The organism is Hymenobacter sp. NBH84, from assembly GCF_014217645.1.
Classification (GTDB): Bacteria; Bacteroidota; Bacteroidia; order Cytophagales; family Hymenobacteraceae; genus Hymenobacter; species Hymenobacter profundi.
Genome location: NZ_CP043644.1, coordinates 4,130,172 through 4,187,842, shown reverse-complemented (window position 1 = coordinate 4,187,842; position 57,671 = coordinate 4,130,172). Strand labels below are relative to the sequence as shown.

At 54.1% G+C, this 57,671-nt stretch carries 52 protein-coding genes and 1 tRNA gene (2 of these 53 cut by a window edge); 20 read left to right on the top strand and 33 right to left on the bottom strand.

Features of this window, described 5'->3' with window-relative positions; all coding sequences use genetic code 11:
* The 4 genes from F1C16_RS17570 to F1C16_RS17555 all read right to left on the bottom strand — a co-directional run.
* A protein-coding gene (locus F1C16_RS17570) for an OmpA family protein (protein ID WP_185281896.1) crosses the window boundary here: on the bottom strand, positions 1–1,518 show its 5' portion. Its footprint begins 420 nt before the window's first position; 1,518 of the gene's 1,938 nt are visible here — the first part of the coding sequence; the start codon lies at positions 1,516–1,518; its stop codon lies off the left edge, out of view.
* A gap of 128 nt (positions 1,519–1,646) precedes the next feature.
* A complete protein-coding gene (locus tag F1C16_RS17565) occupies positions 1,647–2,138 on the bottom strand; it encodes a hypothetical protein (RefSeq protein ID WP_185281895.1) in 492 nt (163 codons plus the stop codon).
* Between the two features lie 143 nt (positions 2,139–2,281).
* Positions 2,282–3,142 (bottom strand): (Fe-S)-binding protein, encoded by an 861-nt coding sequence (locus tag F1C16_RS17560; RefSeq protein ID WP_185281894.1) that lies wholly within the window; start codon positions 3,140–3,142, stop codon positions 2,282–2,284.
* Between the two features lie 156 nt (positions 3,143–3,298).
* Positions 3,299–4,675 carry a (Fe-S)-binding protein gene (locus F1C16_RS17555; RefSeq protein WP_185281893.1) on the bottom strand — a complete coding sequence of 459 codons (1,377 nt, stop codon included), beginning with the start codon at positions 4,673–4,675 and terminating at the stop codon, positions 3,299–3,301.
* A 221-nt stretch (positions 4,676–4,896) separates the two neighbouring features.
* Here F1C16_RS17555 and F1C16_RS17550 point away from each other — a divergent pair.
* A tRNA-Phe gene (locus F1C16_RS17550) sits at positions 4,897–4,969 on the top strand.
* Positions 4,970–5,023: 54 nt separating this feature from the next.
* On the opposite strand, the gene F1C16_RS17545 is transcribed toward F1C16_RS17550, so the two are convergent.
* On the bottom strand, positions 5,024–6,160 hold the full coding sequence (locus F1C16_RS17545) for a DnaJ domain-containing protein (protein WP_185281892.1): 1,137 nt from the start codon (positions 6,158–6,160) through the stop codon (positions 5,024–5,026).
* Between the two features lie 151 nt (positions 6,161–6,311).
* Between F1C16_RS17545 and F1C16_RS17540 the strand changes: the two genes are divergently transcribed.
* Genes F1C16_RS17540 through F1C16_RS17530 form a run of 3 tightly spaced genes read left to right on the top strand, consistent with a single transcriptional unit; the run spans position 6,312 to position 8,145 of the window.
* On the top strand, positions 6,312–6,686 hold the full coding sequence (locus F1C16_RS17540) for a phage holin family protein (protein WP_185281891.1): 375 nt from the start codon (positions 6,312–6,314) through the stop codon (positions 6,684–6,686).
* A gap of 5 nt (positions 6,687–6,691) precedes the next feature.
* A complete protein-coding gene (locus F1C16_RS17535) occupies positions 6,692–7,354 on the top strand; it encodes a hypothetical protein (protein WP_185281890.1) in 663 nt (220 codons plus the stop codon).
* A gap of 26 nt (positions 7,355–7,380) precedes the next feature.
* Positions 7,381–8,145, top strand: coding sequence for a geranylgeranylglyceryl/heptaprenylglyceryl phosphate synthase (locus F1C16_RS17530; protein WP_185284387.1), 765 nt, complete (start codon positions 7,381–7,383; stop codon positions 8,143–8,145).
* Between the two features lie 90 nt (positions 8,146–8,235).
* Here the strand turns inward: F1C16_RS17530 and F1C16_RS17525 are convergent, their stop codons facing one another.
* The 7 genes from F1C16_RS17525 to panC form a co-directional block, all read right to left on the bottom strand.
* Positions 8,236–9,159 (bottom strand): AraC family transcriptional regulator, encoded by a 924-nt coding sequence (locus F1C16_RS17525; protein WP_185281889.1) that lies wholly within the window; start codon positions 9,157–9,159, stop codon positions 8,236–8,238.
* A gap of 158 nt (positions 9,160–9,317) precedes the next feature.
* Positions 9,318–10,457, bottom strand: a complete 1,140-nt coding sequence (locus tag F1C16_RS17520) for an acyl-CoA dehydrogenase (RefSeq protein WP_185281888.1) — start codon at positions 10,455–10,457, stop codon at positions 9,318–9,320.
* Positions 10,458–10,646: 189 nt separating this feature from the next.
* Positions 10,647–11,324, bottom strand: coding sequence for a zinc metallopeptidase (locus F1C16_RS17515; RefSeq protein ID WP_185281887.1), 678 nt, complete (start codon positions 11,322–11,324; stop codon positions 10,647–10,649).
* Between the two features lie 33 nt (positions 11,325–11,357).
* A complete protein-coding gene (gene rfaE2 / locus F1C16_RS17510) occupies positions 11,358–11,846 on the bottom strand; it encodes a D-glycero-beta-D-manno-heptose 1-phosphate adenylyltransferase (protein WP_185281886.1) in 489 nt (162 codons plus the stop codon).
* Positions 11,833–12,885: a lysylphosphatidylglycerol synthase transmembrane domain-containing protein gene (locus tag F1C16_RS17505; protein WP_185281885.1), complete on the bottom strand. Its 1,053-nt coding sequence runs from the start codon at positions 12,883–12,885 to the stop codon at positions 11,833–11,835. The genes rfaE2 and F1C16_RS17505 overlap by 14 nt, the downstream gene beginning before the upstream one ends.
* Before the next feature lie 222 nt (positions 12,886–13,107).
* Positions 13,108–13,455: an aspartate 1-decarboxylase gene (gene panD / locus F1C16_RS17500; RefSeq protein ID WP_185281884.1), complete on the bottom strand. Its 348-nt coding sequence runs from the start codon at positions 13,453–13,455 to the stop codon at positions 13,108–13,110.
* A 238-nt stretch (positions 13,456–13,693) separates the two neighbouring features.
* A complete protein-coding gene (panC, locus tag F1C16_RS17495; protein WP_185281883.1) occupies positions 13,694–14,545 on the bottom strand; it encodes a pantoate--beta-alanine ligase in 852 nt (283 codons plus the stop codon).
* A gap of 118 nt (positions 14,546–14,663) precedes the next feature.
* Here panC and F1C16_RS17490 point away from each other — a divergent pair, with 118 nt between their 5' ends.
* From F1C16_RS17490 to F1C16_RS17450, 9 genes are all read left to right on the top strand, one after another.
* Positions 14,664–15,476, top strand: coding sequence for a glycogen/starch synthase (locus F1C16_RS17490; protein ID WP_185281882.1), 813 nt, complete (start codon positions 14,664–14,666; stop codon positions 15,474–15,476).
* Positions 15,460–16,983, top strand: coding sequence for a DUF4270 family protein (locus tag F1C16_RS17485; protein WP_185281881.1), 1,524 nt, complete (start codon positions 15,460–15,462; stop codon positions 16,981–16,983). The genes F1C16_RS17490 and F1C16_RS17485 overlap by 17 nt, the downstream gene beginning before the upstream one ends.
* A gap of 84 nt (positions 16,984–17,067) precedes the next feature.
* The gene (glmS, locus tag F1C16_RS17480; protein ID WP_185281880.1) at positions 17,068–18,903 is read left to right on the top strand and encodes a glutamine--fructose-6-phosphate transaminase (isomerizing); all 1,836 of its coding nucleotides are present in this window, start codon (positions 17,068–17,070) and stop codon (positions 18,901–18,903) included.
* A 101-nt stretch (positions 18,904–19,004) separates the two neighbouring features.
* Positions 19,005–19,388, top strand: coding sequence for a RidA family protein (locus F1C16_RS17475; RefSeq protein WP_185281879.1), 384 nt, complete (start codon positions 19,005–19,007; stop codon positions 19,386–19,388).
* A 476-nt stretch (positions 19,389–19,864) separates the two neighbouring features.
* Positions 19,865–21,427 (top strand): hypothetical protein, encoded by a 1,563-nt coding sequence (locus F1C16_RS17470; protein ID WP_185281878.1) that lies wholly within the window; start codon positions 19,865–19,867, stop codon positions 21,425–21,427.
* A gap of 101 nt (positions 21,428–21,528) precedes the next feature.
* Positions 21,529–21,714, top strand: coding sequence for a hypothetical protein (locus F1C16_RS17465; protein WP_185281877.1), 186 nt, complete (start codon positions 21,529–21,531; stop codon positions 21,712–21,714).
* A gap of 160 nt (positions 21,715–21,874) precedes the next feature.
* Positions 21,875–23,428: a glutamate--tRNA ligase gene (gltX, locus tag F1C16_RS17460; RefSeq protein ID WP_185281876.1), complete on the top strand. Its 1,554-nt coding sequence runs from the start codon at positions 21,875–21,877 to the stop codon at positions 23,426–23,428.
* A gap of 106 nt (positions 23,429–23,534) precedes the next feature.
* Complete coding sequence (locus tag F1C16_RS17455) at positions 23,535–23,912, top strand: hypothetical protein (RefSeq protein WP_185281875.1); 378 nt, start codon at positions 23,535–23,537, stop codon at positions 23,910–23,912.
* 68 nt (positions 23,913–23,980) lie between these two features.
* Entirely contained in the window at positions 23,981–24,751 is a 771-nt protein-coding gene (locus F1C16_RS17450; protein WP_185281874.1) for a TIGR00266 family protein, read from the top strand.
* A gap of 375 nt (positions 24,752–25,126) precedes the next feature.
* Here the strand turns inward: F1C16_RS17450 and F1C16_RS17445 are convergent, their stop codons facing one another.
* The 4 genes from F1C16_RS17445 to F1C16_RS17430 all read right to left on the bottom strand — a co-directional run bounded on the left by F1C16_RS17445 (position 25,127) and on the right by F1C16_RS17430 (position 29,852).
* Positions 25,127–25,600 carry a hypothetical protein gene (locus F1C16_RS17445; RefSeq protein ID WP_185281873.1) on the bottom strand — a complete coding sequence of 158 codons (474 nt, stop codon included), beginning with the start codon at positions 25,598–25,600 and terminating at the stop codon, positions 25,127–25,129.
* A gap of 59 nt (positions 25,601–25,659) precedes the next feature.
* Positions 25,660–27,192, bottom strand: coding sequence for a GH3 auxin-responsive promoter family protein (locus tag F1C16_RS17440; protein ID WP_185281872.1), 1,533 nt, complete (start codon positions 27,190–27,192; stop codon positions 25,660–25,662).
* A gap of 63 nt (positions 27,193–27,255) precedes the next feature.
* Positions 27,256–27,987, bottom strand: coding sequence for an LPS export ABC transporter ATP-binding protein (lptB, locus tag F1C16_RS17435; protein WP_185281871.1), 732 nt, complete (start codon positions 27,985–27,987; stop codon positions 27,256–27,258).
* A gap of 17 nt (positions 27,988–28,004) precedes the next feature.
* Entirely contained in the window at positions 28,005–29,852 is a 1,848-nt protein-coding gene (locus F1C16_RS17430) for a peptidase M61 (protein WP_185281870.1), read from the bottom strand.
* A 38-nt stretch (positions 29,853–29,890) separates the two neighbouring features.
* Here F1C16_RS17430 and F1C16_RS17425 point away from each other — a divergent pair, with 38 nt between their 5' ends.
* The 3 genes from F1C16_RS17425 to F1C16_RS17415 all read left to right on the top strand — a co-directional run bounded on the left by F1C16_RS17425 (position 29,891) and on the right by F1C16_RS17415 (position 31,404).
* Positions 29,891–30,370, top strand: a complete 480-nt coding sequence (locus F1C16_RS17425; RefSeq protein ID WP_308461638.1) for a DoxX family protein — start codon at positions 29,891–29,893, stop codon at positions 30,368–30,370.
* A gap of 33 nt (positions 30,371–30,403) precedes the next feature.
* On the top strand, positions 30,404–30,814 hold the full coding sequence (locus F1C16_RS17420; protein WP_185281869.1) for a DoxX family protein: 411 nt from the start codon (positions 30,404–30,406) through the stop codon (positions 30,812–30,814).
* Positions 30,815–30,891: 77 nt separating this feature from the next.
* A complete protein-coding gene (locus F1C16_RS17415) occupies positions 30,892–31,404 on the top strand; it encodes a hypothetical protein (RefSeq protein WP_185281868.1) in 513 nt (170 codons plus the stop codon).
* A 6-nt stretch (positions 31,405–31,410) separates the two neighbouring features.
* Here F1C16_RS17415 and recJ read toward each other — a convergent pair whose 3' ends face one another.
* From recJ to pdhA, 12 genes are all read right to left on the bottom strand, one after another.
* Positions 31,411–33,129: a single-stranded-DNA-specific exonuclease RecJ gene (gene recJ, locus F1C16_RS17410; RefSeq protein ID WP_185281867.1), complete on the bottom strand. Its 1,719-nt coding sequence runs from the start codon at positions 33,127–33,129 to the stop codon at positions 31,411–31,413.
* 264 nt (positions 33,130–33,393) lie between these two features.
* Entirely contained in the window at positions 33,394–35,211 is a 1,818-nt protein-coding gene (locus F1C16_RS17405; protein ID WP_258048952.1) for a tetratricopeptide repeat protein, read from the bottom strand.
* A 215-nt stretch (positions 35,212–35,426) separates the two neighbouring features.
* Entirely contained in the window at positions 35,427–37,556 is a 2,130-nt protein-coding gene (locus F1C16_RS17400) for a peptidylprolyl isomerase (RefSeq protein WP_185281866.1), read from the bottom strand.
* A gap of 161 nt (positions 37,557–37,717) precedes the next feature.
* The gene (locus F1C16_RS17395; protein ID WP_185281865.1) at positions 37,718–37,996 is read right to left on the bottom strand and encodes a hypothetical protein; all 279 of its coding nucleotides are present in this window, start codon (positions 37,994–37,996) and stop codon (positions 37,718–37,720) included.
* 3 nt (positions 37,997–37,999) lie between these two features.
* Positions 38,000–38,551, bottom strand: a complete 552-nt coding sequence (lptC, locus tag F1C16_RS17390; protein ID WP_185281864.1) for an LPS export ABC transporter periplasmic protein LptC — start codon at positions 38,549–38,551, stop codon at positions 38,000–38,002.
* Positions 38,552–38,571: 20 nt separating this feature from the next.
* Complete coding sequence (locus F1C16_RS17385) at positions 38,572–39,915, bottom strand: OmpP1/FadL family transporter (RefSeq protein WP_185281863.1); 1,344 nt, start codon at positions 39,913–39,915, stop codon at positions 38,572–38,574.
* Entirely contained in the window at positions 39,902–40,645 is a 744-nt protein-coding gene (locus tag F1C16_RS17380) for a type III pantothenate kinase (RefSeq protein WP_185281862.1), read from the bottom strand. The genes F1C16_RS17385 and F1C16_RS17380 overlap by 14 nt, the downstream gene beginning before the upstream one ends.
* 165 nt (positions 40,646–40,810) lie before the next feature.
* On the bottom strand, positions 40,811–42,610 hold the full coding sequence (locus F1C16_RS17375) for a pseudouridine synthase (RefSeq protein WP_185281861.1): 1,800 nt from the start codon (positions 42,608–42,610) through the stop codon (positions 40,811–40,813).
* A 169-nt stretch (positions 42,611–42,779) separates the two neighbouring features.
* A complete protein-coding gene (locus F1C16_RS17370; protein ID WP_185281860.1) occupies positions 42,780–43,163 on the bottom strand; it encodes a TraR/DksA C4-type zinc finger protein in 384 nt (127 codons plus the stop codon).
* A gap of 241 nt (positions 43,164–43,404) precedes the next feature.
* Complete coding sequence (gene ribH, locus F1C16_RS17365; RefSeq protein ID WP_185281859.1) at positions 43,405–43,881, bottom strand: 6,7-dimethyl-8-ribityllumazine synthase; 477 nt, start codon at positions 43,879–43,881, stop codon at positions 43,405–43,407.
* Positions 43,882–44,026: 145 nt separating this feature from the next.
* Positions 44,027–44,806 carry a tol-pal system YbgF family protein gene (locus F1C16_RS17360; RefSeq protein ID WP_246601785.1) on the bottom strand — a complete coding sequence of 260 codons (780 nt, stop codon included), beginning with the start codon at positions 44,804–44,806 and terminating at the stop codon, positions 44,027–44,029.
* 51 nt (positions 44,807–44,857) lie between these two features.
* On the bottom strand, positions 44,858–46,063 hold the full coding sequence (pdhA, locus tag F1C16_RS17355) for a pyruvate dehydrogenase (acetyl-transferring) E1 component subunit alpha (protein ID WP_258048951.1): 1,206 nt from the start codon (positions 46,061–46,063) through the stop codon (positions 44,858–44,860).
* Between the two features lie 65 nt (positions 46,064–46,128).
* On the opposite strand from pdhA, the gene recF reads away from it, so the two are divergent.
* Both recF and F1C16_RS17345 read left to right on the top strand, forming a co-directional pair.
* Positions 46,129–47,238, top strand: coding sequence for a DNA replication/repair protein RecF (gene recF / locus F1C16_RS17350; protein ID WP_185281858.1), 1,110 nt, complete (start codon positions 46,129–46,131; stop codon positions 47,236–47,238).
* 69 nt (positions 47,239–47,307) lie between these two features.
* Positions 47,308–47,625, top strand: coding sequence for a DUF721 domain-containing protein (locus tag F1C16_RS17345; protein WP_258048950.1), 318 nt, complete (start codon positions 47,308–47,310; stop codon positions 47,623–47,625).
* An 811-nt stretch (positions 47,626–48,436) separates the two neighbouring features.
* Here the strand turns inward: F1C16_RS17345 and F1C16_RS17340 are convergent.
* Positions 48,437–48,880 carry a helix-turn-helix domain-containing protein gene (locus F1C16_RS17340; protein WP_185281857.1) on the bottom strand — a complete coding sequence of 148 codons (444 nt, stop codon included), beginning with the start codon at positions 48,878–48,880 and terminating at the stop codon, positions 48,437–48,439.
* 1,002 nt (positions 48,881–49,882) lie between these two features.
* On the opposite strand from F1C16_RS17340, the gene F1C16_RS17335 reads away from it, so the two are divergent.
* Positions 49,883–50,506 (top strand): hypothetical protein, encoded by a 624-nt coding sequence (locus F1C16_RS17335; RefSeq protein ID WP_185281856.1) that lies wholly within the window; start codon positions 49,883–49,885, stop codon positions 50,504–50,506.
* A gap of 142 nt (positions 50,507–50,648) precedes the next feature.
* Here the strand turns inward: F1C16_RS17335 and F1C16_RS17330 are convergent, their stop codons facing one another.
* From F1C16_RS17330 to F1C16_RS17315, 4 genes are all read right to left on the bottom strand, one after another.
* Positions 50,649–51,272 (bottom strand): rhomboid family intramembrane serine protease, encoded by a 624-nt coding sequence (locus F1C16_RS17330; protein WP_185281855.1) that lies wholly within the window; start codon positions 51,270–51,272, stop codon positions 50,649–50,651.
* Positions 51,273–51,304: 32 nt separating this feature from the next.
* Positions 51,305–52,276: a polyprenyl synthetase family protein gene (locus F1C16_RS17325; RefSeq protein WP_258048949.1), complete on the bottom strand. Its 972-nt coding sequence runs from the start codon at positions 52,274–52,276 to the stop codon at positions 51,305–51,307.
* 186 nt (positions 52,277–52,462) lie between these two features.
* Positions 52,463–55,084, bottom strand: a complete 2,622-nt coding sequence (gene rnr, locus F1C16_RS17320; protein ID WP_185281853.1) for a ribonuclease R — start codon at positions 55,082–55,084, stop codon at positions 52,463–52,465.
* Positions 55,085–55,432: 348 nt separating this feature from the next.
* Positions 55,433–57,415: an ABC transporter ATP-binding protein gene (locus tag F1C16_RS17315; RefSeq protein WP_185281852.1), complete on the bottom strand. Its 1,983-nt coding sequence runs from the start codon at positions 57,413–57,415 to the stop codon at positions 55,433–55,435.
* Positions 57,416–57,663: 248 nt separating this feature from the next.
* Here F1C16_RS17315 and F1C16_RS17310 point away from each other — a divergent pair, with 248 nt between their 5' ends.
* On the top strand, positions 57,664–57,671 hold the 5' portion of the coding sequence (locus F1C16_RS17310; protein ID WP_185281851.1) for an aldo/keto reductase. 979 nt of this gene lie beyond the right edge of the window; the window shows 8 of its 987 coding nt (coding positions 1–8); the start codon lies at positions 57,664–57,666; the stop codon falls past the right edge of the window.

Sequence of the window (57,671 nt, the reverse complement as noted above, 5' to 3'; positions counted from 1 at the left end):
GTCTTGCGGGGGGCGCTTGCCTACCGTCGTCACACCTTGGCGGGCCGTGAAGTAGCCCGTGCGCTCGGCCACCAGCGAGTAGGCCGTAGCCGAATCCAGCTTCAGGCTGAATTTACCGTTGGCGTCGGCCGTCACGTCCTGCAACTTTTGCCCCTTTGCATATACTGCTACCGGTTCACCACCAAGGGGTTGCACGGCACCACCCTTGGCCGGACGCGCCTGCACAGTACCATCTACGAAGAAGACCACGTCCTTAAACATATTGCGCTTGAAGGAGTAGAGGTCGTCGGCGCCCTGCCCGCCGCTGCGGTCCGATGCAAACAGGCCTGTGCTATTGGTGAGTAGGTAGGGCGCGAAGTCGTCGCTGGGGCTATTGATGGGCGCGCCCAGGTTCTTCACTTTGCCTTTCTCTACCACAAAAATATCGAGCTTACCCAAGCCGGCATGCCCGTCAGAGGAGAAGTAGAGCGAGCCATCGGGTGCCACGGACGGGAAGCTTTCGTTGCCGGGCGTGTTGATTTGCTCACCCAAGTTTTCGGGTGGTGAGAAACGGCCATTTTCGCTTAGCTCCGCCTTATACAGATCGGTACCGCCCTGGCCGCCACTACGGCTGGAGGCGAAATAGAGCGTTTTGCCATCGGGCGAGAACATGGGCGAAAAGTCGTCGGCCGAGCGACTGTTGAGACCCCGCGCCAGTTCCGGCTCCGTCCAGGCTCCGTTCTGGTAGGCCGACATATACAAGTCAACGCTTTGCAAACCGAGTTTCGCCTGCTTCTTGGTACCGTTGTTGGAGCGCGCAAACACCATAAAGCGCCCGTCGGGCGTGTAGGTGGCGCTGGCCTCGTGCATGTCGGCAGTGTTGATAGGGGCGGCCAACTTGCGCACAGTGCCGCCACTCATTGCATTCTCGTCGTCGAACTTGATGGCATACAGATCGTTAAACCCTAAGCCATTGCCCAAATACGTTTTCCCTTCCCTACCCGACGCAAATATCAGTTCCTTGGTTTGGGGCATGAAAGCAGCGCCAAACTCAGAAGACGGCGAATTCAGTTGGGCCACGGGCTGCACCTCGTCGCGGGTTCGGGTAGCGGCTAGCTCTTGGCTCAGCTTGCTGTTTTTGGCTTCCAACTCGGCGCGGGCTACCAGCGTGCGGTTGCTGCCATTTTCGGCGTAGGTTGTGAAGCGCTGCGCGGCTTCGTCGTAGTTGCCGTTGGTTTTCAGGGCTGATGCGTAATAAAACGGTGCATCGGCACTACGCACTTTAGCATCGAGGGCAGCTTTGTAGTACGGTTCCGCTTCCCCTATGCGGTTCGAGAGGCGATACGATTCGGCAATACGCAAATTGGCGTAACCCGCATTACGGCCTTTCGCCAAGTCCTTCTTATACAACTCAATAGCTGGCTCATATTCGCCGCGCGTGAAACGCTTATCGGCCTTACTTCCACCGCCCGCCGTAGCGCAGCCACCCAATAATCCCGCCGAACCGGCTACAGCACACAAGTAAATAAGTTTTCGCATGGATAGATTGCCGGTAGGCAAGAAATAAGGGAGGAAAGCCGGCCGGTTAGCGCGGCTTAGACAAGTATACTAGGTTTTGGGGTAAATAGCGCGGATGCAGCCCAACGCCTCACAGCTTTACTTTCGCATTATTTCCCCGCAAAATACCGCGCCAGCCACGTTTCGGCAGCCGGTGCGGGCCACGCCTGTGCCAGTTGCGCGTGCCGGGCAATGGTATTGTCGAAGTAGGGCGTATCGGGGCGGAGCTGGCCTTCGGCTACGGCCGTGCGCAACTCACGCCGATCAAGCAAGCGCACCTCGCCATCGACCAGAAACGCCAGCCGTGATTTTTCTAGTAGCTCCACACCCAAAGCGGCTTCCAGGTCGCGCACAAACCGCACGGAGGCATCAATGGAGCAACCGCTGGCATCAGCTACGGCCTCATCCAAGCCAATAACCAAAAACTGGTGATGCAGAATAGCAGCCGAGGCGTGCAAGGTGCGGCCGTGACTGGTCCAGGCGGTAGCAAACTGCGCCAGAGCGGGCTGCACACGCGCTAGCTCGGTATCGGTCAGAGGCCGGTTGGCCTGGTATATCCAGATGCGCGCCTCGGGCGGTAGTTGGTCGAAAGAAACGTACATAAGCGAAGTAGCAAAAACGGTATTTCTATAACGTATACCGCTTGTTTTTATTGACAAAGTAACAGCCCCGGCGGGAAGTTCCGTCGGGGCTGTGAAAGAGGGGTGTCATTCTGATCATTCTGCTTGCTGCGCAGAACGACAATCTACGCGTTTAGGCCTTCGGCTGAAGCTACTAGCTCAGCCAGATCGAACACCTGCACGTTATTTTCGCGCTCTTTGTTTTTCACGCCATCGGCCATCATGGTCATGCAAAATGGGCAGCCCACAGCAATGATGCTACCCTGGTCGTTTTGCTTGGGAGTAGGGGTAGCGCCTTCGTTGCCGCTTTCCTTGCCCTGGATGCGGGCCAGCGCTTCGGCGTTGCCGTCGAGGGTAGCCAGAGCCTCTTCGGTGCGCTCAATGTTGACGTCTTTCTTACCGGGCTCAGGTTCTTTCCACATCTGGGCACCGCCGGCACCACAGCATAGCCCGTTGGCTTTGCTGCGCTTCATCTCTACCAAGTCGACATCTAGGGCTTCGAGCACGGCGCGCGGCGCTTCGTAGATGTTATTGGCGCGGCCCAGGTAGCAGGAATCGTGGAAGGTGATACGCCGACCTTTGTACGCCTCGCCACCTTCCAGTTTCACCCTACCCTCATCAATGAGCTGTTGTAAGAAGGTGCTGTGGTGAATCACTTCGTAGTTGCCGCCCAGCGCCGGGTACTCGTTTTTGATGGTGTTGAAGCAGTGCGGGCAGGCCGTCACAATCTTCTTCACGTTGTAGCCCTCGAACGTGGTGATATTCTGCATGGCCTGCATTTGAAACAGGAACTCGTTGCCGGCTCGCTTGGCGGGGTCGCCGGTGCAGGTTTCTTCCATGCCCAGCACGGCGTATTTCACGCCCACGTGCTCCAAAATGCGCACAAAGGCCCGGGTTACGCGCTTGTACCGGTCGTCGAAAGCACCGGCGCAGCCTACCCAGAACAGCACTTCGGGTTCCTCGCCACGGGCGGCGAAGTCAGACATTAACGGTACGTTTATCTGGCGTTTGGCAGTTTGTTCAGCCATATGGTTGGGAAGCTGTTAGCTAAGGGCTGTCAGCTATTCTTTTTTTTTAGAGAAAGATTGATTTCGTCCGTTGTTAGCTACTGGCGCTAACAGTTGGTAGACAATAGCAAGCGGCTATTTTTCTGCCACGTACAACTCATCGGCCCAGTTAAAACGGTCGGAGGGCGAGAAGGCCCAAGGCGCACCATTATTTTCAATATTCGAGAACATCACGTTCAACGAGTTGGGCGCCGCCGACTCTTCCAGTACCAGGAAACGGCGCATCTCAATGATGCTTTCTAGCGGATTAATGTTAACTGGGCAAGCCTCCACGCAGGCATTGCAGGTAGTGCAGGCCCACAGCTCCTCGGGCGTCACGTAGCCGCGCAACAGCGTGTGGTTTTCCTTATCGAGCTGTTCCTGCGGCTCATGCTTGGCAGCGGGGCCGTAGAGCGCCGGATCGAAAATGAGGGGCGAGTTGTACTTCTCCTCCATCCGGTCGCGCGTGTCCATGATGATTTTACGCGGCGAAAGCAGCTTGCCCGTCAGGTTAGCCGGACACACCGAGGTGCAGCGGCCGCACTCTGTGCAGGAATAGGCGTGCAACAGGTTGGTCCAAGCCAGGTCGTTTACATCCTTTGCCCCGAAGGTAGTAGGGGCTGCTTCGGCACCTTCCGAGGCCGGGGGGGTAGGTACTTGGTAGGTGGGGTCCATCATGGCCTTCACCTCATGCGTGATGCTGTCCACGTTCGAGAACTGCCCCTGCGGCATCAGCCGCGAGAAGTATACGTTCGGGAAAGCCATGATAATGTGGAAATGCTTACTACTTGGTAAGTAGTTTAGAAACAACAAGATGCCTACAATGTGCACCCACCAGCCTATGCGCTCCAGCACGAGTAGTGTAGCAGTGTTATCCGGTAGCAGACCCGTTAGAAAGCCGCTGATAGGGTAGACGCCCGGCAGATAGGCATTCTCTACCTGATGCAGCTTCAGGTCAGCGGTGTTCATTAGGAACAAGGCCAGCATCAGCGCTGCCTCGATGTAGAGAATAAGATTGGCATCGAGTTTAGGCCAGGCGCGCATCTCGGTACCGCGGAAGCGCCGTACGGGCTCGCTCCGATTGCGCCGCCACCAGAACGCGGCTACAGCAACTATAACCAGGGCACTCAGCACCTCGTTGGTAGCAACCAGCGCGTTGTAGAACCCACCCGTAAAACCTAGAATCCGGTGTGTGTTGAATAAACCATCAATAACAATCTCAATGACTTCGATATTGATGACCAGAAAACCAACATACACGATGAGGTGTAGCAGCGCCGGCGTGATGCGCTTAAACATCTTCTGTTGCCCGAAGGCCACAAGCAATGTTTTCTTAAGCCGCTCGCCTACGTCGCCGGACATATCCCGGTCGCGGCCGTGAGAGATGTTGGCGCGAATCTTTCGCACCTGCCACGCAAACAGCCCAAAGCCGGCGAGGACAACGAGAAGAAAAATAATGTTCTGGATGGTCACGGGATAGAGTGGAATTGGTGGGACCGAAAAATACTCGTTATGCCTAACAAATTTACCCTTTTCGCTGGAAAGATTTTTCGGCCGCACGATGTTAGTGGTTCTAGAGTACGCAAACTCGCCCACGAAAACCACTCAAGCATATTTTTTTTATCAGCGCTTGTATTCCTCAATCTCTTTACTACTTTTGTGCCTCCCAAGGCGCTCAGCGCTACCGGGAAGCTGGTAACATAGCTCAGTTGGTAGAGCACAGCACTGAAAATGCTGGTGTCGTTGGTTCGATTCCAACTGTTACCACAACGAAAAGGCCTTTCTGCTGAGCAGAAAGGCCTTTTCGTTAATATGGGTTTGTTACTGACACTCCTGCACTGCCTCCGAAGCATAGAGATATCCCAACCGCACGGCGCGACGAAAAAATTCACACGCGGCCCCGGTATTGCCTTCCTGTTGTGCCAACCGCCCCAATAGGAAATGCACCTGCCCATTCTGCGGAGTGATAAGCAGCACCTGCCGGTAGTCAGTACGGGCGGCGGCGTAGTTGCCTTGCTTGTAGTAAGCTAGCCCGCGATAGGTTAGGGGCTTCACATCTACCGACCAGCCCGCGGCGGTTCGTTGTCGCAAGCCGGTAGAGAAATCCTGGATGGCACCTGCAAACTGCCGTTGCTCAAATAGCCGGATTTCACCCCGTAGCAGGTAGGCATCGCTCAGCAAAGAGTCTTGTTGCAGCGCGCGGGTAAGGCTAATAGCAGCGGCTTGCGAAAGCCCTAATTGCACCTCACACTGCCCCAGCCGCGCCCACAAAGCAGCTGCGCCTTTCCCTGTTGGCTCTTCCGCCAGCGCTACCTGGTAGTCGGCCCGGGCAGCGGCGTAATTGTGGTTGATGTAGTGCTCAATCTCGCCCCGGCGCCGGTGTGCCGCGGCGTAGGTAGGACGAAAAGCAATAGCACTCGTGAAATAGCTGCGCGCAATTTTCCATTGCCGGTTGGTATAGGCACGCAGACCATAGCGGTAGTTGCGGGTAGCCGACACATAATCCAGCGTCACTTTCACTGATACGCAAAACAGCACCAGCCCCACAATAAAACCTGTCAGGAGCCACCAGTCGCGGCGGGTGAAACGGCGGCGCTTGGGAATGGGACGGTAGTACCGCTCAGCGGAGCCGGCGGGTGGGCGGGTACGCAGGGGGGCGGGCGGCGGCATGGGCACGCCGTACACGTGCTGGCTGTGCGCCCGGTAGTGCTGGGCACGCCGCTGCTCCTCGGCCCGGCGTACGGCCATGCGCAGTTGATGGTCGTAGGTAGCACGACGGCCGGGGTCCGATAACACTTGGTAGGCGGCCGCCACGGCTTTAAATTCCTCCTCGAACTGTGCACTCCCGCCGTGCATATCCGGATGATATCGCACTGCCAAGCGTTTGTATGCCGTTTTTATTTCCTGGGGCGTAGCAGTGGTCGCTACGCCCAGTACGTGATAGTGATTCTGACTCAAAGTGCGGGAGTTATCAGTAAAAATAACGCAAAACTCAGACGTGATAGTTGCTTTTGCGTATGACAAACCATTTGGCTGATCCGCTTTCCTAACGGCTAAATCAGCGTTTTGCTACTAGCTTTACCCATCTGCCATCTTTTCTTTCCGCCGTATGGCCTTCAACAACGACGCTAAAACACCCCACAACGATAGCCTTTTCGGCAATCTGAAAGGCTACCTCGATACGCGTATCGATATTCTTCGGCTAGAAGCCCAGGAGAAAGCAAAAACAGCCTTTGTGGGCGCGGCTCATGGCATTACGCTGGCCGTAATTGGCCTGTTTTTTCTCATTTTCGTGAGTGTTTTTGCCGGCCTGGCGCTCAACTCGGCGCTCGATAGTCCGTTCTGGGGCTTCGGCATTGTGGCAGGTTTCTACCTATTGTTGCTCATCATCTTCTTGGTCGGCGTCGATAAAAAAGTGTTTCAAGGAGTGGCCGACAAGCTGCTGGATAACACGATCTACAAATCTGATAAGCGTCAAGCATAATCCGCATGGCTGAGCTACATAATCCGTTATTCGAAAACGAAAAAGAGTTTCTGGAGCGGCAGAAACTGGAATACGAGCGTGCCCTGATGGGCGACGTCGAGGAAATCAAAGCTAAAACCCAGAAAGTAGGCAAAATTGCGCTTATTGGGGCAGGGGTAGCCAGTGGCGTATGGCTGCTGAGCAAGGTATTTGGTAGCAGCAAGTCATCGGCCAAAAAGCTGGGCACAGGTTCCAAAAACCGAAAGAAAAAGAAGCGTCTAAAGTCTGGCGCTCCGCTGGGGGTAGGCGCTGTAAGCGACGATCTGGGCTTTGGCAGCGCACCGCTTACGGCCTCGCATAGCCACGGTCGTCCGGCCCAACTGGCTCCCGACGTATACCACACCGACGCGCCCGAAGCCGATCCATTTCCCCCGCTTCCACCACGGCCCACCCAATTCGCCGCGCCCAACTACCACGCCCCAGAACCTGAAGAGGAAGATTCAGGCTTCACGTCCATCGTTGCCGATGGCGTGCAAGCCTTTCTGAAATCAGATACCGGCAAGATGCTGATGGCACAAGCCACGGCTGTGGTAATGGCCTACGCTGCGAAAAAAGGTAGGAGAATACTTGCCTATGGTCAAAAATCCCGACCTTGCCACTTCTTCCGAGCCAGAAGTTCGGGATATTGACTTTACCTTTCACGACGACGACGCGCATGCGCCTCGACCCGCTATATGATACGTTTGTAACCCGTCGCTTGCGCGGCCAGAAGGCGCTGGCCGTACTTCTCGATCCTGACCAGCTAGACCAAGCAGGTTGCGAGCGGTTGCTAACGCTAAGTGAACAACATCCAATAGATTACTTTTTTGTGGGCGGTAGCTTGGTGACGACAACGCACCAGGCTACCCTCATTCGTTTTATAAAGCACCGTAGCCCGGTGCCTGTGGTGCTGTTTCCAAGCCATAGCCTGCACCTAGACGCGCAAGCCGATGGAATTTTGCTGTTGTCGCTGATTTCGGGCCGCAATCCGGAGTTTCTTATCGGGCAGCACATTATTGCCGCGCCTGCGCTTCGGCAGAGTGGGCTGCAAATCCTGCCTACTGGCTATATGCTGGTAGATACTGGCCGGCAGACCACCGCTAGCTACATGAGTGGTACCACTCCCCTACCCTACGACAAGCCTGCCATTGCGGCCTGCACCGCTATGGCAGGCGAACAATTAGGTCTTCGGCTGATCTTTCTGGATGGGGGCAGCGGCGCGCTCCACCCCATCACACCAGCCATGATTAGCGCCGTGCGAACAGCCGTAGATGTTCCGCTTATTGTAGGCGGAGGCATCAATACCACCGAGAAAGCACACGCCGCTTTCACTGCTGGCGCCGATGTGTTGGTGGTAGGCAATCAGATTGAAAAAGACCCAGGGTTCTTAGTTGAAATGGCTCAACTCGTGCACAGTTTCAACGCGGCACTAGCAGAGTGATTCCTTAAATCCTTACCCCTATAACGCAACAGTGCCCGGTCTAAGACCGGGCACTGTTGTTTGTATGATAATCTTCGATAAAATCTGTAATTAGATGTTCATAGCCGACTCGCGGCGGCGCATCTTACCAGCGGGAATACCAAACATCATCTTAAAACGACGGCAGAAATACGCGGTATCCTTGTAGCCTACCTCTTTGCCGATGTCGCGGATGCTCTTCTTCGTGGTACGCAGCAGGAACACGGCGCGCTCCATGCGCTGGTATTCGATGTAGTCCTGCGGATTGATACCGGTCAGCATTTTGAAGTACTGGCCCACGTAATCTTCGCTCACGTTTGCCACGCCCGAAAGTACCTTGTTGGACAAGTCGCCGCCGATGTTCTCCTTGATATAGTTGAACAGGTCAATGAGGCGCGGATCCTTGAAGTAGGTACTGTTAGTAGCGAGCTGCTCCACGAACATCTTGTTTTTCAGGATGTAACGCACGATTTCCACTACGATATTCTCGGTGTAAATCGTAATCAGTCGCTCACGGCCGGGAAGGTCCTGTAGGCTTTCCTCTACTACCTTGATGACCAAATTGGCCAACTTGGAGTTGTTGGAAATAACGAAAGCCGGTACATCCAGCGAGGAGAAGAAGTTAACCGAGTCAAACACCTTGGCTTCAAAGCTCACAAAGCTGTGGCTTTCCTCAGCGTCACCAATCAGGTCGAGGTCAGAGTTGGAATGAAAGAACTTGTCTTTGTTGGTAATCAGGTCGTCGTTGCTAATGAGCTTACCGCCGCTCTGGCCATAACTTACCCGTGTAGCCCGACCACCTGGAATAAACAACATTTCGCCTTCTTCTATCACTTGTTCCTCATCACCAAAAGCGATGCGGCCCTTATGTAATAGAATAAGGTTGTTCCCCATATCATAGGAATTACGAACAGTGAAGGGCTGCTGCAATACCAGATTTTTCGCTTTGATGTAACGAACTCCCAGTGATTCAATCACTTTATTGTAATCTTCCATTTCTTAGGGGGAGGTGCTATATTGTGTTAATACCAGACGTAAGTAGGTCTTTTTCTAGACAATGCAAATAAACATATAAAAATTCACAAAAACGAAAACAAAAACTTAACATCACTAAGTTTTGTACAATAAATCTCAAAATTAGACAACATATATAGTTATTTTAATAGTTCGCGTGAGATTACAATTTTCTGAATCTCGGAAGTTCCCTCGTAAATCTGCGTGATTTTCGCGTCGCGCATCAAGCGTTCTACGTGATATTCCTTCACAAAGCCATATCCTCCATGGATTTGTACTGCTTCCACAGCCGTATCCATAGCAGTTTTGGATGCGAATAACTTGGCCATAGCCCCTGATTTGGCGTAGTCTTGTCCGTTATCCTTGTCGTTGGCTGCTTGTAGGCAGAGCAGGCGGGCCGCGTCGATATTGGTAGCCATATCGGCTAGCTTGAACTGTATGGCTTGGTGCTTGGAGATTTCAACGCCGAAAGCCTTTCGCTCCTGCGCGTATTTCAGCGACAACTCTAGCGCACCGGATGCAATACCCAGTGCTTGTGCGGCAATACCAATGCGGCCGCCCGCCAACACCTGCATGGCAAACTTAAATCCGAAGCCATCTTCACCAATCCGGTTCTCCTTGGGTACGCGCACGTCAGTAAACATCAAGGAGTGCGTATCGGAGCCACGGATGCCAAGCTTATTTTCCTTCAGGCCAATTACAAAGCCGGGTGTGTCTTTCTCTACAATGAAGGCGTTGATACCACGGTGCTTCAGTTCAGGATTGGTTTGGGCGATAACCAAATACACAGAAGCTGACGAGCCGTTGGTAATCCAGTTTTTGGTGCCGTTTAGTAGGTAGTAATCGCCTTTGTCTTCGGCCGTGGTGCGCTGCATGGTCGCATCGGAACCTGCTTCGGGCTCAGAAAGGCAAAAGGCGCCAATTTGCTCGCCGGACGCTAGCTTGGTGAGGTATTTCTGCTTCTGCTCCTCGGTGCCATACTTCTCCAAGCCCCAGCACACCAGCGAGTTGTTCACTGACATAATGACGGAACAGGAGGCATCTACTTTCGATATTTCTTCCATAGCCAGCACATAAGACACGGTATCGAGGCCGCTGCCGCCGTACTCGGGGCTGACCATCATGCCCATAAAGCCTAACTCGCCCATCTTGCGAACCTGCTCTGTAGGAAACTTCTGGTGTTCGTCGCGCTCAATCACGCCCGACCATAATTCGCTTTGAGCAAAATCGCGGGCAGCAGCTTGTACGGCTAATTGTTCTTCGGTCAGTTGAAAATTCATACTCTGGTAATGTGGGTGGGGTGGAATTCAGACATCAAATTTACTCCGCAAACGTTAGCGACATGGCGAATGGCCTAATTTTTCTCCTATTTATGCTTCTTTAGAGAAAATAGACGGGCACTAAAAAACCCTCCGCCATAGGCAGAGGGTTCCTTTAAACAATAGTATAATGCGAGGTTACGTGCTACCTTAACGCCGGTCACGACCGCCCATGGCAATACTTACATAATAGAGCAGCGTAGCCAACGAGGCCAGTGCAGCCACTACATACGTCATAGCTGCCCACCACAGGGCGTCTTTTGCCATCGCGTGTTCCTGCTGCGTTACAATGCCCCGGCGGTCAATCCAGGCCAAAGCCCGACGCGAGGCGTCGAACTCTACGGGTAGGGTCACGAAACTAAACAGGGTAGTAAGTGAAAACAGCGCAATACCAATCCAGAGCGGTATGGCCGTGGTTTGGAGCATAAAAATACCTGCTAGCAGAATCCAGGTCATGTACTTGGAAACGGAGCTGAGCATCGGCACCATAGCCGACCGGAACTGCAACGCGGCATAGGCCGTGGCGTGCTGCACGGCGTGGCCGCACTCGTGGGCCGCTACGGCCGCCGCGGCGGCACTACGCTCCTCGTACACGGCTTCGCTCAGGTTCACCGTTTTGTCGGTGGGGTTATAGTGGTCGGAGAGCTTGCCGGGGGTAGAGATGACGCGGACGTCGGTGATGCCATGGTCTTGCAGCATCAACTCGGCAATTTGCCGGCCCGACAAGTTAGATTGCAGGCCTACTTGGGCATACTTAGCAAATTTGCTGCGCAAGCGCCACTGAATCAGGCCACTCACAACCATGGCCAGAATAATCAGGAAATACATTGGCGTTATGTGGAACATCGTACAGGAGAGTCATTAGGGTTGAAACTGTTGGCGGATACGTTCGACGATACGGGTAGTGCTGTACCCGTCTACCAACGGTACGGTACGTACCTCGCCACCGTTTTGTAACACCGTTTCGTGGCCCACAATTCCACTGATTGTATAGTCGTCGCCTTTCACCAAAATATCGGGTTGAAGCTGCTCAATCAGGGTCAGGGGGGTAGGCTCATCGAAGAGTACTACGGCATCCACAAACAAAAGCGACGCCAAGATGCGGGCACGTGCCATTTCGTCTTGTAGCGGCCGGCCGGGCTTCAAATTCCCTACCGAGCGGTCGGTGTTGAGGCCCACTACCAGCGCATCGCCCAAATGCCTAGCCTTTTCCAGGTAATCGACATGGCCCAGGTGCAGCAGGTCGAAGCAACCGTTGGTGAATACCACCCGGCGGTTCTCAGCGTGCCACGCGGCGCGCTGGGCTATAGCTGCCTCCAGGCTCAGAATTTTGTCTTTACTCCACAACATGCGCGGGGGATCTTGCGACCAGCGGTTTCGCAGATACCTGGCGGCCCGCCCGGCCCGATTGTACCATACTCAGGGCGAAGCTGATGCCGCCCATCAACACCACCAGAAGCGTTTGCGAGCCGTGCACCACCAAGGCGTACACGATACCATCTTCTTTTGAAATACCATAAACCAGCAACGTACTTTGTACTAGCACATGGTATACGCCGAAGCCGCCCTGCACCGGGGCGGCCATTCCAAACGTGCCGAATGTGAGCACCGCCAACGCTGCTACCAGCCCCAAGTGCTGAGTGGCCGGAAAGGCAAAAAATGCCAGGTAGCCCATCAGGAAGTACACTACCCACGTGAAGACGGTGTGTAGCAGAAAGATGCCCTTGTGTGGCATCCGGCGAATGCTGAAAACACCTGCTAACATTCCTTTCACAAAGCTGAGTACTTTGCCAAATACCCGATGCTGCCGCAGCCGTTCCAAATTACGCCACAACAAATAGACTGAGACAAGGCCCAGCCCTAAGCCAATAACAGCCAACGCAATAAGCGTCTGCTTGCTTTGCCCCAGCGTGTCGTATTTGTCGGTTACAAGCCCTGTAGCAAAGCTCCAAAATTTGTTGAACGCCAAGAGCAGCGTGGCGCCCAGAATCAGCCCTAGTACTACCACATCAATGATGCGCTCCGTAATCATGGTGCCTACCCCTACCTGCACCGGCACCCCGCTGGTACGGCGCAGCACCGAGCAGCGCAGCACTTCGCCCAGGCGGGGCAGCACCAGATTGGCCAAGTAGCCTACCATCATGGCGTGGTACACCTCCCAGTAAGATGGGTGGTAGCCGGTGGCATCAATCTGCATTTTCCAGCGGTAGGCTCGACTGAAATAGCCCAGCGCCGACAACACCAGCGTTAGGCCCAGCCACCAATAGTTGGCTTGTAGAATGGATTCGCCTACCCTACTCAAGTTCAACCCACGCACTGCATACCACATCATGGCCGCCGAAAAGGCCAGCAGCAGCGCGTATTTCAGAACATTGAGTAGTTTCTTCATCAAGTCGGGTCTGTTTAGAAGTTGCGAGTTACTAATTATCAGAAAAAGAATGTCATCCTGAGCATGTGGCGCATCAAACTCGTGTCGAAGGACCTTGCTAGACCAGAACGATTGCTATAGTATAGTAATGACTCGTTTTCAAGTGGAAAGGCCCTTCGAAACTGGCTTGATGTACCACATACAAGCGTATAGCATCGACACGGCGGCCCGGTTAGCAACCACTCAGCTTAACCGGTTGTGCTGGTCGGGGAAAACGAGGGTAGGCTTGTGAGCGCGTGCCTCTGCAAAATCGATGAGAGCGTAAGAGAAGATAATCACGATGTCGCCCACGGCTACGCGGCGGGCGGCCGGACCATTCAGGCAGATCATACCTGAGCCCCGCTCTCCACGAATTGTATAGGTTTCAAACCGCTCCCCGTTGTTCACGTTCACGATAGTCACCTTCTCGTTTTCTACCATATTAGCCGCGTCCAGCAGGTCCTCGTCAATAGTGATGCTACCTACATAATGTAGCTCCGCCTGCGTGACTTTGGCGCGGTGAATTTTCGACTTTAGAACCTCGATATGCATGGGTGAAAAAGCGGGTGGAATATATCTTGCAAAGATACAGAAGGGAAAAATGGTAGGTAGCGGTGAGAGGTTGTGAGATAGGGAATATCAATCGTCTGTCATCCTGAGTGCAGCGAAGGATCTTCTCACGTGTGAGCAAGTCGTTGTTACGTCAATCGTTCAACTGGTATAAGGTCATTCGCAAGCGGACGTCAGATAAAGGATGACAGGCGCTTTCTACCCATCATCACATCAACAATCAGCTCATCACCATTACATTATCAATCAGGCGCACGCTACCGAGGTGCGCTGCTAGGCACAGAGCCACGGCGGCCTGTTGTTGCCAGGGCCCTGGTAAGGGTTGCAGGGTTTGCGCGTCTGCTACCTCTATATACTCTAAGGTAATAGCAGGGGTAGCCGCCAGATACTCAGCTACCGCGGTTTGCACGGCAGTAGGTTCGGCACCGGCCTGCACCAGATCGGCAGCTTGGCGCAACGCTTCGTACAAGCGCGGCGCTACGGCCCGCTCGTCCGGCGTGAGCCGCCGGTTGCGCGATGACATCGCCAGCCCATCCGCTTCTCGCACGGTAGGGAATACCACCAATTCCAACGCAAACGACAAGTCGGCCACCAGCTGCTGGATGATGGCTACCTGCTGCAAGTCCTTCTGCCCGAAGTAGGCGCGATGCGGCTGGCACAAGTGAAACAGCTTGCTTACCACCGTGGCTACCCCATTAAAGTGGCCTGGCCGGTGGGCACCTTCCATCACCCGCTCCAGAGCACCAAAATCAAACCGCAATACGGCCGGCGTTGGGTACATCTCCTCCACGGAGGGTAAGAACAACGCCGTGCAGCCCGCTGGGCTCAATAGCGCAGCGTCGGCCTCGGGCAGGCGGGGGTAGAGCCGGAAGTCGTCGGGGTTGTTGAACTGGGTGGGGTTGACGAAGATGCTAACCACTATTACATCGTTGGCCGCCGCCGCGGCGCGCACCAGTTGCAGGTGGCCTTCGTGCAGGGCGCCCATGGTAGGCACCAGCCCAATGCGCTTGCCCGCCTGCCGCCACTGCTCCACTTGGGTGAGTAGGGAGGCAACCGTGTAAAGTATGTTCATGAAACAAAAAGCCCGCTATTTACGATGCCCAGGCCGGATTAGTTGAAATTTTGCTTAAAATTGTTTAATTTTGTGCATCCCAAAGTGTTGCCCTTTCCCAATCACCAACATAACCACTATGTCTAAGTTGAGAATACTCTATGCTGCCACGGAAATCAACCCGTTTCTGCAAACGACCAAGGTAGCGGAGTTTCTGCGCATGTTGCCGCAGGGAATGCAAGAGATGGGGATGGAAATCCGCATTTTCGTACCCCGATTTGGTATTATTAACGAGCGTAAAAACCGTTTGCATGAGGTGGTTCGGTTGTCCGGCATCAACATCGCCGTGGGAGAAGAGGAAAAGCCGCTGGTAATTAAGGTAGCGTCGATTCCGAACGCGAAGTTGCAGGTATATTTCATCGATAACGAGGATTATTTTCACCGCAAATCGGTACTGGTCGATAAGAACGATAAGTTTCACGCCGACAATGACGAGCGGGCTATCTTCTTCTGCAAAGGCGTGCTGGAAACGGTAAAAAAATTAGGCTGGGCACCAGACATCGTGCACTGCAACGACTGGATGACGGGCCTGATTCCGATGTACTTGAAAACTACTTACAAGAAGGACCCGATTTTCAAGGATGCCAAATCGGTGTTCACCATCTACAACAATGAGTTCAAGCACAAGTTCGGGCAGGACATCATTGAGAAAGCTAAGATGCTGGACATTGATGACGAAATGCTGGCTGCGCTGAAGTCGGCTGACTTTGGCGGCTTTATCAAGGTAGGCATGGAGTACGCCGATTCAGTAGTGAAGTCGGACGAGGATTTCAGCGACAATCTAAACGCGCTGTTCACCGAGTACTCGCAGAAATGCCGTATTGGCCAAATGGGTGCCGATCAGGATTTGCTGACTTCTTACTACGATTTATATAATGAACTGGCCAACTAAGGCCCTGCGCCGCTGGTCGGCGTGCCTACTTTCCGCACCGGCTCTGTTGATGGCAACTGGCTGCGAAGATCCCAATAACATCAGCGTGGAGCTGCCCGGCAGCGCTAGCACTACGACCGAGTACCGCGACCTGCCCGTGATGGCGTACACCGTACGCCGGGACTCCCTGCCTACCCTCAATGCAAGCCAAATGCTATTGGGCAGGGTGCGCGACAACAATACCGGCATTGTGACAGCGGCGCGGGTGTATACCAACCTGCAAGTCACTACCGATCCGCTGCCTGCTACGTTTGCGGGGGCACAGCTCGACTCGGTTACGCTCATTATGGCGTATACCCGCGCCTATGGCACCACTGCTCAGCCGGGCCGGTTCAATGTGTTCGGCTTGCAACAGAAGCTGGACGAGCGAGTGGCTTATAACTCCAGCACCAGCGCGAGTGTAAGCACGCCGTTACTGAGCAACGTGACTATTCCATATAGCCCGGAGCGGCGGGAGCGTCAACCCTCGTCCCCAGCCAGCACCACCGACACCGTTACGACGGTGACCACCGTTCCGCAGGCGCTGAACTTCCGGATTGCTAAGTCTGCTTCTTTCAGCACGGGCTTGTTTGCCCTGCTGCAAAAAACGGATTTCACGCAGGCTCAGCTCGATGCGCACGTAGCTGGCTTAGCCGTGGCGCCAGCAGATGACTATGTAGGTGCCGTTGCCAGCATTAATCCTTCGTATACGATACTGGCTGTTTATTACCACGACCCGGCTCGTCCTTCTATCCGGCGTGTGTACCGTATGGCCAGCAACGTGAACAACGATGCCCGCTACTTCACCCAAATCACCCCCGATTTCAGTGCGGCTGGCCCCCTGGCAGCAGTAGCAGACAAAAAGCAATCGGTACCTGCTGCCGTTACCAATGAAGTAACCTATATCCAGGATGGTGTTGGACTGGCTACGAAGCTGGTTATTCCTGGTTTGGAGGAACTGCGCAAGCAGTCCGGTATAGCAATCAACCGCGCCGAGCTATTGGTACCGGTTAAGCCGTTTAGCAACAGTGTTTTTCCTTATCCTGGTTATCAGGCGTTGAATAATCCAACGAAGGATGTGGCTGTCACTAAAACGTACCTCTATGAGGCTAATAGCGAAAACAACCGCATACTCCAGCGCACGATTTTGTCGAATCCTATCAATCGTTTGGTGCAGGCAGATCAGGCCAATCAGCAGAGCCAATCGTATCAGGTAGCCTCCAATGCTTCTCCAGCAGCAGGCTCACAGGCTGAAGGTACGCTATACAGTGTAGATGCCTCTACGCTGTATTATAGCATCCTGATGACCAGCTACACGCAAGCTTATCTCCTGAATCAGTTGGGTGGAGAGTTACCTTCCGCTTTCCTGTTTTCACCTACCTTGGCCTTGCCGAAAGCCTATCAGCCCACCGTCAACGTATCGCTAAACCGGGCAGTGCTGAATGCTAATAATATAAAGCTCCGGGTTTACTTCTCCAACCGGCAGTAGGCGGGCTCCGCGCCCATTATCAGTTTCGGCACGCGCTTTGCCAACCGACTCTCCTTTCCATTTATTGGCTTTTTCCTGAACGCTATGTGCGGAATCGTTGCGTATATCGGGCACCGTGAGGCTTGCCCCATTATTCTAAAAGGGTTGCACCGCCTCGAATACCGGGGATATGATTCGGCAGGCGTAGCCTTGCTCAACGGAACGTTGAGCGTGTACAAGAAGAAGGGTAAGGTAAACGACCTCGAAAACTTTATTGCCGGCAAAGATTTGCATGCACAGGTAGGCATGGGCCATACCCGCTGGGCTACACACGGCGAGCCCAATGACGTAAATGCCCACCCGCATTACTCTACCTCAGAGCGGATTGCCATCATCCACAATGGCATTATTGAAAACTACGCATCGCTGAAAACACACTTGCAGCAGCAAGGGCACGTGTTTCACTCCGATACCGACACGGAAGTTTTCGTTAACCTCATCGAAGAAATTCAGAGCAAAAACGACTGTACGCTGGAAGAAGCAGTGCGTTTGGCATTGCACGAGGTAGTAGGTGCCTACGCTATTGTAGTGCTAAGCAAGGATGCTCCTAACCAGCTGATTGCTGCTCGCAAAGGCTCGCCACTGGTTATCGGTGTGGGCCAGAATGAATTCTTCTTGGCGTCGGATGCTACCCCCATTATCGAGTACACCAACGAAGTGGTGTATGTGAACGACTACGAAATCGTAGTTATTCGGGATGGTAAGATGGATATTCAATCCAAGGAAGCCGTGCAGCAGACGCCCTATATTCAGAAGCTGGAACTGGCGCTGGATAGCATTGAAAAGGGTGGCTACGAGCACTTCATGCTAAAGGAAATCTTCGAGCAGCCTCGCTCTATTCTGGATTCTATGCGCGGGCGCCTGGAGTTGAAGTCGGGCCACCTGAACATGGCGGGCGCACGGGCGTACGAGCAGAAGTTTATCCACGCACAGCGTATCATTATCGTAGCCTGCGGTACCTCTTGGCACGCTGGCTTGGTAGCTGAGTATCTACTGGAAGACCTGGCACGCATCCCCGTGGAGGTTGAGTACGCCTCGGAGTTCCGCTACCGTAACCCGGTACTCACGGAACGCGATATTGTAATTGCCATTTCGCAATCTGGCGAGACGGCCGACACGCTGGCAGCTATTGAGTTGGCCAAGTCGAAGGGCGCTACCATTTTCGGTATTTGCAATGTGGTAGGCAGCAGCATTGCTCGCGCCACAGATGCTGGCGCCTACACCCACGCCGGTCCTGAAATTGGCGTAGCTTCCACCAAGGCTTTCACCGCCCAGGTAACAGTACTCACACTGCTAGCTATGATTGTGGGTAGCAAGCGCGGCACTCTCACCGACACCAAACTGCGCGAGTTGATGGTGGAGTTGGACACCATTCCGGCGAAGGTAGAGAAGGCGCTTCAGTTGGATACGGAAATCCAGCAGATTTCTGAAATCTTCAAAGATGCCAGCAATTTCCTTTATCTGGGCCGGGGCTACAACTTCCCGGTAGCGTTGGAAGGTGCTCTTAAGCTAAAGGAGATCAGCTACATTCATGCTGAGGGCTACCCCGCAGCGGAGATGAAACACGGCCCTATCGCCCTGATCGACGAGAACATGCCGGTGGTAGTTATTGCTACCAAAGACCAGTCGTATGAGAAGGTAGTTTCCAATATTCAGGAGGTGAAGGCGCGTAAAGGCCGCATCATTGCTGTGGTGACCGAAGGCGACGAGGTGATTCCGCAGATGGCGGAGTTCGTGATTGAAGTGCCCGCTACGTCCGATGTATTGATGCCGTTGGTATCGGTAGTACCGCTTCAATTACTCTCGTATCATATTGCCGTTATGCGTGGCTGCAACGTGGATCAGCCCCGCAACCTGGCAAAATCTGTGACGGTAGAATAATTTTCCCTACTCTGCTAAGAAGCCGCTCCGGTACCCGGAGCGGCTTTTCTGTTTTACATTTAGGCTGTTGAAACTCATTTTCCTAAAAAATTCATTTCACTATGGCTCATTCCGTCATTTTTTCGCCCGATGCCCCCGCGCCCATTGGGCCTTATAGCCAGGCTGTACAGGCCGGCAACACGGTGTATGTTTCGGGACAAATTCCACTGGATGCAACGGGGCAGATGGTAGGCGACGGTGACGTAGCAGCCGAAACACACCAAGTTATGCGCAACCTGCAAGCTGTATTAAGCGCTGCGGGTCTTACCCTGACCAACGTAGTGAAGTGCAGCATCTTCGTGAAGGACCTGCACAACTTTGGCCGCATCAATGATGTGTATGGTAGCTACTTCGAGGCAGGCTATGCTCCTGCCCGCGAAACGGTGGAGGTGTCGCGGCTGCCTAAAGATGTACAGGTAGAGATTTCCTGTATTGCCGTTCACTAAAAGAATCCGGTACTAGGAGTATTCGGCTACTACTTCGTTAACAGCCGGATTCATACTGAGCAAACAAGAGAGCCCCTGGTCTTACAAGACTAGGGGCTCTCTTGTTTTAATACTATAATTATTTCATTTCTACATAATGGCTTTTACACCTTTTGTACAAATCTCACATCAATTAAGACAGTATCAATAAAGTACAATTATGGCATCAATATTGAAATAAAAAGTACAAATAACTGATATTAAGGTACTTTAATCTATAAGATATAACATAAACAATAAGCTTATTGAGAATTTTTAATATTGATACAATACAAAATACAGGCTATAAATCTAAGCAGTACTTAAATCGCCCTTCTCAATTCAGGACCATTTAATAGCATTGTATGAGATTTTTCTACTGCCTTTTGCTTTGCCTGGTGACTACTTTTATCACACGTGCGCAAACCGTACCTGCAGTTACGTATACAGAGCCAATCGTGATAACACGTGGCGGTACGTACACGGGCAATTACCGCAGTCTGGACTCCAAGGTGCCGTGCGTGATTGTGTCCACCTCCGAGCCTGTAACGCTCATAGATTGCACGCTGGTAGGCGCCGGCGACCTGATCAAAACTGGGGGCGGCGTGAATCTGACGGTACGCAACTGTCGTGGCTATGGCCTGACGCCTACCGTTGATAATCGCACGCGTGGACGGTTTCTGGATGCCTACCAAGCTAAACAGCTGATCGTTGAGCATAATTATATGGAGCATACGGCCGGCATGGTTGTGAATCGCTGGAGCGGCAATGGCTCGGCTCAACAGACCCTGACGGTGCGCTATAACCAAGGCCTGAACTGCGACGGCCGCTACCGCAACGGTGGTAAGGAAACCCGCAGCTTCGTGCAGCTCAATACCGTGCAACAGCTCGCAGGCATTGATATCAGCTACAACGAGTTCCGCAACGAACCCAACGAGAGTGCCGTGGAGGACAACATCAACTTCTACAACTCGTCGGGCACGGCACAAAGCCCTATCAAAGTGCACGACAATTACGTGGAGGGAGCTTACCCCTACCCTGCTACTGAGCCGTCTTTTCACGGTACAGGCCTCACCACCGATGGCGATGGCAGCACTCCCACCACCACGGCTGCTTACATAGAAGCCTATCAGAACCAATTTGTGAGTACTTGCAACGCGGCTATGAATATTGCCGCCGGTCACCACATTCGTTTCTACAACAATCGTATGGTGACGGACGGCTTGCTCCCGGACGGCACGAAACTGAAGGCGACGTATGCTGCCACAGCCGTTTTCAATTATTATAAAAAAGACGCCGCGACGTTCAATAATAATACTATCAGCAATAACACCATTGGGTACGTAAAATGGGGCTACAATAGCCCATACAAAGACCGGCAGGATCTAAGCACTGGCTCTTGCGCTACCTGTACCGGAACTACGCACCTGCCCAACCCCGTTACGCCAGCTATGGAGCAGGATGAATGGTCGCTGTGGCAGCAGAAGTTGCTACAGCAGCAGGTGTCCGTAGGCGTGCTGCGTGCTACTGGTAGTGGTGGGGGCACAGTACTTCCTGTTACGCTGGCCCGGTTTGAATCGAAGTATATAGGTGCCCGGCTGCTGGCTACCTGGACTACTGCTCAGGAACTCAATAGCAGCTATTTTGAGGTGCAGCAAAGCACTACAGGCCTAGAGTTTTCCGCGGCGGGCCATGTGCAGGCAGCCGGCAATAGCACCAGCGCCCGCACGTACTCGCTGGCACTACCCCCCTCGGTAGAACGGGTGTATTTGCGGCTGAAAATGGTAGACACCGATAGTAGCGTTCGATACAGCGAAGTAATTAGCTGCCAGTCTTTTGCCGGAGCCACAGCAGTTCGGGCCTCCGAGCACACGTTGTACAGCTTGGCGGGCGAACAATTGTGGCACCGACCAGCATCGGAGGACGGCCCCGACTTACACAACTTGCGCCCTGGCATCTACGTGCTTCGAACTCGCCAAACCGATGGTAGTCAGGTAAGTGAAAAAATACTTATTCAATAGGACAACCAATTTGTCAATGCGTGTTGAGAATCATAATAAAGTCGTATAATTATCTATTAATAAGATACATATATCCTTTTACTCCTTTCTCTTTTACAGTTATGAAAGAACTTGGTCTGGGCTTGTTTCTGATTGGACTGGTATCGTTAGTGCTGCCATTGCTGGGTTTGAAATTCATTTTCCTAACCTGGATTGAGCAATGGGGACCTACCGTATCCTGGCTTATTCGGGGCGGCGTTACGCTGCTGGGGCTCATCCTCTACCTCAGCACCCGCAATCGGGATTAGGCGGTGAAATAGTGAGATGGTGAAATAGTGATTTTGAAGTTCTTCTTGCGCAAACCGCGTAGATCAAACGTCAAACTCACTATTTCACCATCTCACCATTTCACCGTTCGTATCTTTGCGTAGTGCTGCTGTCTGGCGGCACTACGAACTGTTGTTTCTTATGGAAAGAGAAGTACGGGTACGCTTTGCCCCTAGTCCTACTGGTCCGCTACACATCGGCGGCGTGCGCACTGCGCTTTATAATTATTTGCTGGCCCGCAAGCTAGGCGGCAAGATGTTGCTCCGCATCGAGGATACGGACCAAAACCGCTTCGTGCCCGGTGCCGAGCAGTATATTCAGGATTCGCTGGCGTGGTGTGGTATCGAGCTAGATGAAAGCCCTTGGAAAGGTGGCCCACACGCGCCCTACCGCCAGAGCGAGCGGAAGCCTATGTACATGCAGTACGCCTTGCAGCTCATCGACTCGGGCCACGCCTATTACGCTTTTGATACGCCCGAGGAACTGGATGCCATGCGCGCCCGCCTAACTGCCGCTAAGGTGCCCAATCCGCAGTACAATGCCATCACGCGCAGCCAAATGCGCAACTCCACTACTCTACCCGAGGATGAGGTGAAGCAGTTGCTGGACGCGGGTACTCCCTACGTGATTCGCCTGAAGGTGCCGCGCAAGGAGGAAATTCGCTTTAACGACCTGATTAGGGGTTGGGTAGTGGTACACTCTTCGGCGGTGGATGATAAAGTACTGATGAAGTCGGATGGGATGCCTACCTACCATCTGGCCAATATCGTAGACGACCACTTGATGGAAATCACCCACGTGATTCGGGGGGAAGAATGGCTACCCTCGGCGCCGCTGCACGTACTCTTGTATCGCTACCTGGGCTGGGAAAGCACCATGCCGCAGTTTGCCCACTTGCCGCTACTGCTCAAGCCCGACGGCACCGGCAAGCTCAGCAAGCGCGACGGCGACCGGCTGGGTTTCCCAGTGTTCCCATTGGAGTGGCATGGCACGGACGCCGAAACCGGCGCGCCTACCGTGAGCAGCGGCTACCGCGAAAGTGGCTACCTGCCCGATGCGTTCATCAACTTCCTAGCCTTCCTGGGTTGGAACCCCGGCACGCAGCAAGAACTGTTTTCTATGGATGAGCTGATTGAAGCGTTTTCCATCGACCGTGTGAGCAAGTCGCCGGCCCGTTTCGACCAGCACAAGGTGCGCTGGTACAACGAGCAGTACCTGCGCGCGAAGCCCAACGCTGAGCTGGCGCAGTATCTCCTCGACGCACTGCACGAGCACGGCGTGGATTGCACCCGCGAAAAAGCCGAGCAGATTGCCGGTGTAATGAAGGAGCGCGTGACCTTCCCGCAGGATTTCTGGCAGGAAGCACAGTATTTCTTCCAGGCTCCCGAAAGCTACGATGAGCAGGTGATCAGCAAGAAGTGGAATACTGCTACCGCCAATGCGCTGGCCGCCTTTGCGCGGGAGTTACCCACCGCCGCTCCCTCTACCCCCGATGCCATCAAAGCCCTACTCACACAGGTGCTGGAGCGCGAGGGCGTGAAGCTGGGCCAAGTGATGCAGGCGTTGCGCGTGGCCGTTACGGGCGCCGCCGCCGGCCCCGACCTGATGGAAACCATGCATATTTTGGGCAATGAGGAAATCAGCCAACGCATTCTGACGGCCGTAGAGCGCCTGAGCACTCGCGCTACTGCGTAGTCTTGCCGCTGTAGGGCATCCTGAACAAGGGCCGCTTCGTACTAGCTACGGGCGGCCTTTTGCATTGATGTGGCTTGTCCCTACCTCTTTACGAAGCAATACGACGATGGCTAAGAAACCTGTAAATAAGAAAAAAGCTGATCCCGATAAAAAAGCACGGGTGCACAAAGAGCTGGAAGGATTTGAAATCAAGGTGAACCCACTGGGCGAAATTACCTCCAATTATTCCATTGAGGACATCAACAAGTTCCTGAACCGCCACGTGCGCGACAAGAAGCTGGTGAATCGCGACGGCCAGTTTGGCGGTAACGACGAAGACGACCTCTACCCGGTGGAAGAAGGTAGCCCCGAGGTGGAAGAATCGGAGGAAGATTTTATGGCGCGCACCAGCAAGCCTGCACCCAAGAAGCCTACCCGCAAGGGCAAGCCTGCCGCCGAGGAGGACGAGGAGGAGTTCGAAACCGGACGCGAGGACGACGAATAGCAGCAACGAAACCGGTTGATTTAACCGGCCGATGTACTATACTTGTGCTCGTCCTTTCTCCCTACACCATGCACTCACACGACGTCGACTACCGCATTCTTGGCCACGATATTCAGGTTCTGGAAATAGAGCTGGACCCGAACGAAACCGTTATTGCTGAGGCGGGCGCCATGGTGTACATGGAGGAAAGCATTGCTTTCGAAACCAAAATGGGCGACGGCTCGGCCCCCGACCAGAGCGTGCTGGGCAAGCTGTTTTCGGCAGGCACGCGCTTGCTCACGGGCGAGTCGTTGTTCATGACGCACTTCACCCACCGGGGAGGCTATGGCAAAAGCAAAGTAGCCTTTTCGGCACCCTACCCTGGCACCATTATTCCCGTTGATCTTGGCACCCTGCCGCAGGGATTGATTGTGCAGAAAGACGGCTTTCTAGCAGCAGCGCGGGGCACCAAGATTAGCATTTATTTCAATCAGAAACTAGGGACCGGTTTCTTTGGCGGGGAGGGCTTTATTCTGCAAAAGCTAACCGGCGACGGCAAAGCCTTTGTGCACGCCGGTGGCACTATCATTGAAAAGCACCTCACCAATGAACTGCTACGCGTAGATACAGGCTGTGTGGTAGCTTTTGAGCCAGGTATTGATTTCAGTATTACGCGGGCCGGCGGCCTGCGCTCCATGATCTTTGGAGGCGAAGGACTGTTGCTAGCCACACTACGTGGCACCGGCCGCGTGTGGCTACAATCAATGCCCGTGAAAAAACTGATTCAGGCGTTGGCCCCAACTGGCAGCAATGCCACCAAGGAAAGTGGTGGCCTGTTTGGTAGTTTGCTGGATGAGTAATAGTGCTTTGGCCGCCTACCTACCCCAACAAGCTGACCACAATAATCACCAAGCTCACGACAAACGCCGCTCCTAGGGCACCTAGTACTCCTACTACCGCTTTGTTGCCTAGTCGCGGCAGAAAAGAGAAAGCCCGACGGCGTTTGCGGCGAGTATATACTCCTCGTTGACGGGAGCGGGACGATGAGGACGCAGAATCAGCGGAACTGAGGGTAGCGGACATGGGCGGGTGAGGTTAGTGCGTAGTATTCCTAATGTAAGTTTTGTTCTAAAAAGTTTCTTCGTGAAATCGACTAACATACGCTCCTTACCGACGAGTTGGATTGCGTACACGATATTCACTGTTAAGTAATTATGCAAAAGCGGGGCCATACCCTATTTTCCCGCTACAGAGTCGCTACTAATCCGAGTACCGCCTTCATACGTTTCTATTTTTACCATTTTGCCTTGCGCATCAAAATAGCACCACGGACCAAACCAATAGAAATGCGGCCCGTCGGGCTCGTTGACGTAGCGGGCCTGCCCTTGCCGTTGGATCTTGCCCGTTAAATCGTAGTGGCGGATAGAAATTAAGCCGCCGGGCTGTCGGTGATACAGTTCCCATTTTTCCCGCTGCCCGTTAAAGCTATAGTAGCGCCAGCGCCCCCGCTCGTAGTTGCGCCGAAAGCGCCCTTTGGCAGCCAGATGCCGCTCGGTTTCATCGTAGTAGATGCGCCACGGCCCCTGTCGCTCCAGTTTCGCGTTGTAACGATTGCGCGACCAAAAGCCAACAGGTTTGTGCACAGCCGTGCAAGCCAATAAGCTTAGGCCTACTAACAGAGGTAGGCCGAAAGAAGAAGTATAACGCATAGTATGTAAGCGATAGAGTGACTGGTAATGACTCCGTTAACTTACAACTAAATTATTAGTTATACTATCTCCTCTGGTAGCAGTCGTAGTATTTCTTCCAACAGTTCGCGGGAGTTGCTGAGGCGCGGTACTTTGTGCTGGCCACCTAGTTTACCCTTACTAGCCAGCCACTGCTCGAACGTGCCGAGTGGTGCTACTGTTAGCATGGGGCGCTCCAATGCCAAGTTACGGTGGCGCTTGGCGTCATAATCAGAGTTGAGCTGACGGAGTGTATCATCCAGTACGGCCACAAACTGTTCTAGACTTGTGGGCTGTACGTTGAACTCCACTAGCCACTGATGACCGCCCCGCGAGGTATCGGTGTTACTGAAATAAATGGGCGCAGCCGTGAAATCGCGCACCGTAGCGCCAGTGACTTGGCAGGCGGCTGCAATGGCCGCGTCGGCGTTTTCTATTACTACCTCTTCACCGAAAGCATTGAGGAAGTGCTTGGTGCGGCCCGTAATGCGAATACGGTAGGGCGCCAAGCTGGTAAAGCGCACCGTATCGCCGATGTTGTAGCGCCACAAGCCCGCATTGGTACTGATAATGAGAGCGTAGCGCGGTCCTATTTCCACCTCCTCCAATGTGCAGGCCTGCGGATGCTCCTGCCCTAGTTGATCGAGGGGTAGGAACTCATAATAGATGCCATGATCAAGCAGGAGCAGTAGGTCTTCTGAGTTGGGCTCGTCCTGCAACGCCAAGTAGCCTTCGGAGGCATTGTAGATTTCGAGGTAGTGCATTTGCTCCCGCGGAATCAACTGTCGAAACAGCTCACGGTAGGGTCCAAAGGCCACCGCGCCATGCAGAAATAAGCTCAGGTTGGGCCATACTTCCGTGATGTTGGCGACACCCGCCAGTTCTACTACCCGGCGCAGTAGCACAATCATCCAGGTAGGTACTCCGGCCAGCACAGTCACATCCTGGGTAAGCACGTGGCGGGCAATACGCTCTATTTTTTCCTCCCATTCGTCTAACAGGGCCAGCTCCAGCGGTGGCGTCCGGATGTATTCGGCCCAGGCGGGTAAGTTCTGCATAATCACCGCCGACACGTCGCCAACACGCGAGTCGGGCTCAGCGGGGCGAAACGGATTGGGTGCATGCGTACCCCCCAACGACAGCGTTTTGCCGCCTAGCACCTTGCACCCAGGGTAGTGGTAAGTAGCTAATGCAGTCATGTCGCGGCCGGCGCGGTAGTGACCCTCCTGCAACGACTCGCGGGTGACAGGAATGTACTTGCTACGGGCGTTGGTGGTGCCACTGCTCTTGGCAAACCACTGCACCCGGCCGGGCCACAGCACATCGGCCTCGCCGCGTAGCACGCGCTCCAGCTTCGGATAAAGCTCCTCGTAGGTATTGATAGGTACTCGTTGGGCAAAGTCAGCGGCGGTTATCGCGTCACCGAAACCATATTTCCTACCCCACTCTGTATCGCGGGCCGTGCGCAGGAGCGTGCGCAACACTTGCGCCTGCGTTTCGTGCGGGTGGTCCCGAAACTGCGCGATATCGCCCAAACGCCGCTGTACAGCCCAAGAGAGGATAGAATTTAACACGGCGGGCAAATTACTAAACGTGCGTTAACCTGAGGCCTACCTCACCCACTACGGTAAACCTACTTATATCTTTCTTTTCAACTCGAAATGCTTGCCCAGGTACACCCGGCGCACCATTTCGTCAGCGGCTAGCTCCTCGGCGGTGCCGGCTTTTAAGAGCTTGCCCTCGAAGAGTAGGTAGGCGCGGTCTACAATGCTGAGCGTCTCGTTTACGTTGTGGTCGGTGATGAGGATGCCGATGTTCTTATGCTTGAGCTTGGCCACAATGCCTTGGATTTCCTCTACGGCAATGGGGTCGACACCGGCAAAGGGCTCATCCAGCAACACAAATTTAGGGTCGACGGCCAGGGCGCGGGCAATTTCGGTGCGACGCCGCTCGCCGCCGCTAAGCACGCGGCCCAGGTTTTTGCGCACATGTGTGAGGCTGAACTCATTCAGCAACTCTTCCACCTTGTCGCGCTGGGCTTGTTTGGGCTGACCAGTCATTTCCAGCACCGACAGGATGTTTTCCTCTACCGTTAAGTCCCGGAACACGGAGGCTTCCTGCGCCAAATAGCCAATGCCCCGGCGGGCGCGCTGGTAGATGGGTAGCTTCGTGATTTCCTCATCATCCAGAAACACCTTGCCGGCGTTGGGCTTCACCATGCCTACCGTCATGTAGAACGAGGTGGTTTTGCCGGCGCCGTTTGGTCCCAGCAAGCCCACAATCTCGCCCTGCTCCACGTGCAACGACATGTCGTTAACCACGGTGCGGGCTTTGTATTTCTTGAATAAGTGCTCAGCGCGAAGAATCATACGGCAAAAATGGTGATTTAGTGGCTCAATGGCTTCAGCACTTGCGCGCGCAACGCCATTTGGGCGGGCGTAGCAGCGGGGTCTACCCGCAGCACGTTGTGCAGCTTTACGTCGAAGGTGCGAGGCGTGGCCGTCCGCTCCTTCGGCTTGACAGCGGCCGATGCTTGAAAACGAACGGTAACGGGCTCAGCGGAGGTAGGCTCTACCAACGGCCGGAGCAGCTGCTCGGCGTTGGCCATCGTCACCGATTGGTTGTTTACGGCCACAATGATGTCGCCTTCCTCCAAGCCAAAAGCGTTTTCGGCGGCTTTGGTTTGAGCGGCTTTGAACTGCTCGCGGGCGCTGTCGTAGTTGAAGCCGATATTGCCGAAGGCAAGCGTTTTGCCTTCCTCTGTGGCGGCATAGTGCCAGCCTATCTTCTGGAAATACTCGGCATAGGGTAGCGGCTCGTTGCCGATAACGTAACGGTCAAAGAAATCCTGCATCTGCGGATTGGTGAGGGACACGAACTCTGGAATCAGGTCTTTGTCCTCGAAGGAACGGGTAGGGCCGTATTTCTGGCGCAGCGTCAGGAGCACGTCGCGCAAGCTCTGACGGCCCTGGCTCAGCTCCTGCAACCGGATATCGAGCAGGAAGCCGATGAGCGCGCCCTTTTCGTACACGTTCTGGTACATGTCTTTGTAGGGCGCATCCAGAATCTGCCGGCTCATGGTTGTGAACGACACGTTGGGGTACTTCTCCGCGTTGTCGATTTTCTGCTTGATATGCTGGCGAAACTCGTCGGGCGTATTCAGGCCGCCGCGCACCTGCACTAGTTGGGCAATGTACTCGGTCACGCCCTCGTAGAGCCACAGGTGCTGCGACATCTGGGGGTCACGGAAATCGAACTCTCCTATTTCGCGGCTGTGGATGTTCAGCGGAGCCAGCATGTGCAGAAACTCGTGCGAGGCCACCTCCTGCACCATGCTTTTTACGCGGTCTGGGTCAGGAATTTCGGGTAGGAAATAGACCGAGGAGTAGGAATGCTCCATGGCGCCGTAGCCACCGTTTTTGCTGTTCAAAGGCGAATTCAACCCAGGGAAATACAATAAGAACTCGTAGTGCTCTACCGGCATCTCCCCGCCAAAATACTGCGCCAATGCTTCGGCCATCGGCCGCATTATTTCCTGGATTTGCGCGGCTTTCACCACCCCGCTCTCCGATACTACCGACACACCTATACGCGCGCCGCCTGCCGCAAAGCTGGCCGTATCGGGCCGGCTATAGAGGATGGGACCATCGGAAAGCGTGACGTAGCTGGGGGCCGTGTACACATCCTCGGTGGCCGAGGGGCTTTGCTTGGGTAGGGCGGTGGCGCCGTAGAGGTCGGCGGGTTTGCGAACGGTGAGCTGGTAGGGCATCATCTTTTGCCCATCGAAGTAGCCGTAAAGGCCATAGTGATTGAGCACGAAGTCGCGGCCGGCCTCGAAGTTGGTACCGCCGGGCTGAAAGATGAAATTATCGTCCTGGCGGGCGTCCCAGGTATCGTCTACGTAGTATTCGAGGCGGGCCAGCGTGCGGGCGTTGTCGATGACGAACAGGTTGGGCGAAGGATGCTTCACTTTCAGCTTACGCCCCTTGGCATCCAGCGCCGTGAAGCCGGACACGAAGCGGCCGTAGTCCTTGCGCGAGTAGGAGCCTGGTATCACCGAGGGCATGATGTACGTGGCCTGGTTCTCGGTGAGGGTAGGCGGCTGCACCACCACTTTTATCCGGTCGTTGGCAACCTGTTGCAAATCGAGCGTAATCTGGTAGCCGGCAGGCTGTTGGGCAAAAGCAACACCCGTGGTCAGCCCCATCAACAGAGCCAGGGAAGCAAATTTCATAAAGGAGGAGGAAGATAGAACACCCGCACAGGCAACGAATGAGCCAAGGTACACATTGCCCTACCCAAAACCTGGCTGGGGCGGCCTGCGTTCCTACCCTACCCTCCTACCTGTTTTGTATGTCGCGCCGTAGTCGTACCCTTAGCCTATCTCTGATGGCCCTGCTATACGTGGGGGCCGGCATTATGCACTTCGTGAAGCCAAAGGTCTACGCGAAGATTGTCCCGCCTTATCTACCTGTGCCCCTCACGCTGGTGTACGTGAGTGGCGTGGCCGAGCTAGCGGGTGGCCTGGGCCTGCTGCTATCCGCCACGCGTCGCCCAGCCGCCTGGGGACTGATTCTGCTACTGCTAGCTGTATTTCCGGCCAACGTGTATATGGCCCGCCACAACGACGAGCTGTTTCGGCTACCTACCTGGGCGGTATGGGCACGCCTACCCTTGCAACTGGTGCTCATTGGGTGGGCGTGGCAGTTTGCGAGTCCGCAGCCGCGCCTTACCGGCAACGTTGCGCGCTAACGTGCGTTACTTCTTTCATTCACTCCTTTTCATATGGCAACTACTACTCTTACTTACTCCGTTACATGGATGCCCCGTTTGCTGAGCATTCTGCGCATCGTAGCGGGCTTTATGTTCATGCTGCACGGTACGCAGAAGCTGTTCAACTTTCCGGCCGGTGAGCACGGCGCGGCTGAAATTTTCTCGCTTATGGGCTTAGCTGGTGTGCTAGAGGCGCTGGGCGGCCTGCTGCTTATTCTAGGTTTGTTCACACGACCCGTGGCATTCATTTCGTCGGGCCTGATGGCTGTAGCCTATTTCATGGCTCACGCGCCGCAAGCGCCCCTACCCATCCAAAACCAGGGCGAGTTAGCAGTGCTCTACTGCTTCGTATTCCTGTTCTTGGCCGTTGCAGGTGCTGGTGAGTGGAGCTTGGATGCCTGGCGTCAGCGCGTTGCCCGATAACCACCGCAACACTATCGTAGGATAAATGAAAAGGTGCCCCTACTTTCGGGCACCTTTTCATTTATAGTTTCTATTCTATGTCTTTTACCCGTTATTGCCTTGGAGTCACAGTTGGTTTACTCTTTTCAGCCGGCACTGCTCAAGCGCAACTAATCACCGATCTTCCCCAAGCCACTGCCGCCCGTGATACACTGTTTCAGCAGGCAGATATGCTACGGGAACGAGTGCAGCAGACTACGCCTAAGTTTACTACTAGTCGTAAAGGACTAGCTCAACAGCGACACGTTGTGAAAGGTCGTACAGTGGAACTTACTAGCAACATTGCAAGCACAACTCCACTTTCAGTAGCTGCAAAATCGAGTAAATGGCGCCACAGAACCATTCATTGGTATAATGGGACAACGGAAGAGCGCTTTAAACTAAAACAAGCAGGCCGTACTGTATTGCGCGAAAAGCGGATAAATGGCGTAGTCACATGGCTGCAACTACAGCCACTACTTTACAAGAAATCTCATTCTGGTTCCTACCTGAGGGAAGGCTATTTAGTGCTTGACGGTAAGTTCTACCTTCTTCCTAAAGCCTCTCAGTAGAAGTCCTTATTCCCACCGAATATCCTTCAGGCGCAATTGCAGCGTGCGGGTGCCCCGGTACTCGTTCATTTCCACGTTGTAGCACACGCTAAACGGTTCGCCCTGTTGCATTTGCTCGTAGTATTCGCCCAGCCCGAACCCAATCGCGTCCACTACATGGTAGCCATCCTGGGTAAGGGCAACCTTGAGGTGAGAGTTGCCCACAATACGGGCAGAGTCCGGGGCTGCATACACGCCCCGCGACTCGAACACGGGGTTTGGATTGCCTGGGCCGAACGGCTCCATCTGGCTCAGCAGCCGGTAGAAGCCGTTGGTAATATCCGTTAGTTGCAGCTCGCTATCGATTTCAACCGGCGGAATTAACTGCTCCGGCAGGATGCGGCGGGCTACTACCTGCTCAAACCGCTCCTGAAATTCAGGTACTTTGTCGACGGCCAGCGTGAGGCCGGCGGCGTACATGTGGCCGCCAAACTGCTCCAGCAAATCAGCACACTCCTCAATGGCCTGGTGCACATCAAACCCCGCTACGGAGCGGGCCGAGCCAGTGGCCTTGCCGTTGCTTTGGGTGAGAATGATGGTAGGACGGTAGTATTTATCCAGGCAACGTGAAGCCACAATGCCCACCACCCCTTTGTGCCAGTCTTCTTTATAGAGAACTGTAGAGCGGGCGTTCAACAACCGGCTGTCGTTCTCAATCATTTCCAGCGCCTCTTTCGTGATGCTGGTATCGAAGCCACGGCGCTCTTGATTTGTTTTGTCGACCACGCCGGCGCGGGCAATGGCATCTTCCTTGGTTTCGGCTAGCAGCATGGCCACCGAGCGCTTGGCATCGCCCATACGACCGGCCGCATTGATGCGCGGCGCAAAGCCAAACACCAGGCTACTAATATTCAACCCAAAGCGTAGGCCCGCTAGCTCCCGCAGAGCATCGAGGCCGGGGCGCTGGGGCCGCTCGGGGTCGTTGAGCAGGCGCAGGCCGTGGTAGGCCAACATCCGGTTTTCACCATAAATGGGCACAATGTCGGCCGCAATACTCACGGCCACCAAGTCCAGCAGCTCGTGCAAGGGCGCCTCATCCAGCCCCTGGTCTTGGGCAAAGGCCTGCATCAACTTGAACCCTACCCCACAGCCCGACAACTCCTTGAAAGGGTAGGGACAATCGGCGCGCTTGGGGTCCAGCACAGCCACAGCCTGCGGCAGCGACTCGCCGGGCAAGTGGTGGTCACAAATAATAAAATCGACGCCCTTAGCCGTTGCGTCACCTACCTTTTCCACCGCCTTCACGCCGCAGTCGAGAGCAATGATGAGGGCATAGCCGTGTTCGGCAGCATAGTCAATACCCGCATCGGATACGCCGTAGCCTTCCTTGTAGCGGTCGGGGATATAATAGTCGATGCGCTCGGGGCCGAAGAACTGCCGCAGGTAGGAATATACCACGGCCACGGAAGTGGTGCCGTCTACGTCGTAATCGCCAAACACCAATACTTTCTCCCCCGCGTGCAGCGCTTGCGTGAGACGCCGCACAGCGCGGTCCATATCGCGCATGAGCAGCGGATCAGGCAGATCGGCGAGTGAAGGGCGAAAGTATGCTTTGGCTTCCTCAAACGTGCACACGCCCCGCTGGCACAGCAGGCTGATAATGGCTTCGTTGACGCGCAAAGCATCCGCCAACTGCCGAACGTTGGCGGGGTCTGGCGAAGACTTACGAATCCATCTTTTTTCCATACGGGGCGGGGTTGACAGCAGGGGGCAGTATCTTCAAAAGTAAGAAGAAAACCGCTGTGGAAATGTTGAATGTTGCCTTTTGGAGGATGAATAGTTCCGCTAACCTTCCATCTTTCTTACCCTACCGCACTATTCTCATTTCTTTTAACTCCTTTTTCAACGCCTCTAACTCCGTGCAGAAAAACCACTTGGCACCAACGACGACTTCGCACAGAGTTAGATGAGTTGAAAAAGGAGTTAAGGGAGAGCTGATCTTGTAATTTCCTAAACGCCATCGCCACGCAACGCTCGAAAACGCTTGCGGGCCTCCGCCACGTAAATACTACCCGGATATTTCACCAGCAACTGATTATACAGTTCTTTGGCTTTGTCTTGTTCTTTGAGGTTTTCCTCATAGATACTAGCCATCAGAAACATAGCGTCATCACTCAGCACATCATATTTGGGATTTGATGTGATTTTGGCGAGCGTAGCCACGGCAGCCGGGTAGTCGCCCATGCGGCGCTGAAGCTGACCTTGCAGGTACCACGCCTCATCTGTGAGGGCGTGACCAGGGTACTTAGACACCAGCACCGAAAGGCCGCGGCTGGCCTCTGCCAACTTATTCTGAAACACCAGTAACTCAATGGCCGCATAGTCGCGCAGGGCTACGCCGGCGGTATCCATGGCGGTATTATCAGAGATGAGCAGGCTGAGCTGCATGGCATCGTTGGCTATTTCGCGGCTGGTAGCCTGCTTGAGAATATCTAGGTGACTCTGGGCTAATTTGAAGTCGGCGGCGTAGTAACTAAGACGGGCGTTGCGGAGCTTGGCCTCGTAGCCGATGGGCGAGTCCTTGTGGTCTTTCTCTACCTGGGAGTAGAGCAAGGTGGCCTCCCACGGCTCGCCGCGCAGCAAGTAAATATCAGCCAGATTAATCTTGGCATCGGCCACTGTGGTCGGGTTGGCGCGGGGCATGGCAATTACTTCCTGCAACAGCTGGATGGCTCGTGGCTTATCATCAAGCTGAAAAGCATACAGCTCGGCCATATTCGTTAGAATGGAAGCCGTTTCGGGTGTGCGGCCCAGCTCTTGTAACACCTGCTCGTACTCGCCTATTAGCCCCTGAATCTTGGCTGGTTCCACGGGGTAGGTGGTGCGCACCTGCTCCTCCCGGGCTTCTACCAGCCGCTGCCGCGAAATAGCGTAGAGCGGGCCACCTTTGTACTCACGCAGCACGTACTGGTAGCCGGCAATGGCACTTTCGTAATCGTGGTTGTGCTGGGCAATAGCGGCCACCTCCAGCACACGGCTGCCGTTGGTCCGCTCCCGACGGTCAAGGGCCTTGGCCTGTACCAGCGCCCCCACAAAATCGTGGCGCTGTACCTGTAGCCACAGCAGCAGCTCACTGTATACGGGCTGGTCTGGGTACTTCTGCACGTTACTGAGTAGCTGCTTTTCGAGGGCCTCGAAGTCTTTTTCTTCCCGTAGCGAATTTTGCAGCATGTTGCGCACAAAGGGCAACTGGCGTCCGTCCTGTTGCACCAAGCGCAACGTTTCGGCCATTAGCTGCTCTGTTTGCCCACCTTGGGTGTAAAGCTGAATAAGCTGGGGCGCAAATTCCGCGTCGTTCTTTGTTAGTTCTCTGCCTCGCAGGTAGGTCTTCTCGGCCCATTCTGGCTGTTGGCGGCGCATAAACTCCGTTGCAACCGGCACGATTTGTTCGCTGGTCAGGCGCGTCAGGGCCTGCTCGTATTGTTTGGTGGCGGCGGTTTGGTCGCCTGCGGCAGTGTATACTTCTCCCAGCAGCACTGTGTATACCGGTTCGGCGGCATGCTGTTTGGCGGCTTTGCGGGCTACTTTCTCTGCCTCTTTGTAATTGTGCAGCGCCTGAAGTGTGTTCAGGTAATCGGGCAGCACATCGGGGCGCTGCTGCTCGGCCGTGGGTAGGCGACCGAATAGAAAAGCGGCCTTCTCGTTTTCGCCTTTGCGTGCGTATTCCTTCGCCAGTGCCACATCTCCCCCCAGCATGGTTTGGGCCGTTAGCGGAGCCACGGGCAGCAACGAAATCAGAACGGGCAGCAAACGACGAGAGAAGCGCATACGGTCGTAATTAGTAGGTGCGAGTTGCGAGTTGCTGGTTATCAGTATAAATGCTAATAGTCCCCTACCCACCACTCAACTTTCTGAACGGCTCATCGCCCAGAATCATTTCAAGATAGCCACAAAAACCCGTTGGCTGCCACCTGCCTACAAATGAAAAGGCCACTCTTGCGGAGTGGCCTTTTCTGAGATAGAAGCCTGTACGGAGGTAGGGCTTACAGGCTCGGGAATTTCACCCGATCGTCTTTCACGTTGGCGTTGGCTTTCACAGCCTCGTAAAGCAAGCCGTCGGCGCGGGCGGTGCGTTGCTCCATGAGTTGCTTGCGGGTAGCGGCTACATCGCCGGCAGCGGCAGGCGCGTTGATGGCAGTAGGCTCCACGATGAGCACACCCTGCTCGCCTTGGATGGGCGCCGATTTCTGGCCAGCTTTCAGGCCGAAAATCTTGCCAACAGCAGCTGGCTCGGCACCCAGGCCGGGCAGCACACCCGAACCTAATACCACGTTATCGGCGGTTTTCACCTGGGCCGAAGGACCATACGCGGCCGCCAGTTGCTCTAGCGTGCCGGTTTTGCCTTTCAGCTTGTTGATGATCTGCTCCGCTTTCATATCGTTGCGTACCTGCGCCGTCAGCTCGGGGCGGATGCTGGCAATATCGGCGGTGCCTTTGCTACGGGTGCCGGTGAGCACAGCAATAACGTATTGGTCACCAATGTCGAACACTTCCGATACGTCGCCTACCTTGGTTTCTTTACCGTTGTTGCCATAGTAAGCCCAACGCACCAGTTCGCGGGCGTTTTGCAGGTTGTTTACGCTGCGGTCGGCAGTGCCCAGGCCTTGGGCCTCTTGCTTCTGCAACGACTTATCGGCGGCCACGGCCTTGCGGAACGACTCTACATCCGTAATCTGACCTTTCAGGTCCTGGGCGCGCTGGTAGGCAGCGTCGCGGGTAGCATCGGTGGGCACAATGGCTTTTTGCACCGCCGCTACCTGGTAGGTCTGATAGGTTTTGGGCTGAGTGATTTTGATGATGTGGTAGCCAAACGACGTTTCTACCGGAGCCGGCAGCAACCCTTTCGAGGTAGTACCAAACACAGCTTTCTCGAACTCGGGTACCATACGGCCCTGCGAGAACCAGCCTAGGTCGCCGCCGGTAGCCGTGGTACCATCGGTGCCGTATTGGCGGGCCATAGCGGCGAAATCAGCACCGCCTTTGATTTTGTTCAGGATGTCCTGCGCCTTGGCTTTCGCGGCGGCTTTTGCTTCTGGGGTAGTGCCTTCGGGCTTGATGAGGATGTGGCTGGCGCGGGCCGCAGCCTGCTCGCCTTTCTTCTCCCCGGTTACTTTAAACAGCGAATACACGCCATTCTCAGCGTAGGGGCCATATACTTGACCCACGGTCAGGGGTAGGTTTTCGCGCAGTTTCTCGGGCAGATCGGCTGGCGAGAGGTAGGCACCGTTGTAGGGCTGATCAGAATTCAACTTCACGAACAGCGAGTCGTTGGATGCGCTCTGGAACTGGGTAGCCAGCTGGTCGATGGTGCTGCGCACGGCGCTGCTGTCCTCTACCGAAGCTGCCACCGGAATGGTCACGTACTCGATGCTACGGCCTTGCTCCACTTTGTAGCGGCTCTTGTGCTTGTCGAGGTAGGCCTGCAACTCAGCATCCGTCACCTTCACCGAAGAATCCGATACTGTGTAGTACGGCACTAGCAGGTAGCGGGCGTTGGCAGTAGTGCCTTGGTTGGTGAGGTAGTTCTTGGCTTCCGCGCTGGTCACGTAAGTCGAGAGCTTCATCAGGTTGTTGTACTTGTTGGCCATGCGCTCAATGGGCAGGTTGGCTTCGAAATTTTCGAAGGCAGCACGGGCCTGTGGGGGCAGCTTGTCGAGGTTGCGCAGGTAGTCGAGCAGCTTGGCGCGGTCGAACTGGCCGGTTTGCGGATTGGTGAAGGCTTGGCGGATGCTGGGGCTGATGTTTTTGCCCTGCACCATATCTACCACCTCGTCATCAGACACTTTCAGGCCCAACTTTTCAAACTCCTTTTGGAAAGCAATGCGGTAGATGGTCAGGTTCCAGGCCTGGTCGCGCAGGTAGCCCATCACTTGCTCGTCGGGCTGACGACCTTGCTGGGCGGCAAAGGCTTCTTTCTGCTGCTCTAGGGTATTCTGAAAATCGGCCAATTCTACTTTCTCGCCGGCTACCTCGCCCACGGTCGTATTGTTGCCACCGAACAAACGGTTGTTTCCACCTACCAGGTCACCGCCCACGATGAAGAGCAGCATACCGATGGCTACCGTGCCAACGGCCCAGCCGGATTTTTCCCGAATCGTGTTAATTAAAGCCATTTACTTGAAAAAAAGCACCGTATAAAAAGGAGAAAGAGGCGCAAAATAACCAGAATCCGCCCGACATTCAAAGCTACCTGCCAGTGGTGGGGTAGGAAAGGCGCATTTCTGTGACATTCAGCACCATAAATGCCACATTTGCTAACAAAAAAGAAGCTACCCTATTTGCGTCGTTTGCCTTTCGGCCGGTTTGCGGCTGGCTTCGCACCGGCTTTAGTCGCAGTACCAGAACGGGGCACCGGCGTATCCTTGGCAGCTGTTTTAGTATCCAGTCCCAGGTAGCGAAACCACATCACACACACAAACGACACCATATACAGGGTGTAGTTTTTGCCGATGCTGTTTAGCAGAATGGTTTGGTATACCGCAATAATGAACGACACCACGGCTACCGAAAACAACACCGTTCGCCCCAGCGACTTATCAAATCGAAAGGCCATAAATTAGGGAGTAGTCGTTTCAGTAACGTTGCTGAATTTACCCGTTACTTTCTTCAACTTATAGGACGTAAAGTTCTGATCGGCCTCTAAGCCGTAGCCGTCTACTGTATCCGTGGGGGTTTCGATGTGCACGTACATCTCGGGCTTCGTGTAGATCAGCAACCGTTGCTGGTCGTAGAACAGTTCCTCGGTTTGCAGGGTCTGCTGCTTGGGTTCGTTTTTCACCCGCACATGGCCGCGCAAAGAGTATAGGCCCTTGCTCTTTTCCTGCTTGCCGTAATCGCCGGTGATAGTATTAACCACCGTTTGGCCATCCTTACTATAGAACAGCAGTTTCACGCTTTTAGGATACACCACATCGCCCGACTCAAACTGCTGTTGGAGTGGCGCAGTCAGCTTCACCTGAAGCTTGGCCGAGTCGCTAACGAAGGTCAGCACGTTGGTGGTTTCCATCATCGGGCCTTCGTACTTGACTTTCTTCGTTGGGTCAGCCTCTTGCTTCTGACAGCCAACCAAAGCCAAACCCAACCCAATCCAGATACGGAATTCTCGCATGATCTTACCCTCTCTCTGCACTACTCGATGCGCCGCTTGATAAACCAGCGGTTGTTGAGCGAAACCCCTACCTGCATCCGAATGTAGTTTTCCTTCACGTTGCCACTGGGGCTGTCAATGGTTACGTTGTTGTTGCCGCGCTGCCCATACGTGAAGGCTAAGCTAAAGGTAGTGGCATCCAACGGCGTAGCACCGGGTATCGGGAAGCCAAAGCCCCAACTCACGGCCCGGTCGTAGAGGCGCTGCCCGCCGGGGCGGTAGGGAATCTCTGCCAGGCTGATGCCCGCCCGATACACCACGCGCTTGAAGTAGTTGTCGACGCTGGTTGGGTCCGGGGCCCATTCGCCGCCTAGCCCTACCCGGTAGGTGTCACTCAAGGGCACATTGGCGGCACTGGTTACGCCAGCCAACACCGGCACCTGAAAGCGCGACCATTGCTGCCGGGCCAGGTCCAGGCTGGTGCTCCAGTTGCGGTTGTTGTCGAGGCTAATACCGAACTGCGCCAGGGTAGGCACGCGGGCTTCGCCCTTCTGACCGCTCACCAGCACAATGCTGGTATTGGCGATGGGCGCGCCCGCCAACGTACGCTGCTCCTGCGTCACGTCGTACGTGCCGTTCAGGTTGGACTGAAAGCCGTATACGGCCGCCAGGTTGTAGTTGAGCTTATCCGTTAGCTTGCCACGGTAGTGCGCGCCGGCCCGGAAAATGAAATCTGAATATCGAACGTGCTCTAGCCGCACGGTGCTTTGCGCATTTGAGTTGTCGCCGGAGGTCACAACCGTGGTGCCAGAGGTAGCATCAATGGTACCAAACACATAAGAGGCTGTGCCCCCTACCGTCAGGCCTTTCGCTATGCGGAAAGCATGCGCCATATAGGCTTCCGACAGCCCACCATCGCCCGTAAAGCGGTTGATAGATTGCGCGTTAGGGTCGCCCGTTACGCTGCTGCTCGTCGTGCTTTCGTAATCGACGGCCGTATAGGGTCGCAAGCCGGCCGCAGCTGCCCACCGTTTGGAAATGGGGAAAGCCAGTGCCAGGTAGCCCAGCGTACCGCTACCATCGCGCTGCGAGTTGGTGCGGTTACTGATGGTTTTGAACTGCCCGGTTACGGCTACCTCGTAGGTGGTACGAGAGGTGTAGTACACCAGCGCCGGGTTCAACTCATTTACGTTGGTACCATTGGGTGCAGCTAGTCCTACCCCACCCATTGCCATTTGCCGGACGCCACCCGTATTGATATAGGCGTCGCCCAGGCCCAGGCGCGAATAAGGCGAGTTTCCCAGACCTTGTGCCTGCGTTTGTGCAGCGTTCAGCCACCCTAGCAGCGACAACCCGGCCAGGCCGGCAAATTTAGTTTTCAACATTATGCACTAATATTCGATGGAGCCCAAGTAGCACAAGCTCCGGAATGGCAAAGATATAGCCTTTCAGCCGTGGTTGAAAAAAACCGGCGTCGCCGCCCGTCAACAGCACCGCCAACCCAGGGTACTGTGCCCGGTAGGTATCAATCAGACCGTTTACTTCAGCGGCTGCTCCGTTCAGCACGCCACTCCGAATAGCCGATTGCGTATCATCCCCTATCAGGGGTACGGCCACTGAAGGAGCATTGGGCACTTCCAGTAACGGCAAGCGGCCCGTAAACGTATGCAGCGCCTGAAACCGCAGCCGCAGCCCCGGCCCGATGCTACCTCCCCGAAAGGTGTGACCACCTTCCACGAAGTCGCACTTAATAGCCGTGCCGGCGTCAATCACCAATACATCTTGGTTGGGATGCAGCCACGCCGCGCCTACTGCTGCCGCCAGCCGGTCGGCGCCTAGCGTGTGGGGGGTAGCATAGCCGTTGCGCAGTGGGAGCGGTGTGGTAGCGGGTGCCAGTTCCAGCAATTGCCCCGGCACAAGCGGCCGTAGCGCAGCGGCCCAATCTGTGGTAGGCTCCGCTACCGACGCCACAATGGCGTGGGTAGGCTGATGCAGTTGCACCAGCGCCAGCACCTCTGCCAGCGTTTGCCCCGTTGCCCGATACCGCAACTCACTACCCTCGAAGTATCCATACTTCACGGCCGTGTTGCCAATATCAAGAGTAGCGGTACGCATGAAGGTGAAATAGTGAATGGTGAAATGGTGAGTGGTGAAATAGTAAGCTTGATGCTTCTATATAAGCTGGATTCGCGTAAGCGGTACCGGCAGAACATCAAACTTACTGTTTCACCATCTCACTACTCACCACTAGGAGCCCCGCTGTTGCCAGGGGGTTGCGTGCTACATAAAGTATTTCAGACGGATTACCTCTTTTTCCGTCAGGAAGCGCCACTTGCTACGGGGTAGGTCCTTTTTGGTGAGGCCAGCGTATTGCACGCGGTCCAGCGTTACTACTTCGTAGCCCAGGTGCTCAAAGATGCGGCGCACAATACGGTTACGTCCCGTGTGCAGCTCAATGCCCACAAAGTGCGCGTTGCCGGCTACCACCGCCACGTCGTCTACCTCTGCTTTGCCATCTTCCAGTTCCAGGCCTTCCGAAATGCTGCGCAGGTCAGCTTCTGTTAGTGGCTTGTCTAGCTCTACCTGGTAGATCTTTTTGTTTTTGTTGGAGGGGTGCGAAAGCTTCTGCGCTACTTCACCGTCATTGGTGAATAGCAGCAGCCCTGTAGTGTTGCGGTCAAGACGCCCTACCGGAAAAATGCGCTCCTTGGAAACACCCGACACCAAGTCCATCACGGTCTTGCGGCCTTCCGGATCGTCGGTGGTGGTGATGAAATCCTTGGGCTTGTTCAGCAGCACGTACACCAGCTTCTCGCGGTTGAGGTTGGTTTTGCCATACTGCACCGTATCCGATGGCTGTACCTGGTAGCCCATTTCGGTCACTACCTCACCGTTCACCCGAATTTCGCCGGCGGCAATCAGCGCATCGGCTTCCCGACGTGAGCAAACGCCCGCATTGGCGATGTAGCGATTCAGACGGATTACTTCCGCTCCCAATTCCTCCTCCTTGCGACGGCGCTTATTGCCACGGTTCGGATCCTGCTCGTAGTGCTTGAGGTTTTTGTAGTCTGGGGCCTGGCCAGCCACCTCGCCGCGCTTCAGCTTACCAGCACGATGGTCGTTGGCATCGGGTGTAAATTTCTTGTCCGTAGAAGTATCGCTACGACGCTCGCGCGTTTCGTACGCACGACCTGCCCGCATCTCGCTAAAGCTACGGCTACCGCCCCCAAAGTTGCGCTCCTGTCGGTCGCCATACGACGGACGGCCTTCGCGCTGTCCGCTGAAGTCGCGCTTACCAAAATCACCCGTTGGTTTCCGGTCGCCGTAGCCACCCCGGTTATCGCGGCGGTCTTCGCTACCGCGCTCAAACGTACGGACTGGCCGCTCGCTGCGCGTGTCGCCTTCCTCAGGCTTACCGCGGTAGTCGAATGGGCGCGCTGCCCGAATGGGTCGGTCAGTTCCGGTTGCCTCGTTGCGCTCGGGGCGGGTAGGTGCTTCTGGTTGCGGCCGGAAAGCAGGAGCTTCCGCATTCGGGTTCGCCTTCTGAAACTTGCGGTTTCGCTCACCCGGCGCACCGCGTGGCACGGTTGGCTTACCATCCTGGCGGTAGGGCTGACCATTCCAGGTTTCTCTCGATTCGTAGGCGCGCACAGGCCGGTTGTTGGGCTGTTCCCGCTGACTGTAGCCGTCGTTGCGGCTGCCGCCTGCACGACGGTCAGAGCCACCGAAGTCCCGGCCTCCGCCAGCACGACGGTCGTTGCCGCCAAAATCTCTACCCCCGCTTGGGCGCCGGTCGTTGCTGCCAAAGCTGCGGCCACCACTGTTGCGGTCTTCCCCGAAGCCGCGGTTGCCAAAATCCCGGTTACCACCGGGACGGCTACCCTGCCCCTGCGGCCGGCCGAACGATGGGCGCGAAGTAAAGCCCTCACCCCGGCGGTCATTGTCTCGGCCGAAGTTATTACCGGCAGGGCGGTCGTTGCGGCGCGGTTTGGCATCGCGACCACCCTCTTTGTTTTTGTCGTTAAAAGAAGTGCGGCCACGGCGGCCGGACGGTTCATCGGAGAAGTGTTTCTTGCCCATAGTTGCAAGGGTTAGCGCCGTATCGCTACGGTGCAAAATGAAAAATCAATGGTGAATTGTAAACTGAAGCTCCCAACACCCAGCCTCAGAAAACAGTGCCCGGACCGGCGGTTAGATACTTTGCAGCCTCCAACCAACCCGTCCGGGCACGTAAGATAGTAGTGTACCGCTAGTCGCGGCGGGCCATTTTCGCTTCAATCGAGTGCTGCGTATGCGGCACGGCGCGCAGGCGCTCTTTCGGAATCAGCTTACCCGTACCGATGCACACGCCATAGGTACCGTTCTTAATGCGAATCAGCGCGTTTTCCAGCTGCTGAATGAACTTCATCTGGCGCGAGGCCAGCTGATTCAGGCTTTCTTTTTCGGCTGTATCAGCACCGTCTTCCAGGACCTTCGACGATGACGCCGTGTTATCGGTACCCGAATCGTTGCGCCGGCTCAGGGTTTCCTTGATAAAGCTTACTTCTTTCCGGGCAGCGGTTAGCTTGTCCTGAATAATCTGCTCGAACTCAGCTAGCTCTTCCCTGGAATAGCGTAGGTTGTCGTCACTCATGTTGGGCAGGGAAAATATGATAAAGGGGTGATTGATTGCCTACCAGCATAGCCGTATCGGTCATTTGCCGGAATAGCCGCTCAACAGTAGCTTCTATAAATAAGTTTATAAGGCACTGTTCAGCGTTGTATCCAGCCAATCAGCCGACGCTGCGCAAGGCTTTTCGGCCGCAAAGCTACGTCTTTGTCAATTAATTAGCTAACGGCGCTTTTTCATTCATACCCCTCCGCATACGCCCTTCTCAGAAGCCCAGCATGTGGATGGCGGCCACTGCTCCCTCCACTCCTTTGTTGCCATGCTTGCCACCCGCCCGATCCCACGCCTGCTCCAGTGTGTTAGTGGTAACCAAGCCAAAAATGACGGGCTTATTGAATTTCAATCCGACGTTGGTAATACCCTGAGCTACTGCGTGGCAGATATAATCATCGTGCTTCGTCTCGCCTTGAATAACTACCCCTAAGCAGATAACAGCATCTATCTCCTCGTGCTGGGCCAGTAATTGGGCCCCCAAGGTCAACTCGAAGCTACCCGGCACGGTGTTGCGGTAGATGTTCTCTTCTTTCGCGCCATGTTTGAGCAGCGTCTCGTACGCGCCTTGTGCCAGCGTATCCGTAATTTCGCGGTTCCATTCGGCCACTACCAAGCCAAAGCGCTTGTCACTGATATCAATAAAGTGGTCAGAAGTATAGTCGCTGAGGTTTTTGAGAGTAGTTGCCATGTAGCGTAGGGTTTGCAGATGTGGAAGATTTCACGGACGCAGTAAGTAGATACTACTAGTCGCTACCCGCGTTTATAAAAAAAGGACGGTACTGGACCGTCCTTTTTAATAGTAGTTGCTAGAACAGCAAAACTGCCATTGGGTTTTACTTGCCAGCCAGTGCTTCGGCGCGGGCTTTCATCTGGCGCGCTTCGTTTACTTGCTGAGCGCTTTGATAATCGTTAATGATTTTATCGTAGGTTTCCACCGCTCCGCTATAGTCCTTCGCCATTTCCTGCGCCGTTGCTTTCTTCATCAGGTACTCTGGCGAGAAGTATTCGTTGGCTTTATAGTTCGCTGCTTTATCGTAGAAATCGGTGGCTTCCTTGTACTTGTTTAGCTCCATGTTGGCATCGCCTATCAAAGAGTAGGCCCGGGCCTGCACCAGCAGATCATCGGAGCTAAAGTCTTCCAAATAGTCGATAGCAGCCTGGAACTTGCCTTGCTTTAGCGCAGCTACACCAGCGTAGAAGCTAGCTAGGTTGCCAGCCTTCGTATTGCCATACTCCGAGGCAATCGTTGTCAGGCCATCATACTGCCCATCGCCTTGCATGGCCTTGTTCAGCGAATCGGCTTCCCAATAGTTAACGGCCTGGAACATGGCAGTCTGCGCTTTCTCATCCTGCGAGGAGCGCCACATATAGTAGCCGATACCGCCTACCACAGCCAACACGACCACGGCCAGCAAACCCAGCAACAGGTTTTTGTTACGGCGCACAAAGTCTTCCGATTCGGCCAAACGGATGGCCAGAGCATCCGGATCTTCTAACAACGGATGTTCTGCATTGCCAAATTCGCCCTCATGCGTTGCGGGCTGCAATGGGTCAGTAGACACGCGTTGCGGGCGGTTCTGCGGGCTGTTACGCGTATAAGGAATCTTGGACATACTACGAATGGCTCAGGGGAGCCGCAAAGATGCTTGTCAGAAAAAGCGATGCTATTCGCGGATGAAAGGATAATCTTCCTCTACATACACATCGCGGTAGAGTTCTTCCGGATCGGGGAAAGCAGAGTTTTCAGCGAAGTCAACCGACTCTTGTACCTGTCCTTTAATTCTCTCGTCGATGGCGTTCAATTCCTCTTCCGATGCCATGTTGTGCGTCAGAATGGTGTGGCGCACAGCTTCGATGGTATCGCGCGAGCGGAAGTCTTCCAACTCCTCTTTGGTGCGGTACTTGGCCGGGTCGCTCATCGAGTGGCCTTTATAGCGGTAGGTTTTGAATTCCAGCAAGGTAGGGCCTTCACCAGCGCGGGCACGCTCGGCAGCACGAGCTACGGCTTCATGCACATCCTCCACGTTCATAGCATTTACCGGCTCCGAAGGCATATCGTACGACAGACCCAGCTTATACAGCTCGGTTACGTTGGACGTGCGCTGCACCGAAGTGCCCATGGCGTAGCCATTATTTTCGATAACGAAAATAACCGGCAGCTTCCACAACATGGCCATGTTGAAAGCTTCGTGCAATGCACCTTGGCGTACGGCACCATCACCCATGTAGCAAATGCACAGGTTGCCGGTCTTGTTGTACTTCTCAGCAAAGGCAATACCAGCTCCCATGGGAACCTGGGCACCTACGATACCGTGGCCACCCATGAAGTTCACCTCTTTGTCGAACATGTGCATCGAACCACCTTTGCCTTTCGAGCAACCGGTTTCCTTTGCAAACAGCTCAGCCATGATAGCATTGGGCGATGTGCCCAGTGCCAGTGGGTGCGCGTGGTCACGGTAGGCCGTAATCCATTTGTCATCCTTGGTCAGGGCCGACACGGCGCCAGCTACACAAGCCTCCTGTCCTATATAGAGGTGGCAGAATCCTTTAATTTTTTGCTGACCATACAACTGGCCGGCTTTTTCTTCAAACTTGCGCATGAGCTGCATTTGCTCATACCAAGAGAGGTATTGCTCTTTCGAAAACTCTGGAGTATCCGGAGTCGTAGCCTTAGGGGCGCCCGTAGCTTCTTTTGCTTCGGGGTTGGATGCCGGTGCACCCGAATCGGGTTGCTGAACCGTTTCCATCAACTCCGTTGCTTCTACCGCAGCTTCGGAAGGTGTGGCCTTACCGCTGGGGGCATTTTTCGTTTTAGCTGGCTTGCTCTCCTTGGAAGCTTTGGGGGCAGCCTTTACTTTCGTCTCCGCCATCGTGCTCTTGGTTGTTCGCGTTTGGGATGCGAAAGTACGTAAAAGGATTGCAATTCCGAACCCGAATGAATCTTGAAACTCTGCATCTTCTCTTCTTCAAGAACTACGAAGAAGTCAATCTACACCTCTCGCCGCATATTAATTGCTTCATTGGCGACAATGGTAGTGGCAAGACTAATCTTTTAGATGCCATTCATTATCTGTCGCTCACCAAGAGCGCTTTTAATGCTGCTGATACGCAGACAATTAAACATGGAGAAGAGTTCTTCGTGGTGCGCGGCCGGTTTCACTCCCCTACCCCTGAGCCGGCAGACGAGGTTATCCAGTGCAGTTTACGGGTAGGCCAGAAGAAAACCGTTACGCACGACAAGCAACCCTACGAGCGCATATCCGATCATATTGGTCGCTACCCCGTGGTGCTGATTTCGCCTTACGATACGGACCTCATCCGGCAGGGCAGCGAAGACCGGCGCCGATATTTCGATAGCCTGATGTCGCAGCTTGATCATACGTATTTGGAGCTGTTGATTTCCTATTCGCACCTGTTGCGCCAGCGCAATGCCTTGCTTAAGGCGGCCAATGGCCAAGCGTATGATCGGGACTATCTTTTGGTATTGGATGAGCAATTAGCGCCCCTTGGTGAGCAGCTGGTTCATTTACGCCAGCAATTCTTAGATGAGTTTACGCCTATCTTCCAGCGGCATTACCAGCAGCTTTCCGATGATCGGGAGGAAGTAACCCTTACCTATAAAAGTCAAGTACCTCCTACTGACTTCCTGAAGGTGCTTCGCCTCAACGAGCGCAAAGACTTGCTGCTTCAGCGCACCCACACCGGCCCCCACCGCGACGATTTCGTATTCCTCATGAATGACCTACCCGTTAAAAACTACGGCTCGCAGGGTCAGCAAAAATCATATGCTATTGCCCTGAAGCTTGCGCAGTTTGAGATTCTGTCTATCCGCAAACAGCAAAAGCCCATTCTGCTGTTGGATGATATTTTTGACCGTTTAGATGAGAAGCGCATCACGCAGCTTATGCGCCTAGTAGCTGACCATACCTTTGGGCAGGTTTTTCTTACAGATACACACCTCGATCGGACTGATCAGGTACTATCAACTCTATCGGAACAAATAAGTCGTTTCCGGGTCGAGAACGGTTCGGTTGCGCCGCTATAGGTAACTCGTTGTGTACCTTTGCAACCCCCTCTAGATAGGGTGCTACTTTCGCTTCCTTACGCATTTTCAGTGAAAAAACATAAACCTTCAGACAATTACCGTCAGGCTGATATTATGCCGCTGAAGGACGGTATTAAAGCTTTGCTGAAGGCCTACCGTATTCAGGGCAAGCTGAACGAGGTAGTAGTAGTTGCCAGCTGGGAACGGGTGATGGGCAAGGCTGTCGCGCTCAAAACCCAGGAGGTTTTTGTGAGCAAGGGCAAATTGTTCGTACGTCTCACCTCGGCACCTCTCAAACATGAACTCGTGATGGCTAAGACACGGGTGCTAGAGATTATCAATGCGGAGGTTGGCGAGGAGGTTATCAAAGAGGTGGTCTTCTTATAAGACGAGAAGAGTATGCCCAAACAAGCATACTTTCTTCTCAACATATAATACCAAACGAAACTCAGGCTGATGCTTACCGCTTTCGTAAGCCTCTATCAGCGCATAGCTATTCTAGCTTGTGTAGAGAAATTCAATCAACTCAGTTAAACCGAACGCAATGGCTTTTGGAAGGCTTCACTCTCAGCACCTCCTGCTACCCTCTATATAGACTTAGGTAGACGACCAGTAGCTATACAATGGTTGGTTGGTTGGTTGGTTGGTTGGGAGTGAATGAATGAGTTCTGAAAGTATTAGTAAGCGCATCTGCAATAAGAAAGGATATGCTATCTATTCAATAGCCATCCCAATCCTCTAGATCAATTGCTTTCTACGTATCTCCTATAGTAGTTCATCTACTAATTCTACAGAGGCCCATACTCCATAGAAATTTTTATAGATAGGCAACATTTTCTACCACGAGGCAGCACGCATAGTATATCTGATTATCCTCTGAATAAAGTTCTTGCCTAGCTTAATTAAAAGCACCATTGCGACTACCGGTTGCCTTTCGCTTGCTTCACAGAGCAGGTAGCTAGCCTGGCTAAACAGTGATTTACACTGATTAATCTACCACACTAATTTCAACTTCGAATCTATAAGCGGTGACTTTCTGAACTACCTCAACAAGGAGAGTTTTGTGAGCTTTGAAACAGCTCCACCTTGCTCTTGCTGGCCCACTAAACGGTAGGCTTTCTTCCAACTTCTGATCTTTATTTAGCTTTCATCTGTAGTTGGACTATTTGACAAATATGTTTCACGTGGAACATATTTGTCATTTAGGCCCATACACTTTAATCAACAGTTCATTATAAGCCTCTAGTAAGGCAATGTACTTCGTTTGCAAAGCTAAAAGCTGTTCTGTTTGGTCCTGGGAGGGTGTTACAGCAGAAGTGTTACGTTGTAAAGCAGGATGAGTGGACACTTTTGTAGGGGTGTTCGTTACAAATGACAAAACAGATTGTGGGCTTTTTGTAAAGTCCTGGGAAAAATCATGTCCGATAATGTCACCTATTTTTTTTACAAATTCGTAATCAAGTGTATCATCCTTGAATTTACGATAGATTGTAGGTCGTGTAATACCTAGTTCGTCTACAATGCGCGTGATAGAAATACCACTGTTTTTGATAGCATTTTGCAGTATTTCTCCTTGATGCGGCATATCGAGAGCATTGTAACTACTGTTTGTAAAGTTGTAAATATTGATGCGATAAAACAAATAGTGTTACAAATATCAATGTTTAACTGTAAACCTAATATATGTTACAAAACACACGTAACAAGCAAATACATTACAGTTACATGCTATATATTACAGTAACATAAAACGTGTTACATACTGCAAATAATAGCGACATAGCAATCTATAATAAATAAGAAACGGCTAAAAAAGCGGTTTTCAGCTCTATTTAAGCTGTTTCACAAAAATATAAGTGTAAAATAACATTGATACATGCTGTACTGTATCGCTGTGAGTCTCAAGTAAGATTGATCAGTATTACATTGAAACGATAGTGAAAGCGCATTACTATTACACCTAATAGCAGCGTAGGCCTTCTGATGTACATTAGACTCTATCATTCTAAGTCTTAATACACCGTTAAGTCTGAAACGGATTTAAAAACAGTTTTTGAAATTAGACGGAATAGAAGCTATCATAAAAAGTGTGTGTAATTGGAGTTGGCCCCTGATGGTTGGTTAGGTAGGTTTCAACAGACAATGCAGATCACACTATCTGTATCTGAGGTGAGAAAAAGGAGTATCAGGATAGTGTACCTTATACTTATTGGAGGAGATACCAGAATCTCTTGACCTTTTATTGAGGCCCCCTACCCTACCCTACTGTTGCAATGTCTAATAGGTCGCCAGATAGATAATAAGTCTGGGAGCCCAGCAGCTACAAACTGGCGCGTAGACTATTTTGGTTAGGCATTTGTAGAAGCACTTGCATCTATGAACTGTAAGATGCTTGGCCATTGCTGGTATTCCGCTTCACTTGTAGATGATGCTCTAAAGCAATTTGTAAGTCAACGCACGTAGACCAACGCATTAGTTGATATCTGAGCGTTGCGTAGTTTAAAATGCAAACCGAAAGAGCTGTCGTAAGAATGAAAGTGATGGCACGTCGCGAATACCTGTACACAAACCTAAAAGCCACGGCATTTCTAGACTTGCTCTCTTATCAACAGAAATTTCAATTTACTCTATACAATACATCAACATGAAAAAAACACTTCTACTCGGCGTGCTGCTTCTACTGCTGGCCGGAGGCTATTGGTACTACCACAGTATGTCGTCGGGGCCACAGTATTCTCTCTTGAAAGCAGCCGCCGCAGTGCAGGCACACGACGTAGCGGCATTCGAACAGTATGTGGATATAGAAAGCGTGGCGAGTGGCATTGTAGACCAAGTAACTACTCAGAGCACTACGCTGAAGTTATTGAATCCTGGTGGCGCGGCCTTCATGGGAAGCCTGCGTCTGCTAAAGCCGCAGTTGGCTACAGCAGCGCGCAAGGAAGTGCAGCGTTACGTAGAAACAGGCTCCGTGGAAGTAGCCATAGCAGCACAACCAAAGCGCGCTGTTAATGTATCGATACTGGGACTGGTAGGGAAAGTGGTAAGTCCCGACAGCAAGTTTAAGGACGTGAAATATGTGAAGGAAGAAGACAATGGGCAGGCCTTGGTAGGCTTGGAGTTCACGCAGCCGAAGTACGATACCACACTGGTCTTAGAACTGAAAATGCTCAAGCGCGATGACCATTGGCAGGTGAAGCAAGTGACAAATACTGGTGAACTGATACGTCATGTAGCACGGCTAGAAAAACAGCGAATGCTAGGCAAATAGCCCTAGCTGTCGACGTCAATAGAAGCAGAAAGGCCCGGTTGCATGTGCAACCGGGCCTTTCTGCTTCTATTGACCTTGGAATTACCTCATATCAAGGGTAAGCCTGAACAATATCTAATTTAAATATCTGAATGTCAATAACTTAAAATAAATACTGTTGGATTTGCTGTATAAAGTAGGGGCCAATTTGCGGGATGAAGAATAATGTGAGCACTACCCCATACAAAGCACCGTAGAAATGAGCATCATGGTTGATATTATCGCCCGACCGGCGGCCCATGTAGTAAGAATAACCGAGGTAGAGAAAGCCGAAAATGAAACCGGGAATGCTGAATGGAATCGGAAAAATGTGGATGCCGCCAATTGGCTGAAACAGAATTCCGGAGAAGATAACGGACGCTACCCCACCTGATGCGCCCAAGCTTCGGTAGTCAGGGTCGCGGCGGTGGCGGAAGTAGGTAGGGATATCGGAAACGATGATGCCACCTAAGTACAGCATCAGATAGCGCCACAGACTACCTTCAAAGCCAAAAATCTGTTCGAAGCTGCCTTGCACTAATTGACCAAAGGAAAAGAAGGCAAACATGTTAAAGAGCAGGTGCATCCAGTCTGCATGCAGGAAGCCGGAGGTGAGGAAGCGGTAATACTCCTGGCGCTTGGCTACCAGAAAGGGGCTCAAAATCCATTTATCCAGAAAGGTCGGGTTCGACCAGGCATAAACGGAAATGATGGCCGTGAGCACGACCAGAATCAGGGTGATATCCATAGAAAGGGTGAAATCAAAGGGTAGGAAGACGGCTAGCTTTCACGCTCCATCAGTTGGAGCGCCAGCTGCCGGAGTGGCTCTTTGCGCGATGCGGCTACTTCTACCTGCTCTAGGTGCGCCAACGCCGCCTCGAAGTATTCATTGATGAGCGCCTCGGTTTGGGAACGAATGTGTAGCTCGTCGTATACGGCTGTCACGGCTTGCACCTTGCCCTCAGCATCGACAACGGGCTGCCCAATATACTGCTGCAATACGGCCTGCTGCGCTGTAGTAGCTTGCGCTTGAGCTGTGAGTAGCAAGAAGGTTTTCTTGTCGGATACGATGTCGCCCCCTACCCGCTTGCCGAAGGTAGCGGCATCGCCGTACACATCCAGCAGGTCGTCGCGGAGCTGGAAGGCAATGCCGATGGCCGTACCGAACTGCCGCAGCTGGTCGGCCTCGGGGGCCGGGGCGCCGCCGAGTAGGGCGCCCAACTCCAGCGCAAACCCGAGTAGCACGGCCGTTTTCAGCCGGATCATATCGAGGTACTGCGCAATGCTTACTTCGGGGTCGGTTTCAAAATTCATGTCCCACTGCTGCCCTTCGCATACCTCGGCTGCGGTCTGGCTGAAGCGGCGCAGCACGGTAGGAAGCAGCGCACCCGGCACGTCGAAAAACAGCTCGTAGGCGCGCACCAGCATCACGTCGCCGCTCAGAATGGCCACGTTGGGATTCCACTTTTCGTGCACGGTAGCCTGGCCCCGGCGCAGGGGCGCCTGGTCCATCAGGTCGTCGTGCAGGAGTGTGAAGTTGTGGAAGACTTCAGTGGCCAGTGCAGGCTTCAGAACGGGCGCTAGGTCGTCGGTGAAAAGCTGGGCACCGAGAAGCGTGAGCAGCGGCCGGATGCGCTTGCCACCCAGGGCCATTATGTAGCGAATTGGCTCGTACAGCGACGTGGGTTGGTCGCCGTAGGACAAGAGGGCCAGTTGGTCGTTGATCGTGCGTGTAAGAGCAGAAATATCCACAGAAGGTAGAGGATGGAATGAGGTAGGCAAGGTACAACGGAAAGATGGGTAGGGCGACAGCATGGGTAGAACGAAAGAACGTCATGCTGAGCGGAGCCGAAACATCTCTACCGTGAGTAAATCAATTACTACCAGTAGAGATGCTTCGGCTCCGCTCAGCATGACGTTCTCTAAGATGATACCCTCTTACCGGCGGCGCTTACCGCTGCTTTTGCCAGAGCTTTCCTTGCCGCCGTGGCGGCTGCCTCCGCGGTTGCCACGCTTCTCGTCTTTCTCGCGACGCTTCACGGCATCGGGCCGGCCGTCTACCAACTCGAAGTCGATGGTCCGGTCGAGCAGGTTGGCGGCTTTCACCACCACTTGCAGCGGGTCGCCGAACTGAATGACGCGCTTGGTTTTCTTTCCTACCAAGCGGTAGTTGTCTTTGTCCAGCTCGAAGTAGTCGCCGGGAATGTCGCTGACGCGGACCATACCTTCGCACTTGTTTTCCTGGATTTCGACGTACACGCCCCACTCCGTTAGGCCCGATACCACACCGGTGAACTCGGCCCCAATTTCGTCGGCCATGTACTCTACCTGCTTGTACTTGATGCTGGCGCGCTCGGCCGTGGCGGCACGCTTCTCGCGCTCCGAGGAGTGTTTGCACTCCTCTTCCACCGGCTCCGCGGGCACGTTCTTACCACCTTCGAGGTAGTGCTCCAGCAAGCGGTGCACCATCATATCGGGGTAGCGACGGATGGGCGAGGTGAAGTGCGTGTAGTGCTCAAAGGCCAGGCCGAAGTGCCCGATAGGCTCGGTGCTGTAAATAGCCTTCGACATGGTGCGAATAGCTAACGTCTGGATGACGTTTTGCTCGGGCTTGCCCACTACCTCTTCCGACAAATCGTTTAGCTCGGTGCTGAGCTTTTTGGGATTGGTGAGGTCTAGCGTGTGGCCGAACTTCTGAGCAAACAGCGCGAAGTTTTGCAGACGGTCGGGGTCGGGCGCTTCGTGAATGCGGTACACCATCGTCATGCGCGGCTTGCGGGCTTTGATCTTGAACACGAACTCGGCCACCTTACGGTTAGCGAGCAGCATGAACTCCTCAATCATTTTGTGTGCATCCTTGCGCTCTTTCACGTACACGCCCACCGGCTTGCCGTTCTCATCCAGCCGGAACTTCACCTCCTGCGTCTCGAAGCTAATAGCACCTTTCTTGAAGCGCTGTTCGTTGAGCTTTTTGGCGATGTCGTTGAGCAGATTCACCTCAGTGGCGTAGTCGCCTTCCTTGGTTTCGATGCGCTCCTGGGCCTCTTCGTAAGCGAAGCGGCGGTCGGAGTGGATGATGGTTTTGCCGTACCAGGAATCGTAGAGCTTACCCTTTTCGTCCAGCTCAAACACCGCCGAGAAGGTCAGCTTGTCCTCATTGGGGCGCAGCGAGCAGAGGCCATTCGAGAGGCGCTCGGGTAGCATCGGAATCACGCGGTCTACCAGGTACACGGAGGTAGCCCGGAACTCGGCTTCCTTTTCCAGGGCCGTATCGGGGCGCACGTAGTGGGTCACGTCAGCAATGTGCACGCCTATCTCCCAGTGTCCATTTTCCAATTGACGAAGCGACAGGGCATCGTCGAAGTCTTTGGCATCAGCGGGGTCGATGGTGAAGGTAGTCACGTCGCGGAAGTCGCGGCGGCGCTTAATTTCCTTGGCTAAAATCACGTCTGGAATAGCTTCCGACTCAGCTTCCACCTCGGCAGGAAATTCAAACGGCAACCCGAACTCCGCCATGATGGCGTTGATCTCGGCTTCGTTCTCGCCAGCCTGGCCGAAGCTTCGTACCACCTCGCCTACGGGCTGGCGGCCGGGGTCCTCGGGCCACTCGGTAATCTTCACGAGCACCTTCTCGCCGTCGCGGGCTTCGTGCAACCCATCGGTCGGCACAAACACGTCGAAGTAGAGCTTGCGGTAGTCAGGCTTCACAAAACCGAAGCCGGCGTTCTGCGTCATCAGGCGACCTACTACGGTGTCCTTCTCACGCTTCAGTATTTCTACTACGTCGCCTACCGGGCGGCCGTCGCGCTGACCGCGTAGACGCACACGTACCGTGTCGCCATCCATCGCAAACATGAGGCGGTCGGTGAACACGCGCACGTCCTCCTCCGACTCCTCACTCACCACAAAGGCAAATTTTTGGGTAGCCAGATCTACACGGCCGGTGATGTACTCGCCGGGACGCTCGGTTTCGGCGGCGCGCTCGGGGCGGCGCTTCTTCTGGTGGCGCACATCACCAGCGTGGTCAAAGCCAGCCTCGCGGCGGCGGTGAATCACGGGGTCTTTGCCGAACTCGGCTTCTACCGGTCGGCCTTTAGAAACTGAATCGTCGTCATCCTCCTCGGGCCTCGATTGCTCGGGGGTAGGCTTAGACTCCTCGTCCTGGCGTTGCTTGGTAACAGCGTACTTCGATTTCTTATTGCCTTTGGCAGCCTCGGGGGTAGACTCGGTGGAAGCCTCTACTTCGGGTGCAGTAGCGGGTACCGGCTCGGCCGACTCGGTGCCGTATAAGCGGTACTCATCATTGCCGACGAGCTCCAGCTGCCCCGTTTCGCGCAGGGTGCGCAGGTGACCGAAGAGCACCTCGCGCTGTTCCTTGGTAGTCACGCCGAGGCGGCGCGCCAGCTGGCGGTAGGGAATGAGGGTTTCGTTGGAAGTGAAAAATTCGCGGGCTACCTGGTTGATGGTAACTGATGCGGTGGGGGCACTCGTTTCTTGCGGAGTGCGGGCAGCTTTCGCGCGTGGGGCGCGGGGAGCGGCGGAATCGTCTTTTCTTTTCATTAGAAAATAGGAGCCGCCAGTGGTTGTCTTTTTCGCAGGCGGCGGTGTAAAATGGGACCGGGCGCAGGGGCGCCGCAGTCAGAGTAAAAAGTAAATTGGGTGGCGCTACGAGAAGCAACCATGCTACAGCTGATCAGCCAGGGTAGGAATAATACGGAATATATCGGCAAACAACTATGTGGGGTTGTCAGAACCACGGATTCGACGGATTAATCGGATTTCATAGACGGACTACCTCTGTATCATTCCGAACGTAATGAGGGATCTGAGTGAGCCGAATAGGTAGGTCGGCTTGTTCACAAAATTCGCGTAATCCGATAAATCCGAGCGAATCCGTGGTTCTGACAACTATACCTCGCGGCGGGCCACGGCAGCCCGGATGTCAGCGGGCTCGTCTTTGGGGATGGCTGCCAGCAGCGTGCGGGTGTAGTCGTTTTGCGGGTTGGCGTAGACTTCGGCCGCGGGGCCGCTTTCTACAATCTTCCCTTTGCTCATCACCAAGAGCCGGTCGCTCATGAAGCGGGCTACCGACAGGTCATGGGTGATGAACAGGTAGGTGATGCCAAACTCGCGCTTGAGGTCGTTGAGTAAGTTGAGCACCTGGGCCTGCACCGATACGTCGAGAGCCGAAACGGATTCGTCGCAGATGATACACTTGGGTTGTAGCGCCAAAGCCCGCGCAATACAAATGCGCTGGCGCTGGCCGCCGCTGAACTCGTGGGGGTAGCGTAGGAAGTGGTCTTCGCGCAGCCCTACCGTGCGCAGCAGTTCCAGCACACGTGCCTTCTGCTCGGCTTTGATACCGCCTACCCCGTGTACCCGCATGGGTTCTAGGATGGCTTCGCCCACCGTCATGGTAGGGTTGAGCGCGGCATAAGGATCCTGAAACACCATCTGAAACTCGCGGCGGCGGCGGCGCAGCTCCCCGGTTGGGAGCGTAGCCAGATCCACTCCATCGAACAGAATACTGCCGCTGGTTGGTTCCACCAGACGCAACAGGGTTCTACCCAGCGTAGTCTTGCCACACCCCGATTCCCCTACTAGCCCTACCGTCTCGCCAGGATAAATATCAAAGCTGACATCATCCACCGCCCGCACAAATTCTGTGGTGCGTCGGAAAAAGCCCTTCCGAATGGGAAAGTACACTTTCAGATTTTCGACCTGAAGAAGCGGGCCTTGGGTTGAGGGTGTGTCGGAGTTTGATGCTACTACTGTTCGTTGCTCAGGAGCCGCCTCCAGTTTTTCCAACGTATCAATAGCCTTTGCTACGGTAGTAGCCGTTGCTTCAGGTACCAATTGCCCCGATTCCAGAGGCGCTGTTTCCAGGTTGCCTATATCATTGGTGGAACGTGGAACGCTGTTATGTTCCACGGGGAACGTTTTGGTAAATTCAGTTTCGCTCTGAGGTGATACAGCGGTTTCGTTAGCAGGTAGTTGCGTATCGTCAGGTGAAGCAGAAAATAGGCTTCCGTCGGCGGCTTCCTGCATGAAATCGGCTACTACAGGAAGTTTTTTGCGTCCAATAGAAAGTTTTGGACGGCACGCCAGCAAGCCGCGGGTATAGGGGTGTTGCGGGTTAGTGAAAATATCGAGCACCCTACCCTGCTCCACTACCCTACCCCGGTACATCACCATGATGCGGTCGGCAATTTCGGCCACTACGCCCAAATCGTGCGTGATGAACAGGACGGCGGTGTTATGCTGCCGGCGCAGGTCATCGATGAGTTGGAGCATGCGGGCCTGCACCGTCACGTCGAGGGCGGTGGTGGGCTCGTCGGCAATGAGGATGGCGGGGTTGCAGGCCATGGCCATGGCAATCATCACGCGCTGCTTCTGGCCGCCGCTGATTTCGTGGGGGTAGCTGCTGAATATTTTCTCCGGGCGCGGGAGCTGCGCCATCGTGAACAGCTCCACGGTGCGGGCCGCAGCTTCTTTCTCGGTGAGGGTAGTGTGCAGCCGCAGAGCCTCTACCACCTGGCTGCCGCAGGTATACACCGGGTTCAGGGACGTCATCGGCTCCTGAAAAATCATGGAAATGTCGTTGCCGCGGACTTGCTGTAGCTGCTTATCGCTGAGCCGGAGCAGGTCTACCTCACCCAAAATCGGCGACTGAAATATGGCCATGCCGCTGCTGATTTTGCCGGGCGGTAGCGGAATCAACCCCATCAGTGCCAGCGACGTGACAGACTTGCCCGAGCCCGATTCGCCTACAATTGCTAGTGTTTCACCCCGGTGCAGATCGAACGAGATATCTGCCACGGCCCGCGTATCGCCCCGGTGCGAGTGGAAATCGATGGTCAGATTGCGAACGGAAAGCAGAGGCTCAGACACAGAACAACGGGTAAAGGAATAGAAGGGATGCAAGTAAAGATAAAGAGCCGCGCCGTAGCAAGAAGTACGCCCTTTGCGTATGTAAGGGCTGGCGGTCATGTTGAGCGCAGCGGAGCGTAGTCGAAGCATCTCGCTCGCTTCGTTGCGTTAGTTACCCAATGTTAGCAGCGAGATGCTTCGACTCCGCTGCGCTCAGCTGACGGCTCCCTTTGACTGAAACCAACACCCAACCACTATTCCCCTACCCTATGCAACA

Bases quoted from the DNA above. Each gene is read 5' to 3' on its own strand.
- F1C16_RS17565 (WP_185281895.1), bottom strand. From the start codon at position 2,138: ATGTACGTTTCTTTCGACCAACTACCGCCCGAGGCGCGCATCTGGATA.
- F1C16_RS17560 (WP_185281894.1), bottom strand. From the start codon at position 3,142: ATGTCTGACTTCGCCGCCCGTGGCGAGGAACCCGAAGTGCTGTTCTGG.
- F1C16_RS17540 (WP_185281891.1), top strand. From the start codon at position 6,312: ATGGCCTTCAACAACGACGCTAAAACACCCCACAACGATAGCCTTTTC.
- F1C16_RS17535 (WP_185281890.1), top strand. From the start codon at position 6,692: ATGGCTGAGCTACATAATCCGTTATTCGAAAACGAAAAAGAGTTTCTG.
- F1C16_RS17530 (WP_185284387.1), top strand. From the start codon at position 7,381: ATGCGCCTCGACCCGCTATATGATACGTTTGTAACCCGTCGCTTGCGC.
- F1C16_RS17525 (WP_185281889.1), bottom strand. From the start codon at position 9,159: ATGGAAGATTACAATAAAGTGATTGAATCACTGGGAGTTCGTTACATC.
- F1C16_RS17520 (WP_185281888.1), bottom strand. From the start codon at position 10,457: ATGAATTTTCAACTGACCGAAGAACAATTAGCCGTACAAGCTGCTGCC.
- F1C16_RS17515 (WP_185281887.1), bottom strand. From the start codon at position 11,324: ATGTATTTCCTGATTATTCTGGCCATGGTTGTGAGTGGCCTGATTCAG.
- rfaE2 (WP_185281886.1), bottom strand. From the start codon at position 11,846: ATGTTGTGGAGTAAAGACAAAATTCTGAGCCTGGAGGCAGCTATAGCC.
- F1C16_RS17505 (WP_185281885.1), bottom strand. From the start codon at position 12,885: ATGAAGAAACTACTCAATGTTCTGAAATACGCGCTGCTGCTGGCCTTT.
- panD (WP_185281884.1), bottom strand. From the start codon at position 13,455: ATGCATATCGAGGTTCTAAAGTCGAAAATTCACCGCGCCAAAGTCACG.
- panC (WP_185281883.1), bottom strand. From the start codon at position 14,545: ATGAACATACTTTACACGGTTGCCTCCCTACTCACCCAAGTGGAGCAG.
- F1C16_RS17490 (WP_185281882.1), top strand. From the start codon at position 14,664: ATGTCTAAGTTGAGAATACTCTATGCTGCCACGGAAATCAACCCGTTT.
- F1C16_RS17485 (WP_185281881.1), top strand. From the start codon at position 15,460: ATGAACTGGCCAACTAAGGCCCTGCGCCGCTGGTCGGCGTGCCTACTT.
- glmS (WP_185281880.1), top strand. From the start codon at position 17,068: ATGTGCGGAATCGTTGCGTATATCGGGCACCGTGAGGCTTGCCCCATT.
- F1C16_RS17475 (WP_185281879.1), top strand. From the start codon at position 19,005: ATGGCTCATTCCGTCATTTTTTCGCCCGATGCCCCCGCGCCCATTGGG.
- F1C16_RS17465 (WP_185281877.1), top strand. From the start codon at position 21,529: ATGAAAGAACTTGGTCTGGGCTTGTTTCTGATTGGACTGGTATCGTTA.
- gltX (WP_185281876.1), top strand. From the start codon at position 21,875: ATGGAAAGAGAAGTACGGGTACGCTTTGCCCCTAGTCCTACTGGTCCG.
- F1C16_RS17455 (WP_185281875.1), top strand. From the start codon at position 23,535: ATGGCTAAGAAACCTGTAAATAAGAAAAAAGCTGATCCCGATAAAAAA.
- F1C16_RS17450 (WP_185281874.1), top strand. From the start codon at position 23,981: ATGCACTCACACGACGTCGACTACCGCATTCTTGGCCACGATATTCAG.
- F1C16_RS17445 (WP_185281873.1), bottom strand. From the start codon at position 25,600: ATGCGTTATACTTCTTCTTTCGGCCTACCTCTGTTAGTAGGCCTAAGC.
- lptB (WP_185281871.1), bottom strand. From the start codon at position 27,987: ATGATTCTTCGCGCTGAGCACTTATTCAAGAAATACAAAGCCCGCACC.
- F1C16_RS17430 (WP_185281870.1), bottom strand. From the start codon at position 29,852: ATGAAATTTGCTTCCCTGGCTCTGTTGATGGGGCTGACCACGGGTGTT.
- F1C16_RS17425 (WP_308461638.1), top strand. From the start codon at position 29,891: ATGAGCCAAGGTACACATTGCCCTACCCAAAACCTGGCTGGGGCGGCC.
- F1C16_RS17420 (WP_185281869.1), top strand. From the start codon at position 30,404: ATGGCAACTACTACTCTTACTTACTCCGTTACATGGATGCCCCGTTTG.
- F1C16_RS17415 (WP_185281868.1), top strand. From the start codon at position 30,892: ATGTCTTTTACCCGTTATTGCCTTGGAGTCACAGTTGGTTTACTCTTT.
- recJ (WP_185281867.1), bottom strand. From the start codon at position 33,129: ATGGAAAAAAGATGGATTCGTAAGTCTTCGCCAGACCCCGCCAACGTT.
- F1C16_RS17405 (WP_258048952.1), bottom strand. From the start codon at position 35,211: ATGCGCTTCTCTCGTCGTTTGCTGCCCGTTCTGATTTCGTTGCTGCCC.
- F1C16_RS17400 (WP_185281866.1), bottom strand. From the start codon at position 37,556: ATGGCTTTAATTAACACGATTCGGGAAAAATCCGGCTGGGCCGTTGGC.
- F1C16_RS17395 (WP_185281865.1), bottom strand. From the start codon at position 37,996: ATGGCCTTTCGATTTGATAAGTCGCTGGGGCGAACGGTGTTGTTTTCG.
- lptC (WP_185281864.1), bottom strand. From the start codon at position 38,551: ATGCGAGAATTCCGTATCTGGATTGGGTTGGGTTTGGCTTTGGTTGGC.
- F1C16_RS17385 (WP_185281863.1), bottom strand. From the start codon at position 39,915: ATGTTGAAAACTAAATTTGCCGGCCTGGCCGGGTTGTCGCTGCTAGGG.
- F1C16_RS17380 (WP_185281862.1), bottom strand. From the start codon at position 40,645: ATGCGTACCGCTACTCTTGATATTGGCAACACGGCCGTGAAGTATGGA.
- F1C16_RS17375 (WP_185281861.1), bottom strand. From the start codon at position 42,610: ATGGGCAAGAAACACTTCTCCGATGAACCGTCCGGCCGCCGTGGCCGC.
- F1C16_RS17370 (WP_185281860.1), bottom strand. From the start codon at position 43,163: ATGAGTGACGACAACCTACGCTATTCCAGGGAAGAGCTAGCTGAGTTC.
- ribH (WP_185281859.1), bottom strand. From the start codon at position 43,881: ATGGCAACTACTCTCAAAAACCTCAGCGACTATACTTCTGACCACTTT.
- F1C16_RS17360 (WP_246601785.1), bottom strand. From the start codon at position 44,806: ATGTCCAAGATTCCTTATACGCGTAACAGCCCGCAGAACCGCCCGCAA.
- pdhA (WP_258048951.1), bottom strand. From the start codon at position 46,063: ATGGCGGAGACGAAAGTAAAGGCTGCCCCCAAAGCTTCCAAGGAGAGC.
- recF (WP_185281858.1), top strand. From the start codon at position 46,129: ATGAATCTTGAAACTCTGCATCTTCTCTTCTTCAAGAACTACGAAGAA.
- F1C16_RS17335 (WP_185281856.1), top strand. From the start codon at position 49,883: ATGAAAAAAACACTTCTACTCGGCGTGCTGCTTCTACTGCTGGCCGGA.
- F1C16_RS17330 (WP_185281855.1), bottom strand. From the start codon at position 51,272: ATGGATATCACCCTGATTCTGGTCGTGCTCACGGCCATCATTTCCGTT.
- rnr (WP_185281853.1), bottom strand. From the start codon at position 55,084: ATGAAAAGAAAAGACGATTCCGCCGCTCCCCGCGCCCCACGCGCGAAA.